Origin of the sequence: Vibrio sp. 1562 (assembly GCF_033340155.1) — a bacterium.
GTDB lineage: Bacteria > Pseudomonadota > Gammaproteobacteria > Enterobacterales > Vibrionaceae > Vibrio > Vibrio alginolyticus.
Map to the genome: position 1 here is coordinate 1 of NZ_JAWOVY010000010.1, position 57671 is coordinate 57671.

The 57671-nt window shown below is 45.3% G+C and carries 53 protein-coding genes and 1 other RNA gene (1 of these 54 running past the window's edge); 40 read left to right on the plus strand and 14 right to left on the minus strand.

All coding sequences use genetic code 11. From position 1 onward, the window contains the following. Positions 1 to 77 precede the first annotated feature (77 nt). Complete coding sequence (locus R7Z49_RS12280; RefSeq protein ID WP_017633561.1) at positions 78 to 971, minus strand: LysR family transcriptional regulator; 894 nt, start codon at positions 969 to 971, stop codon at positions 78 to 80. 140 nt (positions 972 to 1111) lie between these two features. Here R7Z49_RS12280 and R7Z49_RS12285 point away from each other — a divergent pair, with 140 nt between their 5' ends. The 5 genes from R7Z49_RS12285 to mscS all read left to right on the plus strand — a co-directional run bounded on the left by R7Z49_RS12285 (position 1112) and on the right by mscS (position 8091). Further along, entirely contained in the window at positions 1112 to 3070 is a 1959-nt protein-coding gene (locus tag R7Z49_RS12285; RefSeq protein ID WP_005380999.1) for a ligand-gated channel protein, read from the plus strand. Positions 3071 to 3205: 135 nt separating this feature from the next. Further along, positions 3206 to 4243 (plus strand): erythrose-4-phosphate dehydrogenase, encoded by a 1038-nt coding sequence (epd, locus tag R7Z49_RS12290; RefSeq protein ID WP_053306782.1) that lies wholly within the window; start codon positions 3206 to 3208, stop codon positions 4241 to 4243. Between the two features lie 151 nt (positions 4244 to 4394). Beyond that, complete coding sequence (locus R7Z49_RS12295) at positions 4395 to 5555, plus strand: phosphoglycerate kinase (protein ID WP_318111698.1); 1161 nt, start codon at positions 4395 to 4397, stop codon at positions 5553 to 5555. A gap of 154 nt (positions 5556 to 5709) precedes the next feature. After that, the gene (fbaA, locus tag R7Z49_RS12300) at positions 5710 to 6786 is read left to right on the plus strand and encodes a class II fructose-bisphosphate aldolase (RefSeq protein ID WP_005380996.1); all 1077 of its coding nucleotides are present in this window, start codon (positions 5710 to 5712) and stop codon (positions 6784 to 6786) included. 438 nt (positions 6787 to 7224) lie between these two features. Continuing rightward, entirely contained in the window at positions 7225 to 8091 is an 867-nt protein-coding gene (gene mscS, locus R7Z49_RS12305) for a small-conductance mechanosensitive channel MscS (RefSeq protein WP_005384548.1), read from the plus strand. 47 nt (positions 8092 to 8138) lie between these two features. On the opposite strand, the gene R7Z49_RS12310 is transcribed toward mscS, so the two are convergent. Together R7Z49_RS12310 and R7Z49_RS12315 are read right to left on the minus strand one after the other, a co-directional pair. After that, the gene (locus R7Z49_RS12310; protein ID WP_042521288.1) at positions 8139 to 8621 is read right to left on the minus strand and encodes a YbaK/EbsC family protein; all 483 of its coding nucleotides are present in this window, start codon (positions 8619 to 8621) and stop codon (positions 8139 to 8141) included. Between the two features lie 26 nt (positions 8622 to 8647). Then, positions 8648 to 9277, minus strand: a complete 630-nt coding sequence (locus R7Z49_RS12315) for a LysE/ArgO family amino acid transporter (RefSeq protein WP_031780897.1) — start codon at positions 9275 to 9277, stop codon at positions 8648 to 8650. Between the two features lie 147 nt (positions 9278 to 9424). Here R7Z49_RS12315 and R7Z49_RS12320 point away from each other — a divergent pair, with 147 nt between their 5' ends. Then, the gene (locus R7Z49_RS12320; RefSeq protein ID WP_025768836.1) at positions 9425 to 10321 is read left to right on the plus strand and encodes a LysR family transcriptional regulator ArgP; all 897 of its coding nucleotides are present in this window, start codon (positions 9425 to 9427) and stop codon (positions 10319 to 10321) included. Positions 10322 to 10529: 208 nt separating this feature from the next. Further along, positions 10530 to 11222, plus strand: a complete 693-nt coding sequence (locus tag R7Z49_RS12325) for an oxidative stress defense protein (RefSeq protein ID WP_005384550.1) — start codon at positions 10530 to 10532, stop codon at positions 11220 to 11222. A gap of 71 nt (positions 11223 to 11293) precedes the next feature. Here R7Z49_RS12325 and serA read toward each other — a convergent pair whose 3' ends face one another. The 5 genes from serA to R7Z49_RS12350 form a co-directional block, all read right to left on the minus strand. Continuing rightward, a complete protein-coding gene (serA, locus tag R7Z49_RS12330) occupies positions 11294 to 12526 on the minus strand; it encodes a phosphoglycerate dehydrogenase (protein WP_017821632.1) in 1233 nt (410 codons plus the stop codon). Between the two features lie 274 nt (positions 12527 to 12800). Further along, a complete protein-coding gene (gene rpiA / locus R7Z49_RS12335) occupies positions 12801 to 13457 on the minus strand; it encodes a ribose-5-phosphate isomerase RpiA (RefSeq protein WP_005380982.1) in 657 nt (218 codons plus the stop codon). A gap of 53 nt (positions 13458 to 13510) precedes the next feature. After that, positions 13511 to 14110 (minus strand): 5-formyltetrahydrofolate cyclo-ligase, encoded by a 600-nt coding sequence (locus R7Z49_RS12340; RefSeq protein ID WP_054701889.1) that lies wholly within the window; start codon positions 14108 to 14110, stop codon positions 13511 to 13513. Between the two features lie 5 nt (positions 14111 to 14115). After that, positions 14116 to 14300: non-coding RNA, 6S RNA (ssrS, locus tag R7Z49_RS12345), on the minus strand. Positions 14301 to 14308: 8 nt separating this feature from the next. Next, a complete protein-coding gene (locus R7Z49_RS12350; RefSeq protein ID WP_005384553.1) occupies positions 14309 to 14617 on the minus strand; it encodes a cell division protein ZapA in 309 nt (102 codons plus the stop codon). A gap of 249 nt (positions 14618 to 14866) precedes the next feature. Between R7Z49_RS12350 and R7Z49_RS12355 the strand changes: the two genes are divergently transcribed. Genes R7Z49_RS12355 through R7Z49_RS12365 form a run of 3 tightly spaced genes read left to right on the plus strand, consistent with a single transcriptional unit; the run spans position 14867 to position 17887 of the window. Then, on the plus strand, positions 14867 to 15445 hold the full coding sequence (locus R7Z49_RS12355) for a YecA family protein (protein WP_005380976.1): 579 nt from the start codon (positions 14867 to 14869) through the stop codon (positions 15443 to 15445). Positions 15446 to 15468: 23 nt separating this feature from the next. Then, a complete protein-coding gene (gene ubiH, locus R7Z49_RS12360) occupies positions 15469 to 16647 on the plus strand; it encodes a 2-octaprenyl-6-methoxyphenyl hydroxylase (protein ID WP_186584656.1) in 1179 nt (392 codons plus the stop codon). A 31-nt stretch (positions 16648 to 16678) separates the two neighbouring features. Beyond that, positions 16679 to 17887 carry an FAD-dependent 2-octaprenylphenol hydroxylase gene (locus R7Z49_RS12365; RefSeq protein WP_033907445.1) on the plus strand — a complete coding sequence of 403 codons (1209 nt, stop codon included), beginning with the start codon at positions 16679 to 16681 and terminating at the stop codon, positions 17885 to 17887. Positions 17888 to 17952: 65 nt separating this feature from the next. Here R7Z49_RS12365 and R7Z49_RS12370 read toward each other — a convergent pair whose 3' ends face one another. From R7Z49_RS12370 to ygfZ, 3 genes are all read right to left on the minus strand, one after another. Continuing rightward, positions 17953 to 18159 carry a DUF1107 domain-containing protein gene (locus R7Z49_RS12370; RefSeq protein WP_005380970.1) on the minus strand — a complete coding sequence of 69 codons (207 nt, stop codon included), beginning with the start codon at positions 18157 to 18159 and terminating at the stop codon, positions 17953 to 17955. Positions 18160 to 18798: 639 nt separating this feature from the next. After that, positions 18799 to 19272, minus strand: a complete 474-nt coding sequence (locus R7Z49_RS12375) for an aminoacyl-tRNA deacylase (protein ID WP_021707783.1) — start codon at positions 19270 to 19272, stop codon at positions 18799 to 18801. Continuing rightward, positions 19265 to 20233: a tRNA-modifying protein YgfZ gene (gene ygfZ / locus R7Z49_RS12380; RefSeq protein WP_005380959.1), complete on the minus strand. Its 969-nt coding sequence runs from the start codon at positions 20231 to 20233 to the stop codon at positions 19265 to 19267. The genes R7Z49_RS12375 and ygfZ overlap by 8 nt, the downstream gene beginning before the upstream one ends. Before the next feature lie 189 nt (positions 20234 to 20422). On the opposite strand from ygfZ, the gene R7Z49_RS12385 reads away from it, so the two are divergent. After that, complete coding sequence (locus tag R7Z49_RS12385; protein ID WP_005380951.1) at positions 20423 to 20683, plus strand: succinate dehydrogenase assembly factor 2; 261 nt, start codon at positions 20423 to 20425, stop codon at positions 20681 to 20683. Next, a complete protein-coding gene (locus R7Z49_RS12390) occupies positions 20631 to 21113 on the plus strand; it encodes a protein YgfX (RefSeq protein ID WP_318111699.1) in 483 nt (160 codons plus the stop codon). The genes R7Z49_RS12385 and R7Z49_RS12390 overlap by 53 nt, the downstream gene beginning before the upstream one ends. Before the next feature lie 22 nt (positions 21114 to 21135). Here R7Z49_RS12390 and nadB read toward each other — a convergent pair whose 3' ends face one another. Continuing rightward, positions 21136 to 22749, minus strand: a complete 1614-nt coding sequence (nadB, locus tag R7Z49_RS12395) for an L-aspartate oxidase (protein WP_005380947.1) — start codon at positions 22747 to 22749, stop codon at positions 21136 to 21138. 554 nt (positions 22750 to 23303) lie between these two features. Between nadB and rpoE the strand changes: the two genes are divergently transcribed. The 11 genes from rpoE to acpS all read left to right on the plus strand — a co-directional run bounded on the left by rpoE (position 23304) and on the right by acpS (position 32543). Next, entirely contained in the window at positions 23304 to 23882 is a 579-nt protein-coding gene (gene rpoE, locus R7Z49_RS12400) for an RNA polymerase sigma factor RpoE (protein WP_005380946.1), read from the plus strand. 26 nt (positions 23883 to 23908) lie between these two features. Next, complete coding sequence (locus R7Z49_RS12405; protein WP_005380944.1) at positions 23909 to 24535, plus strand: sigma-E factor negative regulatory protein; 627 nt, start codon at positions 23909 to 23911, stop codon at positions 24533 to 24535. Further along, complete coding sequence (gene rseB / locus R7Z49_RS12410) at positions 24532 to 25491, plus strand: sigma-E factor regulatory protein RseB (protein WP_005380941.1); 960 nt, start codon at positions 24532 to 24534, stop codon at positions 25489 to 25491. Before R7Z49_RS12405 ends, rseB begins: the two co-directional genes overlap by 4 nt. A 2-nt stretch (positions 25492 to 25493) precedes the next feature. After that, positions 25494 to 25964 carry a SoxR reducing system RseC family protein gene (locus tag R7Z49_RS12415; RefSeq protein WP_005384575.1) on the plus strand — a complete coding sequence of 157 codons (471 nt, stop codon included), beginning with the start codon at positions 25494 to 25496 and terminating at the stop codon, positions 25962 to 25964. A gap of 158 nt (positions 25965 to 26122) precedes the next feature. Continuing rightward, positions 26123 to 27916 (plus strand): translation elongation factor 4, encoded by a 1794-nt coding sequence (gene lepA, locus R7Z49_RS12420; protein WP_005380934.1) that lies wholly within the window; start codon positions 26123 to 26125, stop codon positions 27914 to 27916. Between the two features lie 104 nt (positions 27917 to 28020). After that, positions 28021 to 28920 carry a signal peptidase I gene (gene lepB, locus R7Z49_RS12425; RefSeq protein WP_005380933.1) on the plus strand — a complete coding sequence of 300 codons (900 nt, stop codon included), beginning with the start codon at positions 28021 to 28023 and terminating at the stop codon, positions 28918 to 28920. A gap of 21 nt (positions 28921 to 28941) precedes the next feature. Further along, positions 28942 to 29619, plus strand: a complete 678-nt coding sequence (gene rnc, locus R7Z49_RS12430) for a ribonuclease III (protein WP_005380932.1) — start codon at positions 28942 to 28944, stop codon at positions 29617 to 29619. Then, positions 29612 to 30574: a GTPase Era gene (era, locus tag R7Z49_RS12435; RefSeq protein ID WP_005380931.1), complete on the plus strand. Its 963-nt coding sequence runs from the start codon at positions 29612 to 29614 to the stop codon at positions 30572 to 30574. Before rnc ends, era begins: the two co-directional genes overlap by 8 nt. Positions 30575 to 30689: 115 nt before the next feature. Beyond that, positions 30690 to 31421, plus strand: a complete 732-nt coding sequence (recO, locus tag R7Z49_RS12440; protein WP_005384578.1) for a DNA repair protein RecO — start codon at positions 30690 to 30692, stop codon at positions 31419 to 31421. Further along, the gene (gene pdxJ, locus R7Z49_RS12445) at positions 31418 to 32152 is read left to right on the plus strand and encodes a pyridoxine 5'-phosphate synthase (protein ID WP_005384579.1); all 735 of its coding nucleotides are present in this window, start codon (positions 31418 to 31420) and stop codon (positions 32150 to 32152) included. Before recO ends, pdxJ begins: the two co-directional genes overlap by 4 nt. Positions 32153 to 32162: 10 nt before the next feature. Then, the gene (gene acpS, locus R7Z49_RS12450) at positions 32163 to 32543 is read left to right on the plus strand and encodes a holo-ACP synthase (protein WP_012841407.1); all 381 of its coding nucleotides are present in this window, start codon (positions 32163 to 32165) and stop codon (positions 32541 to 32543) included. Positions 32544 to 32612: 69 nt separating this feature from the next. Here the strand turns inward: acpS and barA are convergent, their stop codons facing one another. After that, on the minus strand, positions 32613 to 35411 hold the full coding sequence (gene barA, locus R7Z49_RS12455; RefSeq protein WP_005383774.1) for a two-component sensor histidine kinase BarA: 2799 nt from the start codon (positions 35409 to 35411) through the stop codon (positions 32613 to 32615). Between the two features lie 192 nt (positions 35412 to 35603). On the opposite strand from barA, the gene rlmD reads away from it, so the two are divergent. The 13 genes from rlmD (at position 35604) to rpoS (ending at position 50023) form a co-directional block, all read left to right on the plus strand. Next, the gene (gene rlmD, locus R7Z49_RS12460) at positions 35604 to 36923 is read left to right on the plus strand and encodes a 23S rRNA (uracil(1939)-C(5))-methyltransferase RlmD (protein ID WP_318111700.1); all 1320 of its coding nucleotides are present in this window, start codon (positions 35604 to 35606) and stop codon (positions 36921 to 36923) included. 123 nt (positions 36924 to 37046) lie between these two features. After that, positions 37047 to 39266 carry a GTP diphosphokinase gene (gene relA / locus R7Z49_RS12465; RefSeq protein WP_005380915.1) on the plus strand — a complete coding sequence of 740 codons (2220 nt, stop codon included), beginning with the start codon at positions 37047 to 37049 and terminating at the stop codon, positions 39264 to 39266. Between the two features lie 349 nt (positions 39267 to 39615). After that, the gene (mazG, locus tag R7Z49_RS12470) at positions 39616 to 40419 is read left to right on the plus strand and encodes a nucleoside triphosphate pyrophosphohydrolase (RefSeq protein ID WP_005383780.1); all 804 of its coding nucleotides are present in this window, start codon (positions 39616 to 39618) and stop codon (positions 40417 to 40419) included. Positions 40420 to 40623: 204 nt separating this feature from the next. Beyond that, entirely contained in the window at positions 40624 to 42264 is a 1641-nt protein-coding gene (locus R7Z49_RS12475) for a CTP synthase (protein WP_005380911.1), read from the plus strand. A gap of 78 nt (positions 42265 to 42342) precedes the next feature. Continuing rightward, a complete protein-coding gene (gene eno / locus R7Z49_RS12480) occupies positions 42343 to 43644 on the plus strand; it encodes a phosphopyruvate hydratase (protein WP_005383785.1) in 1302 nt (433 codons plus the stop codon). A 402-nt stretch (positions 43645 to 44046) separates the two neighbouring features. Continuing rightward, the gene (gene ftsB / locus R7Z49_RS12485; RefSeq protein WP_005380907.1) at positions 44047 to 44328 is read left to right on the plus strand and encodes a cell division protein FtsB; all 282 of its coding nucleotides are present in this window, start codon (positions 44047 to 44049) and stop codon (positions 44326 to 44328) included. A gap of 1 nt (position 44329) precedes the next feature. Next, positions 44330 to 45037 carry a 2-C-methyl-D-erythritol 4-phosphate cytidylyltransferase gene (gene ispD, locus R7Z49_RS12490; protein WP_054701898.1) on the plus strand — a complete coding sequence of 236 codons (708 nt, stop codon included), beginning with the start codon at positions 44330 to 44332 and terminating at the stop codon, positions 45035 to 45037. A gap of 14 nt (positions 45038 to 45051) precedes the next feature. Next, positions 45052 to 45528, plus strand: coding sequence for a 2-C-methyl-D-erythritol 2,4-cyclodiphosphate synthase (ispF, locus tag R7Z49_RS12495; protein WP_005380896.1), 477 nt, complete (start codon positions 45052 to 45054; stop codon positions 45526 to 45528). A 45-nt stretch (positions 45529 to 45573) separates the two neighbouring features. Further along, positions 45574 to 46617: a tRNA pseudouridine(13) synthase TruD gene (gene truD, locus R7Z49_RS12500; RefSeq protein WP_033907437.1), complete on the plus strand. Its 1044-nt coding sequence runs from the start codon at positions 45574 to 45576 to the stop codon at positions 46615 to 46617. After that, on the plus strand, positions 46617 to 47393 hold the full coding sequence (gene surE, locus R7Z49_RS12505) for a 5'/3'-nucleotidase SurE (RefSeq protein WP_005380894.1): 777 nt from the start codon (positions 46617 to 46619) through the stop codon (positions 47391 to 47393). The genes truD and surE overlap by 1 nt, the downstream gene beginning before the upstream one ends. Further along, positions 47393 to 48019 carry a protein-L-isoaspartate(D-aspartate) O-methyltransferase gene (locus tag R7Z49_RS12510; protein ID WP_005380892.1) on the plus strand — a complete coding sequence of 209 codons (627 nt, stop codon included), beginning with the start codon at positions 47393 to 47395 and terminating at the stop codon, positions 48017 to 48019. The genes surE and R7Z49_RS12510 overlap by 1 nt, the downstream gene beginning before the upstream one ends. A 13-nt stretch (positions 48020 to 48032) precedes the next feature. Beyond that, positions 48033 to 48956, plus strand: coding sequence for a peptidoglycan DD-metalloendopeptidase family protein (locus tag R7Z49_RS12515; RefSeq protein ID WP_017633546.1), 924 nt, complete (start codon positions 48033 to 48035; stop codon positions 48954 to 48956). 80 nt (positions 48957 to 49036) lie between these two features. Then, the gene (gene rpoS / locus R7Z49_RS12520; RefSeq protein ID WP_005380887.1) at positions 49037 to 50023 is read left to right on the plus strand and encodes an RNA polymerase sigma factor RpoS; all 987 of its coding nucleotides are present in this window, start codon (positions 49037 to 49039) and stop codon (positions 50021 to 50023) included. An 82-nt stretch (positions 50024 to 50105) separates the two neighbouring features. Here rpoS and mutS read toward each other — a convergent pair whose 3' ends face one another. Then, on the minus strand, positions 50106 to 52667 hold the full coding sequence (mutS, locus tag R7Z49_RS12525) for a DNA mismatch repair protein MutS (RefSeq protein WP_064354301.1): 2562 nt from the start codon (positions 52665 to 52667) through the stop codon (positions 50106 to 50108). Positions 52668 to 52751: 84 nt separating this feature from the next. Between mutS and pncC the strand changes: the two genes are divergently transcribed. The 4 genes from pncC to alaS form a co-directional block, all read left to right on the plus strand. After that, a complete protein-coding gene (gene pncC, locus R7Z49_RS12530) occupies positions 52752 to 53234 on the plus strand; it encodes a nicotinamide-nucleotide amidase (protein WP_017633544.1) in 483 nt (160 codons plus the stop codon). A 200-nt stretch (positions 53235 to 53434) separates the two neighbouring features. After that, entirely contained in the window at positions 53435 to 54478 is a 1044-nt protein-coding gene (gene recA / locus R7Z49_RS12535; protein ID WP_005380874.1) for a recombinase RecA, read from the plus strand. A 127-nt stretch (positions 54479 to 54605) separates the two neighbouring features. Beyond that, entirely contained in the window at positions 54606 to 55073 is a 468-nt protein-coding gene (recX, locus tag R7Z49_RS12540; RefSeq protein ID WP_017633543.1) for a recombination regulator RecX, read from the plus strand. A 142-nt stretch (positions 55074 to 55215) separates the two neighbouring features. After that, a protein-coding gene (alaS, locus tag R7Z49_RS12545; RefSeq protein ID WP_005380872.1) for an alanine--tRNA ligase crosses the window boundary here: on the plus strand, positions 55216 to 57671 show its 5' portion. 127 nt of this gene lie beyond the right edge of the window; only the first 2456 of its 2583 coding nucleotides appear in the window; the start codon lies at positions 55216 to 55218; the stop codon falls past the right edge of the window.

Here is a 57671-nt window from a genome sequence, read left to right on the forward strand (position 1 = left end):
CGCTGGACTAAACAAAGGCCCCCTTTTAGGGGGCTCACACAAAGCCACCTTCTTTAGAAGGTGGTAATTTACTTTTGTCAGGTTTTCCAACCTTGTGGAATGCTTTGGTGAATGCAGTCTAAAAGTACGGATAAGCGCAGTGGTGGTCGTCCTGCTGGTGTATAGCAGTTAATGGAAATAGGCTCAGAAAGCCAACCTTCTAAGCATGGTGTGATTCGCCCTGGGTGATGTTTCTCATAGCCGCATGCTGTCCAAGTCGGCAGCAGTCCAATACCATGACCATTCGCGATACTGTCTATTTGCATTGCTATGTTGTCGCTGTATAAGCGACTAACAAAGGGTTCTAAAAAGAACTCACCGTGTTGAGGGTGTGCTAGCATCAATCCATTTTCTTGCACTGAACCAAAATCGATCCATGGATGTGCTTCAAGTTCTTTGGGGTGCGGTATAGGCCCATGTTGTTTTAGATAATTTGGAGAGGCAAAAGGCGTATAGCGAAATACCCCCAGCACTTCTTTTCGCCAGTCTAGCTCTTTACGTTCACCGAGCCAGATGAACAAATCTGGGTCATGATGCGCCTCAGAAAAGTCACTGGTAAGTTGAACTCTAACATCGGGATTATCAGCAAGAAAACGATTGAGTACGCCGCCGAGCCAGCTTCTAACTAAGGCAGTGTGACAAACAATATGCAGTGGCCCTGAAACTTGGTTCGTTAAACCTTGAAGTGCATCATAACTCTCTTCACTTAACTCAAGAATCTGGCGGCTGTAGTGGGCAAAGATCTCTCCAGCTCTTGTCAGAACTAATCGATTACCTTGTCTGGCGGTTAGAGCCTGACCGAAGTCTTCTTCTAATTGTGCCAAGCGACGACTTAGCGTTGATTTTGGCTGATTAAGGGCTTTAGCAGCTGCTGTCAAACTTTTATGCTGATTGAGCGCATCAAAGGCTCTAATTGATGCTAAGTCGTGCATATTTCTTTTACTCCTTACTGCGTTATGTACGAGTTCCATAAATGGAAAGAACCGTTCCATAACTCTCACTATGCATCTCATTCTATTTGTGAATAATTCACTTTCGAAAATAATAATCATTATCAATTATGGAGATGTAGATGTCTACTCTTAGACTGCCAGTTATTACCGCAACTGGTATTTTAGCCTTCGTCAGTGTCCCTCATGTTTTTGCCAATGATGCAGTTTCTAAAATGGAAACAGTGGTTGTAACTGCATCAAGCTACGAGCAATCTCAAGCGGACGCGCCTGCAAGTATTAGTGTTATTTCACGTGAGGAGTTGGACTCCCGTTATTACCGCGATGTGACTGATGCACTAAAAAGTGTGCCAGGTGTTGTCGTGACAGGTGGTGGTGATACCACCGACATTAGTATCCGTGGTATGGGTTCTAAATACACTTTGATACTGGTCGACGGTAAACGTCAAAGCACGCGTGAAACTCGTCCAAATAGTGACGGTCCTGGTATCGAACAAGGTTGGTTACCTCCTCTTCAAGCGATTGAGCGAATCGAAGTTATTCGTGGCCCAATGTCGACGCTTTACGGTTCTGATGCGATTGGTGGTGTGATTAACGTCATCACACGAAAAGATGCGCTAGAGTGGACAGGTAATGTTCAACTGGGCACGGTACTACAAGAGAATAGCCGCTCAGGGGGAGAGCAGAGCGCGAACTTTTTCGTTAATGGTCCGTTGGCTGAAAATTTATCTCTCCAAGTATATGGTCAGTACACAACCAGAGAAGAAGATGACATCGAATACGGTTATGAAGATAAAGATATGCAGAGTATCTCTTCAAAACTGACTTACCAGATTAATGAGCGCCATTCGGTGCAATTAGAAGGTGGCACGTCGGCACAAAGTCGTCGTGGTAATGTGGGCCTTTCAGTGCCGACCACTGGGTGTCGTGGTGGGTGTGAAGACTCACTGAATGAATATCGTCGTAATTACGTAACGGTAAGCCACAACGGTGATTGGGATTCGATTGGCATTTCAGATACTTACTTACAGCGAGAAGAGAGCGAGAACAAATCTCGTGAGATGACGATCACCAACACCACGTTCAAATCGAGCTTGGTGACTGGTATCGGAAACCATACGTTGACGACGGGTGTGGACGCCACTCATGCAGAGCTTGAGGATTTCACCTCCAACAAAGCGTCATCGAAGACTGAAACATCGAATACGCAGTGGGCTGTTTTCATTGAAGATGAATGGAGAATCGCCGATCCGTTTAGCGTTACGCTTGGTGGTCGTCTAGATCATGACGAAAACTATGGCGCGCACTTTAGTCCGCGTGTTTACGGTGTATGGCGAGTTGATCCGTCTTGGACGGTGAAAGGCGGTGTGGCAACAGGTTTCCGTTCTCCACAATTACGTGAAATTACTCCTGGCTGGGCGCAAGTCAGTGGTGGCGGTAATATCTACGGTAACCCAGATCTTGACCCTGAAACGTCGCTAAACAAAGAAATCAGCGTCTTGTATCAAGGTGATTCTGGCTTAGATGTCTCTTTGACAGCGTTCCATAACGAATTCAAAGACAAGATCACACGTGTTGTTTGTCCAGACACTATCTGTACTGATGGTCCAAACCAATGGGGCGCAGATCCAACGTACCGTATTAACGTGGATGAAGCCGTCACACAAGGTATTGAAGCGACCTTAGCATCGCCGTTAACGGAAACCATTTACCTTAGCTCGAGCTACACATTTACCGACTCAGAGCAAAAAACAGGTGAATACAAAGGCATGCCGCTGCAGCAGTTACCAAAGCATCTGTTTAATGTGGATGTGACTTGGCAAACGACAACAGATCTAGAGAGCTGGGCGAAAGTCACGTACCGAGGTAAAGAAATGGATCCGGTTACTGGCCCATCAAGAAACAGTATTGTAGAACCAGCTTATACCTTTGTGGACGCCGGTGTGACATACCAGTTAACCGACAATACTCGTATTAAAGGCGCTATCTATAACTTGCTGGACGAGGAAATCAGTTACGAAGAATACGGATATATTGAAGATGGTCGTCGCTACTGGTTAGGTTTAGACGTCGCATTTTAATTATCTATCGTTGTAATAAGGTCGAGCATAGTCTCGACCTTTTTTAATCCTGCTTTACTTTGATTCAACAGGTGCGTTTGTCAGCCTGATCAGGTAGTATCTGTGACACGAAATTTTTGGTAGGGCGAAGGATAAATGCTAAAGGTTGCGATCAATGGATTTGGACGTATAGGTCGTAATGTTCTGCGAGCGGTGTATGAAAGTGGAAAACACCAGCAGATCAAGGTTGTGGTGGTTAACGAACTAGCTCAGCCAGAGGCGATGGCACACCTACTGCAATATGACACCAGTCATGGTCGCTTTGGTAAAAAAATTTCCCATGACCAAGAACATTTGCATGTTCATCATGACAGCGGTGAATATGATTCCATTCGCATTCTCCACCTCTCCGAAATCGAATTACTTCCTTGGCGTGATTTAGAAGTTGATATCGTCTTGGATTGCACTGGCGTATTTGGTTCGCAAGCCGATGGGCAAGCGCATATAGAAGCTGGCGCTAAGAAAGTACTGTTTTCGCACCCGGGCGCAAACGACCTAGATAATACGATTATCTATGGCGTGAACCACGAAACTCTGAAAGACGAGCACCGTGTTGTCTCCAATGGCTCTTGCACCACCAACTGTATCGTTCCCATCATTAAAGTATTAGACGAAGCCTTCGGCATAGAGTCTGGCACCATTACCACAATTCATTCGTCCATGAACGATCAACAAGTAATTGATGCGTATCATAACGACTTACGCCGTACCCGCGCTGCAAGCCAATCTATTATTCCGGTGGACACTAAGTTGCATAAGGGGATTGAAAGAATCTTCCCGAAATTTTCCAACAAATTCGAAGCAATTTCTGTTCGTGTTCCAACGGTTAACGTCACTGCAATGGATTTAAGTGTCACAATTAGTACAAATGTGAAAGTTAATGACGTAAATCAAACCATTGTTAACGCATCTCAGTGTACATTACGTAACATTGTTGACTATACTGAATCGCCACTCGTTTCCATCGACTTTAACCACGACCCCCATAGTGCGATTGTGGATGGAAGCCAGACTAGAGTGAGTAACGGGCAACTCGTAAAAATGCTCGTTTGGTGCGACAACGAATGGGGCTTTGCTAACCGGATGCTGGATACTGCCTTAGCAATGCAAGCTTCTTCGCAAGTGGAACAGTAATGACGAAGAAGTGATGGAGAATTTTTATTTCAAGCCTTGAAATAAATCCATAATATCTCCATATCTATAACCAGTTTGAAGAATTAACAGGCTTGGCAGGGTTGCCGAGTTTTCAAAAACTTTAATTATTAAATATTTGAGAGGACACATCATGTCTGTAATCAAGATGACTGACCTGGATCTTGCAGGTAAACGTGTATTTATCCGTGCTGACCTAAACGTGCCAGTAAAAGACGGTAAAGTAACTTCGGATGCACGTATCATCGCATCTCTTCCAACTATTAAGCACTGCCTAGAAGCAGGCGCTAAAGTAATGGTTACGTCTCACCTAGGTCGCCCAACTGAAGGTGAATACGCTGAAGAGTTCTCTCTACAACCAGTTGTTAACTACCTAAACGACGCACTAGATTGCGAAGTGAAGCTAGCAAAAGACTACCTAGATGGCCTAGAGCTAAATGCGGGTGAACTTGTTGTTCTTGAAAACGTTCGCTTCAACAAAGGCGAAAAGAAAAACGACGAAGAGCTATCTAAGAAATATGCAGCACTATGTGACGTATTCGTAATGGACGCATTCGGTACGGCTCACCGTGCTCAAGCATCTACTCACGGCGTTGGCATGCACGCAGACGTAGCATGTGCTGGTCCTCTACTAGCAAACGAACTAGAAGCGCTAGGCAAAGCAATGGACAAGCCAGCTCGTCCAATGGTTGCTATCGTAGGTGGTTCAAAAGTTTCTACTAAGCTAACTGTTCTTGAGTCTCTATCTAAAATCGCTGACCAACTCGTTGTTGGTGGTGGTATTGCTAACACATTCATCGCAGCTGCTGGCTACAACGTTGGTAAGTCTCTATACGAAGCAGACCTAGTTGAAACAGCTAAGAAGCTAATGGACGAGTGTGCAATTCCAGTAGCAACTGACGTTGCATGTGCGAAAGCATTTGACGAGAACGCAGAAGCTGAAATCAAGCACGTTTCTGAAGTACAAGACGACGACATGATCTTCGACCTTGGTCCAGATTCAACTGCTGAACTAGCTGAAATCCTTAAAAACGCTAAGACTATCCTATGGAACGGTCCAGTAGGCGTATTCGAATTCAAGAACTTCGAAGCAGGTACTAAAGGTATCTCTGAAGCTATCGCAGCTTCTGAAGGCTTCTCTGTTGCAGGCGGTGGTGACACGCTAGCGGCTATCGACAAGTTCGGTATCAAAGCGGATGTATCTTACATCTCTACTGGCGGCGGCGCTTTCCTTGAGTTCGTAGAAGGTAAAGTTCTTCCAGCAGTAGAAATGCTAGAAGCACGCGCTAAGTAATTAAAGCAAAGCGGGGGAGTGATTCTCCCGCTTTCTTGTTTGCTGCAACGTGTGAGGAACTCTGCTAGAATAGCCTCAGTTGTGAGCAAACGTTTGCAAGATTTTCAACTTAACAAGTTTTGTTTAAAAACGACAGATAAATAGGATTACATCCATGTCTAAGATCTTCGACTTCGTAAAACCAGGTGTTATCTCTGGCGATGACGTTCAGAAAGTATTTGAAGTTGCAAAAGAAAACAGCTTTGCACTTCCAGCAGTAAACTGTGTGGGTACTGACTCTGTAAACGCAGTACTTGAAGCAGCTGCAAAAGTTAAAGCTCCAGTTATCGTTCAGTTCTCTAACGGTGGCGCTGCTTTCTTTGCTGGTAAAGGTCTAAAACTTGAAGGTCAAGAAGCTCAAATCCTAGGTGCTGTTGCTGGTGCGAAATACGTTCACGCTGTAGCTGAAGCTTACGGTGTTCCAGTAATCCTACACACTGACCACGCAGCTAAGAAACTACTTCCTTGGATCGACGGTCTACTAGACGCTGGTGAAGAGTACTTCGCGCAAACTGGTAAGCCACTATTCTCTTCTCACATGATCGACCTTTCTGAAGAGTCTCTAGAAGAGAACATCGAAATTTCTGCTAAGTACCTAGAGCGCATGGCTAAAATGAACATGACTCTAGAAATCGAACTAGGTTGTACTGGTGGTGAAGAAGACGGCGTTGACAACTCTGATATGGATGCGTCTGAGCTATACACTTCTCCAGAAGACGTTGCATACGCATACGAGAAACTAAGCGCAATCAGCCACCGTTTCACTATCGCAGCATCTTTCGGTAACGTACACGGCGTATACAAGCCAGGTAACGTTGTACTAACTCCAACTATCCTACGTGATTCTCAAGCGCACGTTTCTGAGAAATTCGGTCTTCCAGCGAACTCTCTAAACTTCGTATTCCACGGTGGTTCAGGTTCTTCTCTAGAAGAAATCCGTGAATCTATCGGCTACGGTGTAATCAAAATGAACATCGATACTGATACACAGTGGGCTACTTGGGATGGTATCCGTAAGTTCGAAGCTGAAAACCACGATTACCTACAAGGTCAGATCGGTAACCCAACTGGTGAAGATGCACCAAACAAGAAGTACTACGATCCACGCGTATGGCTACGTGCAGGCCAAGCTTCAATGGTTACTCGTCTAGAGCAAGCATTTGCTGACCTTAACGCAGTTGACGTACTATAATCGTTACTGATTAAGTTACTGATTAAGTTACTTAAAAACCCGCTCTTTGAGCGGGTTTTTTTTATATCTATCATTTTCTTCCCCTCTGCTTTCTCCCGATATTTTTATGCGTTAGGTTGTATTTGCTAGTGAGATATCTCACCTTTAACGTTTTTTTTAAAGAAAACATGGGAATATCAGTCTTAAGAGTGGCGAAATCAGAGTGCATTGCGTAACCTGTAACAAGTCAGTGTCAGAAAGCTCTGATAAAGTCTTGTTTTGCATATCTTTGCGAAACTCTGACTTTGAAAAAAGTCAGAGTTGGGATATTGTGCCAAAAATCTGACACTGTTCAGTGGAGCAATAGGGATGTTGTTTTAGAAAAGAGCCTTTAAAAAACAAGGTTCATAAATTAACGGCAATTGGATTTATATCTCTTTATTTTTGAGGATAAGAATTATGGCAGGTGAATCGGTGGGTATCGATACCACTTTAACGGATGGTCTAACTCAGGCTGAAACTTGGCTGACAAACAATTCAGATCTACTGGTTCAGTACGGTGTGAACATTATCTCTGCGGTGCTTATTCTGTTTATCGGTAATCTTATCGTTAAGGCAGTCGCTGGTAGTGTTTCTAAAGTACTAGAAAAGAAAAACATGGATAAGGCCGTCGTTGAATTTATTCACGGTCTTGTTCGTTACTTGCTATTTGTAATCGTGCTAATCGCGGCTCTTGGTCGATTAGGAGTTCAAACCGCTTCTGTTGTTGCTGTGATTGGTGCGGCAGGTCTTGCTGTTGGTCTTGCACTACAAGGTTCACTATCAAACTTTGCAGCAGGCGTACTTATTGTTGCGTTCCGTCCATTCAAATCAGGCGACTACGTAGAAATCGGTGGTGTAGCGGGTAGTGTTGAAGCAATTCAAATCTTCCAAACCGTTCTAAAAACACCAGACAACAAAATGGTTGTTGTGCCTAACTCTTCAGTTATCGGCGGTGCCATTACTAACTACTCTCGCCATGCGACACGACGTGTCGACCTAGTGATTGGTGTTTCATACAAAGCAGACCTTAAACTAACGAAGAAAGTGATTCGTGAGACGCTAGAGAAAGATCCACGTATCTTGAAAGACCCAGATATCACAATTGGTGTACTTACGTTAGCAGACTCTTCAGTTAACTTTGTGGTTCGTCCATGGGTGAAAACTGCAGATTACTGGGGCGTATACTTTGATGCAATGCAAGGTATTAAAGAAGCATTGGATGAAAATGGTATCGAGATTCCATTCCCACAAATGGATGTTCACCTGAACAAAGTCGACGCTTAATCAAAAGCAGTCGATATTCAAAAGCGAGGCCAATAGGCCTCGCTTTTTTATATTTCGTAAAGGGTGTGATGACCAGCAAGCAAGAGGCGTTTTAGATGTTTACCTGCAAATCCAAATGTGAACTCAGGTAAGCCAGGCGTATAGAGCAACTCTTGATGTTGATAGAGATTGGTATCAACAATGATAGTGATGTATTCCGGTAAGCCTATTGGGCAAACCGCGCCGGGTACGCAACCTAACACTTCGACCATTTCATCATCATTACAAATAGAGGGACGTTTACCTGTAATCGCTTTAATCTGCTTGGCATCGAGGCGCGAGTCCTTATCTGTCAGATAAACCGCGTAACCTTGTCCTTTGAGTGTTAAAAAGAGGCTTTTGGTATGCGTACCCGTCCAACCAAGCTCTCTCGCAATGCGTATATCTGTCTCAAAGTCTAAGATGGCTTCGTGCTGCCATTCCCGAAAAGGAATAGAGAGCGCGTTGAATCGCTCTCTATTGTTGTTATAAATATGTTTTAGTGACTCCATGTCTTTGCTGCCTTACTACCTGGTGATTACCAATACTTATCAATAAGCTCACTCGCTAAGATATACGCTATTGTGAACATCATCATTGCGATTGCAATGTCGATGGTTTTTTTCACTTTTGGTTGAGAGAGTGTTGGACCTAGTTTGGCTGCTCCTATCGATAAAGTGTAGAACCAAACAAAGGAAGCCATAATCGTACCTAGTGCAAAAGCAATGCGATCATGGCCTTCAAATTGTCCACCGATCGAACCTAGAATAACGACTGTATCTAAATATAAGTGCGGATTAAGCACAGTGACAGCTAACGCACCTAGAATAACCGTTCGACGACCTCGAGCTACGATCTCCCCTTTTGATTCCGATTCACTCTCTGGCTTAAAAGCACTTTTTAGCGAGAGCAGTCCATAGAAGCTCAAGAAAGCAATACCACCAAGTGTCACCGACGTCAGTAAGATTTCATTTTGAGACAGAATTGCACCACCACCAAAGATACCTAGAGAGATGAAAATCATATCTAGCACGCTACAAATAGTGGCGGTTGTTAGGTGGTGGTTACGCTTTATGCCTTGATTCAAAACATACGCATTTTGCGCGCCGATCGGAATGATCATTGATGCTCCTAAACCAAAACCTTGCAATAGAACCCACAAGCTCACACTTCACCTCACTTCAAAATAACAAATACATTTACAGAAAGGGGAAAGATAAAGCGTTTATCTAAATAAGTATAATTAATGATTTTAATCTTACATTAGATAGACTAATTTAACGGGAGGCGTTTGATCAGGAGTGAGAGGAAAGGTATGCGAGGGTTAGATTACAAATGGATTGAGGCATTAGATGCTATAGTTTATCAGGGTAGCTTTGAGCGTGCTGCCGAGCATTTATTTGTTTCTCAATCCGCCATTTCTCAACGTATCAAGCAGTTAGAGAAGTTTCTCGCGCAGCCTGTTTTAATTCGAAGCCAGCCACCTAAGCCAACGCTAATTGGTAAAAAATTGTTGGGTCTTTATCGGCGAGTACGCTTGCTAGAGCATGAAATTCTCCCCGAACTAAAAAATGATACCAGTACGCGACCTGTGCAACTCTCTTTAGCGACTAATGCAGATAGCCTTGCAACATGGCTACTGCCAGCGCTGCAAAATGTTATGAAGCAGCGTCAAGTTGAACTAAAACTGACTATCTATGGTGAATACCGCTCTATTGAAAAACTCAAAAGTGGCGAAGTGACAGGAGCGATCAGCTTGGAGTCCCAGCCAATCCCCGGATGCAGAGCAGACTATTTAGGTCGCATCGATTATGTTTGTGTCGCGAGCCCAGAGTTCTATCAGCGTTATTTTTCTAAAGGCGTAAATAATCAGACATTGGCAAAAGCACCGGCCGTTTCATATGACCAATATGATGATCTACATAAAACATTTCTTACCGAGCATTTTAACGTCAATCCTGACAGCGTTATTCATCACAACATCAGTAGTTCTGAAGCGTTTCTAAAAGTGGCGTTAGCTGGTGTAGCTTATTGCTTGATCCCCCGCTTGCAAATTACCGACGAATTAGACAGAGGTGTGTTGGTTGATGTGACTCCAGGTTTTTTAATGTCCCATCGGATTTATTGGCACCACTGGCAGTTAGAAACTGGGGTACTACAAGAAATCTCACATGCGATAGTGGGGTATGCGCAGCAGCATCTACCTCAATAAGTTCGTCAGAGCTGCATATCGTTCACTTAAGTGTGTTTTGTTTAAAAATTACGCCAATGTTACATAGTCAAAGTTGTGTTAGAAGTCACTATGGGTGCTTGGATAATCGGCGGAAGTTTCTATTATGAAACCACACGCTTTCTCAGCCATGATAGTGATGTTGGAATCTGAGATTAAGTACTTAATTTTGTATGGATGGATTTATTGAATGAAATTGTATTCATTTTTGCTGGCTTCAGCACTCAGCCTTACCAGTGCTTCAGTTTTGGCGAATACGCCAGAGTTTGCTCATGTTACGACAACGGGGTATGGCGAAGTGACGGCCACACCTGATATGGCTACGTTTTCTGTAAAAGTAGTCGATACGACAATGACGGCCGAACAAGCGAAATTGTCCGTAGATAAAACCGTTGAAGAGTTTCTAAAAAGCTTATCGGATGCCGGCTTGTCAAAAGACAATATTACTAGCTCGAATTTATACCTTGCTCCTCAGTACCATTACCCTAAATCAGGGAAAGCAGAACTTGTTGGGTATCGAGCATCTCGCAGTATTGATGTCACGGTGACGGATCTGAAAAACCTTAACCAATACCTAGATATGGCGTTAGAAGCGGGAATTAATCAGGTTGATAATATTCAACTTAAAGTAAGCAACCAAGCCGAATATCAGCAAAAGGCACGAATGGCTGCGATTAAGGACGCAAGAGAAAAAGCAGGGTCATTAGCGACTGGTTTTGAGAAAAAGTTGGGCGATGTATGGCAGATCAATTACAGACAGATGCACGTTCAGCCTGTGTTAATGCGTTCAATGGCGATGGATAGTAAAGAAGGAGCGAATAGCTACCAAGATTCAACCATGATCATTCGCGATCAAGTCGATGTCATTTATAAGCTAAAGTAAGGCTTAGCAAACAGTAAAAAGCAAAAGGCAGGGAGTTACAACCCCTGCCTTTGTCATTTCTATTTCACAGTTTAATGCAGGATACGAGCACGGATTGTGCCTTCAATGTTTTTGAGCTTTGTTAGAGCTTCTTCTGCTCGTTCAGTTTCAACGTCGATCACTACGTAGCCTATTTCAGCGGCTGTTTGTAGGTACTGCGCGGCAATGTTAATGCCTTCTTCAGCAAAGATGGTGTTGATCTGAGTTAGAATACCAGGACGGTTCTTATGGATATGAAGCAGACGAGAGCACTCACCACTGTGTTCTGGCAATGACACTTCAGGGAAGTTTACGCTTGAAAGTGTCGAGCCGTTATCAGAGTACTTAGCCAGTTTGCCCGCCACTTCTAAGCCGATATTCTCTTGTGCTTCTTGCGTTGAACCACCAACGTGTGGAGTGAGAATGACGTTATCGAATTTTTGTAAAGGAGACTCGAACGGGTCAGCATTTGTTTTTGGTTCAGTTGGGAATACATCAATTGCAGCGCCGGCAAGGTGACCAGCTTCTAAGCTATGGCAAAGTGCAGGAATATCCACAACGGTGCCACGTGCCGCGTTGATAAAGATGGAACCTGGTTTCATTCGAGCAAATTCAGCTTCACCCATCATGTTTTTCGTTTCCGGTGTTTCGGGAACGTGCAAAGAAATCACATCACATTTGTTCAATAGTTCACTCATGGTATGTACTTGCGTCGCATTACCAAGGGACAGTTTGTTCTCAATATCGTAGTAGTAAACGCGCATACCTAAGTTTTCGGCAATAATACCAAGCTGCGTACCAATGTGACCGTATCCGATAATGCCAAGGCACTTACCACGAGCTTCGTAAGAGTTGTCTGCACTTTTCTTCCAAATACCGCGATGTGCAAGAGCATTCTTTTCAGGAATACCACGCACTAGTAAAAGGATTTGCCCAAGTACAAGCTCTGCCACGCTTCGAGTGTTAGAGAATGGTGCATTAAAGACAGGAATACCGCGTTTTGCTGCTGCGTCTAGGTTTACTTGGTTAGTGCCAATACAAAAACAGCCAATTGCAACCAGCTTGTTCGCCGCATTGATTACCTCTTCGGATAGGTTCGTACGGGAGCGGATACCAATGAAGTGCACGTCTTTTACCGCTTCAATTAGTTCTTCTTCCGGAAGGGAACCTTTATGGTATTCAATGTTGGTATAACCAGCTGCTTGAAGAACTTCAACTGAAGAAGGGTGGAGTCCCTCTAACAAGAGGATCTTAATCTTTTCTTTTTCCAGTGAAACTTTGGCCATTTTTTCTCGTCCTTAAAATGGAAAGGTGGGCTAATGTGGCGCACATTGGGCAAAACTATTAAAAAGGGGATAATTAACAGTTTTGTAGGAAGACAAACGTTTCCCTGTGCGTCTTCTGTTCAATAAAGTAACAAAAAAAAATTGCTTTGGGTAAGAAAATTACGGAATAAGAGATAATTTTCTTATAGAAAGGAATAAAAAACGGTGCCTTGCAGCACCGTATGTAATGAAATAACAGAAAAGTGAACCAGATAGGTTCATTTTAGGCTGTTATTTACTCTTCAATTTTTGCACCTTCTGGTGTGCCAGTGATCACTACGTCTGCACCACGATGAGCGAAAAGACCCACAGTCACCACACCAGCGATGCCGTTTATTTTGTCTTCCATTTCTTTCGGGTTGGTAATTTGCATATTGTGCACATCCAGAATCACGTTGCCGTTGTCAGTCACAACGCCTTCACGGTAAGCTGGATCACCACCTAGTTTTACCAATTCACGAGCCACGTAAGAGCGTGCCATTGGGATTACTTCAACAGGCAATGGGAACTGGCCAAGTACGTCAACTGCTTTAGTGCCGTCAACGATACATACGAACTTATCAGAGATTGCTGCGACAATTTTCTCACGAGTCAGAGCCGCGCCGCCGCCTTTGATCATTTCACGTGCTGGGTTGATCTCATCTGCGCCATCAACATACACATCCAGCTTCATTACATCGTTACACTCGTATACTTCAATACCAAGCTCTTTAAGGCGCTCAGTTGAAGCGACAGAGCTAGACACTGCACCTTTAATATCATCTTTGATAGTGCCTAGTGCATCGATGAAGTGATTCACGGTAGAGCCAGTACCAACACCGACAATGCTGCCTTTCTCAACATATTTTAGTGCTGCCCAACCAGCCGCTTTTTTCATTTCATCTTGAGTCATGCCAATCTCCTGAATAGATGTTCGTTAACGTTTGCGGGCGTGATTATAGCGGCTTACTTGTCACTTTCCCATTGCCATATTTGGCTTGGGGTCACGATCTTAGGCAATGGAATGTCCCAGCTTTCAATTGGTAAGCGTTCTACATGTTGGCAGTCATGAGCGATACCGACAGGTTTAGCACCCTCTCCAGTTATAAACCAACGTGACAGAGTACGATCGTAGTACCCCCCGCCCATGCCTAAGCGGTGTCCGATGCTGTCGAACCCAACTAAAGGCGTGCAGATTAAATCAAGCTGGCGAACGGGTTTGAGGTGTCTGATATCGAGCTTGGGCTCTAAGATGCCGTACTTGTTGTAGACGAGCTGTTCATCATTTACATACTGAAGAAACAGTAACTGACCTTTAGAAAAGGGATGGATGACGGGCAGATAAACCGATTTTCCCTGTTGCCATAACCATTCAATGAGCGGTTTAGTATCAAGCTCACCGTCTGCAGAAAGGTAGATGGCAATATGTTGCGCCTGATCGATTTCAGGAAGTTGGGAAAATTGAGTAATAAGGTCGATTCCCGCTTGGTATTGCGTATCACTGCACAGAGCGTTGCGCTTTTCACGAATCAGTTTGCGGAAGTCTTGTCGAGAGAGGTCTGACATAGAGAGAATACCCCAGGGTGCCGTTGAGGATTGTGGCCCTTGAACCAGCTGGTTCAAGGCGGATCAGCAATGACAACCGTAGGCTTCTCGGTGCATGCCGAGCTTGCTCAATAGTTACCAAATACTAACCCTTAGGTATTGCTTATCGGCTCAGGGACTTAAATCCTGCTGACGCACACCCCAGGGTAAATTTTGTATTTACTGCTGTCCTTGCGTAACTTTGCTTAGTGCGTTCTCTAAAGACGCGGTGAGCTTTTCCATTCGCTCAGTAATTTCTTGCTGTTGACCATTGGATTCGTATGACTTGGTGTGCAACTCATAGCAAATATTCAATGCAGCAAAGGTCAGCAGTTGGATTTCATTGGTTACCTTAGTACGTTCGCTCATTTCTTTCAATCGGCGATCAAGATCTTTTGCCGCTGCAACAAGAGACTCTTCTTGTCCTGTCGGACAATTCACACGTGTAAGTTTGCCTAATATTTCAACGTCGATCGCTTGATTGCTCATGATGAATAAACTCTATATTCGCGCTATCTAAGGTGTTGCTTCATACAACTACCGAGGAGCAAACTATAGGAAAACCGCTATTAAGATTCAAGCATTTCCCATCACAGAAAGAGAAATGATGACGAGATCACACAGGAATTGGGCAAATTGAACAAATGCTGTCCAAAATTGAATTTGATAGCCGTTTCAGACCACTAACCTTGATGGTAGGATATACCAATACATTATTACGCAAGAATGAGCCAAGTTATGAGTGAAATCACCCTTCCTGAATACCAATCTATTGCTGCTGAACTGCAATCGGCAAGCCTGGCTGTGACACCGGCGGAGTTACATGGCTTATTTGTTGGCATGTTAAGTGGTGGATTGGCGATCAATGATCAAACTTGGCAGCCGATTCTTTTTGACTACACCAATGATGGGATGGGGTGGCCCTCGACAGCACTCACTTTTGCTCAGAGCATATTCAACGTTACTGTTAATGAGCTTACTGGCACATCAATGGAGCTGTCTTTACTATTGCCAGATGAGCCGGGCGAAGAAGGCTTATTCGCATTAGCCGACAGTGTGTCCGACTTTGTAAACCACTTTATTTCTGGGCTAGGTCTAGCAGGCGTTGCGCTTAACAAAGCATCTGATGACGCTAAAGAAGCACTGGCTGATCTAGAAGAGATTGCCAAATTAGGCATTGATGAAGATGACGATCTTGGTGAACAAGCGCAATTGCTAGAGCAAGTGATTGAGCACATCAAAGCTTGCGTACTAACGATTCATGCTGAATTTGGTGTTCGTCCTGAAAGCAGCGACAAAAAACCTACTATTCACTAATCGTAGACCGTCCAGAGGTTAGTATGAAGCAATATGATGTAGTCATTGCTGGTGGTGCCATGGCTGGTACAACGTTAGCATTGGCGATTGACCATTTGTCTCAGGGAAAGCTCCGCATTGCCGTCGTTGAGCCTTTTAAAGCACAATCAGATATGCACCCTGGTTTTGACTCTCGCTCAATCGCATTGTCTTACGGTACTGTCAATCTGTTGCGTCAACTACAGCTCTGGACGTCAGTAGAACCGTTTGTCACACCCATTGAACATATCCACGTTTCTGACCGTTCTCATGCTGGGATGACGGAGATTACCAAGCAAGAGGTTGGGGTTGAAGCTCTAGGGTATGTTGTAGAATTAGCCGATGTTGGGCGTGTATATCAAGAATTATTAGACAGTAGCGAGTCAATTACGCTGTTTTGTCCTGACTCCGTTACCGATATCGAGCGCGAGCAAAACTGTACCCATGTGACGTTGAAAAGTGGTGAGCAACTTGAAGCAAAACTGCTGGTGGCTGCAGATGGTGCTGTTTCGACCTGTTGTCAGAAAATTGGTCTAGAACTTTCTGAGCAAGATTTTGAACAAGTGGCTGTCATTGCCAATATTGTGACTCAAGAACCTCATCAAGGTAGAGCCTTTGAACGTTTTACTGAGAATGGCCCAGTTGCTTTATTGCCAATGAGTGACAATCGAATGTCCTTAGTTTGGTGTTTGCACCCTGAAGAAGCCCAAGCCGTTCTTGAGTTATCTGATCAAGCATTTCTCCAGCGTTTACAGAACGATTTTGGTTGGCGTTTAGGCGCGATGAAAAAAGTGGGGCGCCGTGCAAGTTACCCATTGCTTCTTCGCCATCGAAAGCAAAATATTTCACATCGCTTTGCGATTGTTGGAAATGCGGCGCAAACGCTGCACCCGATAGCTGGACAAGGCTTTAATCTCGGTATTCGCGATGTAGTCTCACTAGCAGAAGAAATTGTGCAGCAAAGTGAGGATGTGGGTCTTTATCAAGGCCTGATGCGCTTTAGTCAACGTAGAGAAGCAGATCGAAGCGAAACTATTTGGCTAACCAGTGCCTTAGTGCATGTTTTTTCAAATGATTTACCCGCGATGCGAATTGGCCGAAATACTGCCTTAGCAGCGATGGATAACCTTTCTATTTTTAAGCAGCCGCTACTATGCCATACACTTGGCTTGGTAAAACGATGAACGGCCGCACTGAATTAGGTAATAAAAAGCAATGATGCAAAGTGTAGATATCGCCATCATCGGCGGAGGGATGGTTGGGTTGGCACTTGCTGCCGCGTTCAAAGACAGTGATCTGCGTGTCGCCGTTATTGAAGGTAAAGTGCCAGATGATTCGTTGAAAGAATTACCCGATGTTCGTGTGTCTGCGCTGAGCCGCTCTAGTGAGACGATTTTGCGTAAACTTGGTGCTTGGCAGGGCATAGAACAGCGCCGAGCTTCACCTTACCATGGTATGGAAGTATGGGAACAAGATAGCTTTGCCAGCATTGAATTTAATGCACAAAGTATGGCACAACCTGATTTAGGGCATATTGTTGAGAATCGTGTGATTCAACTTGCGCTGCTTGAACAAGTCCAAAAGCTCGATAACGTCACTATGTTTATGCCTGCACGTTGCGCGACTCTCGCGGTCGGTGAGCAAGAAAGCTGGCTGACGCTCGATAATGGCCAAGCCATGACCGCTAAATTAGTGGTCGGAGCCGATGGGGCGAATTCGTGGCTTCGCCATCAAATGGATATTCCATTAACGCATTGGGACTATGGTCATCATGCTTTGGTCGCGAATGTCAAAACTGCTATGCCACACAACAGCATTGCGCGCCAGATATTTACTCCTCACGGACCGTTGGCATTTTTGCCAATGTCGCAACCAGATATGTGCTCTATTGTTTGGTCCACGGAGCCAAATCGAGCAGAGCAGTTAGTGGCGATGAGTGAACATGATTTCAATAAAGCGTTGACGAGTGAGTTTGATGCTCGACTTGGTCTATGTGAAGTAGTGGGAGAGCGTGCTGCGTTTCCTTTGAAAATGCGCTATGCGCGAGATTTTGTTGTCGAGCGAGTCGCGCTGGTTGGTGATGCGGCCCATACCATTCACCCATTAGCGGGGCAGGGTGTGAATTTAGGTTTATTAGATGCCGCCAGTCTTGCTCAAGAAGTATTAGCACTTTGGAAGCAGGGACAAGATATCGGCAGTAAACGCAACCTAAGAAGCTACGAGCGTTGGCGAAAAGCGGAAGCGGCAAAGATGATCGCTACTATGCAAGGGTTTCGAGATTTGTTCTCTGGCGAGAACCCTGCTAAGAAGCTTGTTCGTGGCATTGGCTTGAGTTTAGCGGGGCAACTGCCGGGAGCGAAAGATGAGATCATGAAGCGCGCGCTTGGTTTAAAGGGACACTTGCCGGATCTCGCGCGTCAGTAAGTGCAAAGCGAACTTCAAATACACAAAAGGCTGGTTAATCCAGCCTTTGTTTTATCAACATTTTGCTAAGCATATGCGCATCGGAGTTTCATTATTTCTTGATTGATCTCTTTGACCGCTCGGAAATGGCGTTGCTCTGCTTTCTCCGGCAGTATTAACTTACCGTTATCAAACTCGAATCTACCGACCCCGTAAATATAAATTCTTCCTTTAAAAAGACGACTTATATGTTTAGCAATCATACTTGGTGTATAGCGCTTAAACAGTCTCATATTTACTTTCCTTTTATCTAACCTAGCCTAGGTATTCTACGTTCTGGACGCGAAAATTATTGTGACAGCAATAGTATTAAATACAGATGTAGGGTGTTGCGTCAGAGAATTGTGTTGTCTTAGACAATTTGACAGTGTCATCTCTTAAATAGCGTGAGGATTACCCCAAAAATAACCTCTCTAAAGGAACCCTTACGCCAATACACTCCTTTTTACGTGACGCATTAAGCAATAGTTTTGTTACAGAATTAAGAATAGAACGAAAACGGTTGTTTGCTAGTTGTTTCTATTAAGGTCGTGCTTCGCGTAACACACTTTACGTTCTAACGATTAGAGGAAATGAAAGAGAAAAAGTTCCACGTAAAAAAAAGCCCGCTTCAGCGGGCGAATAGTCACAGATGCATTACACAAAAGTGGATAACTAACTGCATGAATGCTGTCACTCAGCTAGCTGACTCACTTTATATTGGTTAAGTGCTTGTTTGAAACTTAACCAACAAATTCAGCATATACGAGTTTTATCTTTGTGACTATTTATGTTTTATATGTGATTAAAAATTCTCATGTCTATTTTTGTAGATATGAGCGAGATCACGCAGTGATAGAAACACTACGTGTCATTACATTGTTTTTAGACGATTAACGACAGATCTCAGCTACGGTCGGCTGGCACAATTGGATAAGATCTTGAATAGAAAGCGCCAGCCCAGCCATTCGATCGCCACTGCTGATCGTGACTTCCTGTTCTTCTAGTAAGCTGGGGTCGAACACGATTGGCATATGACGTTTGAGTAACAGAGGAGTGACAGTACCAACTTTGTAACCAGTGATGGACTCAACATCGGCTTGATCAACACAAGTCATCCGGCGACATTTCAGTAACGAGCGCACTTTTTTGGGATCAACGCTACGATCACCTGGTGCACAGGCGAGTGCATATTGATTACCCATGTCTCGTAGCAAGATTGCTTTCACCATTTGAGAAGGGCGAATGCCGCGTTGGTGCGCGGCATCCTCAATGGTGGTTGATGGTCTTTGATGCGGTAACAGACGAAACGGAATGTGTTGGTCTGTGAGAAATTGCATCAAAGGAGTATTGATTGTATTACTCATCATCAAGACTGTAAGGCAGTGATTCGATTGTCCATTCACATTCTGGTTGCGCAACTAAACGAAGACGAGTGTCTTCATCGAGATTATTAGGCAGTACGATCAGGCCAATCGCGTGATTGTCACTGAACTGGTAGTGATTTAATAAAGCACCTACTGAACGCCAGTTTTCACCTACGCTGCGTTCGAGCTCAATTGGTTCGTCACTGAATGGAGCAGAAGTTGCACCTTTTACGATATACATCGCACGTTTATTGGTACCGCGATACTTCGCTCGTGCTACCGTTTCTTGTCCCGTGTAGCAGCCCTTTGTGAAGCTTATGCCTCCTAAAGCTTGCACGTTGAGTGCTTGTGGAATGTGAGCATTCTGCGCGGATGCAGAGACAAATGGTAAACCTGCCTCAATATCGAAACGATTCCAAAGCTCATTTGTCGTAAAGACAGCGTCGGTAGTTTCAACGATTTGCTGTGCTTCTGGCGCACTTAATATCAGTAACCAGCGATCTTGTGCAACTTGCACTGCTGTGCCACCGTCAACTGCGCGAACGCTGCCAGTTGTCTTGCTCATTGTTGAAATGAATTCGTCGGCTTTGACGCCAGCAACACCTAAGATAACGTCATCAGAAGCTTCAATCGTTACTTTAGAGAAAATGGCGTATTTCTTTATTTCATTAAGTTCTACGTCAATCGCCGATTTTGGTTGGATCATGCCGTAGCCATCATGATGATGGAAAAGGCGGAACACGCTCCACACTTTGCCTTTTGCATCACAATGTGCGCCCAGTGTTGATTGGTCTTGTTCTAAAGAAACAACATCGCAGGTAACCTGACCTTGTAAGTATGATTTTTTATCATCACCGATCATGGTGATCATGCCGAAGTTATCCAGCAGTGAGATAGATAACTCTGGAAGCGCGTCTTGAGTTGAGAGAGGTAATGCTGAAAAACGAGTTTGCCATTCCATAATTACAATGCCTTTTGAAGATATTTTTCCGCTATGTTATACCCAAATAACCTTGAGATACTAGGGGAGCGATTTACGAATCAACATTTGTCTGCTTTCACTATCGTATTGTGACCCGCACACTAGTGACGTAGCACATCCCTTGTTACACTCCGCACTAACAACAAGACATCTATGAAGGAATAGTGAATGTACACTCCGGAAGAAAAAGCGCGTATTAAATGGGCTTGTCGTCGAGGCATGCTTGAGCTTGACGTAGTAATTATGCCGTTTTTTGAAGAGTGCTTTGATACTCTGAGTGAACAAGAGCAGCGTGACTTTGTTTCTTTACTTGAATGCGATGATCCTGATCTGTTTACTTGGGTAATGGGGCATGGCCGTAGCGAAAATTTAGGTCATGCAGCAATGGTTGATAAAATTGTCGCCCATAACCTCAGCAAAGTTCGTTAATTTTACTGCTTCTCCCTCTCTGACTGCCCGAGTCCTCAATGTTGTACTTTTCTTATTGATGACTTGGGCTGTTATCTTCTCTAGCATTCCGCTCGTATTATCGACTTATTTGTTATTACTGATTGTTAAGGCTCTCTCAAGCCAAGGCCTTGTTCAACCTACAAGTCATGGGCATTGGTATGTGCACTGCGATGGCTCGGTTAGGTTTGATGCCCTTGAGTGTGGCGAATGCTCGGAAGATATTGAGTCCGAAAAGGGTCATTTACAGCGAGTCGATACATCGGCATCACCATTCAAGATAACATTCCAATTGCAATCTGGCCGTGTTGTTACGATTTGGCGTGATAGCTGTGACGATGAGCAGTATCGTCAACTATCTTTGGTATTACGCCAATGGGAAATGAAACAGGGAGCTAATGCTCCCTGCTGATGTAATAGTTTACTTGGTAAAGTTAAAGCTGTTTAGCTGGAACCAAAATCGTTGGGCCGCTGTTTTCCAGTTGGTTCGGATAGTCAAGCGTGTAGTGCAAACCTCGACTCTCTTTACGCTGCATCGCACAACGAACCATCAACTCTGCTACTTGTAAAAGGTTACGCAGTTCTAATAAGTTGTTCGACACTCGGAAATTGCTGTAGTACTCGTGTGTTTCTTGTTGCAACAGTTGGATACGGCGTAAGGCGCGCTCTAAACGCTTGTCAGTTCGCACAATGCCCATGTAGTCCCACATAAACAGACGAAGCTCGTGCCAGTTGTGCTGAATGATCACTTCTTCATCACTATTGGTTACTTTGCTTTCATCCCAACATGGCACCTGTGAAGGTAGCTCAACGTTAGTGTGATGTTTTAGAATATCTTTTGCCGCAGACCAAGCATAAACCACGCATTCGAGAAGTGAGTTTGATGCCATGCGGTTAGCACCATGCAGCCCGGTGTAGCTAACTTCACCAATCGCATACAAATTTTTCAGATCGGTGCAGCCATTTCTATCCACCATGACACCGCCACAAGTGTAGTGTGCAGCAGGTACGATTGGGATTGGCTCTTTAGTCATGTCAATGCCCAAGTCCATCAAACGTGAATAAATGGTTGGGAAGTGTTTCGTAATAAAGTCAGCAGGCTTATGGCTGATGTCGAGATACATACAGTCGGCACCTAAACGCTTCATTTCGAAGTCGATAGCACGAGCCACGACGTCACGCGGAGCAAGCTCTTTACGTTCATCGAAATCCGGCATAAAGCGAGAGCCATCTGGACGACGCAGGTAAGCACCTTCGCCACGCAACGCTTCAGTCAGCAAGAAGTTACGTGCTTCTGGGTGATATAAACACGTAGGGTGGAACTGGTTAAATTCCATATTCGCCACACGACACCCTGCACGCCAAGCAATCGCAATACCATCACCAGACGACACATCTGGGTTAGAGGTGTATTGATAAACCTTTGAAGCACCACCTGTAGCGAGAACCACAAATTTGGCTCGCACGGTTTCGACATGCTCTTCGTTGCGGTTCCAAATATAAGCACCGATAACTTTGTTTTTATCACCGCCAATTTTGTCTTCGGTGATTAAGTCCAGAGCATTGTGACGTTCGAGAACATGAATGTTTGGATGGTTATGAGCGTTATCTTGCAGGGAGGTTTGCATCGCCATACCTGTCGCATCTGCCGCGTGAAGAATACGACGACGGCTATGACCACCTTCACGAGTTAAGTGGTAGCGAGGTTCATCGTCAGAGTCATCTTCTTCACGATCAAATGGGACACCACCGTCAATCAACCACTGTACACACTCTTTTGAATGCTCAGCAATGAACCTTACGGTCTCCTCATCGCAAATACCATCCCCGGCGATTTGCGTGTCTTCAACGTGTGAATCAATGGTGTCTGACTCATCAAATACGGCAGCGATACCGCCTTGAGCATAGTAGGTTGCCCCTTCGCTGCGTGGTCCTTTACTCAGCACCATCACCTTACAGTGGTTAGCAACGCGCAAAGCCAACGACAAACCTGCCGCGCCACTCCCTACCACTAATACATCACACTCATGTTCACGATTTGTGTTCATATAACTTTTATAATCCCAAGCTAAGGTAACAAAGTTACCTTGTGTATTATTTGCACACCATGTGCATTCCATTATCGCGACATCTGTCGCTAAGGGCTAAGTTGGGAGACCTATCGACGTCCGTGTTACGGCGGTGACTGAGCCACTCTTCTTTTTCATGCAGAGCATGAGCATGCTTCCTAAGTTATAATTTGTAACGCGGTGTTCAGATAGCCATTAGCCATGCAAATGAAAAGTAATAGTTTGTCAATGCCATTGCTTTTCCATGCCCGACCCAGCACAATCTGGGACAGAGATCATTCATTATACCCATTTCCCTCCAAGATGCTCGCTTGTCAAACTTAGACTAAAGTCAGGCAGCGGTGGTCATTTGGGTACAGACATCACATTGTGAAAAAACAATGACAAAAAACTTGAGAAACCATGGAACTTTCTCATTCACGTTAGGGTCACAATAGTGCTCAAGTAAGCAGTGGTGTCAATACTACGTTTTGCATAATTAGTACCCATATCTGAGAAGAGTAGGGGCATAACAAATAGGAGTATCCGCTCGAATGAACGAGCAGCTGACCGATCAAGTATTGATTGAGCGAGTTCAGAATGGCGATAAGCAAGCATTCAACCTGTTGGTAACAAAGTACCAGAATAAGGTATGTAATCTTATTTCCAGATACGTTAGTAATCCTGGCGATGTACCAGATGTAGCACAAGAAGCGTTTATTAAAGCTTACCGAGCTATCCCTAGCTTTCGTGGGGAAAGTGCGTTTTATACGTGGCTGTATCGCATTGCAGTGAATACTGCGAAAAATCACATTGTTGCTCAAGGGCGTAGACCTCCAGCGACAGATGTCGATGCTGAAGATGCTGAATTTTACGAAACAGGTAGTGCACTTAAAGAAATATCGAACCCTGAGAACTTAACGTTGTCCAAAGAATTGCAACGGGTGGTGTTCAGTGCAATCGAAGCTTTACCTGAAGATTTAAAAACCGCAATGACATTACGAGAGCTCGATGGCTTGAGTTATGAAGAAATTGCAGAAGTGATGGATTGCCCGGTAGGAACGGTACGATCGCGTATCTTCCGTGCTCGTGAGGCGGTGGAAAAGAAAATCAGACCTCTTTTGCAACGCTAGTACAAGTAATAACTATGGTGAAAATAATGGCTGACAAAGAAAAACTTTCAGCTCTCATGGATGGAGAATTGGTCGATAAGGCTTTAATTCAAGAGTTAGAGCAAGACCAAGAGAGCCGTGATGCTTGGCAGAACTATCACCTGATTGGTGATGTGATGCGAGGTGAAGCGCCAGCAAAACCTGAGTGGAATATTGCTGAAAGCGTGGCGTTAGCGTTAGAAGATGAACCTGCACACCGTGCGTTTGATTCGCACAGTGCAAATGTTATCTCAATTGCGGATACGCCAAAAGAGTCGCAACCAGAACCGCAAAAAGCAAAACGTCAGTTGCCAGGTTGGTTGACGCAGTTTGGTCAAGTTGCTGTTGCTGCATGTGTATCGCTTGTTGTTATTTTAGGTGTACAGCAGTACGGTGGTAGCGATTCAATGTCGCCGCAAACAGATCAATTACCTGTATTGCAGACGGTTCCGTTTGCTGGCAGCGCAGAACCAGTGAGTTTGACTCGTGAGTCTGTAGAACGTTCTGTAGGCGAGGCAAATATGCAAGAGCAGCGCAAGCGTGTTCATGCTATGCTGCGAGACTACGAATTGCAGTTACGAATTAACAGTGATGCATCTCAACAAGATGCAAATCTGAATCCGGATATTGAATGAAAAAATTTCTGATCAGCGCTTGCGCTCTGTTCAGTATGATGTCTTCTCAAGCCTTTGCTGGTGATAAGCCAGCGGAGGCTTTATTGCATCAAATGAGCGAGGCGAGTAAGAATTTAAGTTACGAACTCTCTTATATCCTTATCAAAAAGAACAGCATTGAGCCGTTGCTGTATCGTCATGCCACGCATGGTGACGATCAATATGCTCACCTTGTCTACTTAAGTGGCCCCGTGCGTGAAGTGATTCGTCGCGGAACTGAAGTAAGTTACATCGAAACGGGTTTAGAACCGTTCACCATCGAGTCAGGTAAAATGGTCGCTCCGACTATGCCTATGCTCAACACCAATATCGATGAGCTAAACTTGTATTACGACTATGTAAAAGTGGGTAGAGCTCGTGAAGCTGGTGTGGCAACACAAGTGCTGCGTATTGTTCCTAAAGACGGTCTGCGCTATTCATACGTACTATGGATCGATGAGAAGAGTAAATTGCCGTTACGTGCCGACCTTGTGGACCGCGATGGTGAGATGCTTGAACAATATCGCACTATTTCTTACACGGTAAATCCAAAAATCGCAGAGTTAATGAGTGGCCTGCAAGATGTTCAATTACCTGCTGTTCTCACCATGCCAAAAGGCGATATTGGGACCAGTAATTGGCAGGTTGGTTGGATCCCTGAGGGTTTCGAGCCGAACGAGCTCAACCGCTATCGAATGGCCGTTACTAATCAAATGGTGGAGAGCCAGCTGTATTCTGATGGTCTGTTTAGCTTCTCTGTTTACGTGGCAAACAAAGATGAGCATTCGTTAAAAGGGCAGTTGGTTCGCCAAGGCAGAAGAACGCTACACAGTTTTGTGAGCGGTCAACATGAAATCTCTGTTGTAGGAGACATTCCACCGACCACAGCACAGCGTATAGCCCAATCTGTCACATTTAATGTAACAAAGAGTAAATAACAATGATGACCGCGTTGGCTACCGTGACAGACGTGCATCGTCGCGGCAAGCAATACGAAATTGATTTAAGTTGCGAACAGCAGACCAGTTGCAGTAGTTGCTCTTCACAGAAAAGCTGTGGAACGGGCGTTGTTACTAAAGCCATTGGTAACAAGAGTTTATCTTGGCACCTGCGCACGGATAAATCGGTGAAAATAGGTCAAGTCGTCGAGATTGGTTTTCCTGAGTCGAGCCTAATAAAATCAGCAATGGCGGTTTATTTACTGCCATTGTTTGGTTTGATTATCGGTGCGATGTTTGGTCACTTCCTATTAGCGCCGCTGACAGCCGGCGGGGAAGGCATCATCATATTGGCATCGGTATTGTTTGCCGCTGGTGGAATGTGGATCGCAAAACGTGTTTCTCGTCCTTTAGAAGATGAATCCAAGCGCCAAGTTACCCTCGTTCGGGTACTTGGAGAGCCAATCCAGTAAGTGCTGTCCCCCTCCACTAAAGGTTATTTGGGTATGTACTTTAAATTACGTGCGCCCGTTAACGAAATTCGGTAGAATCTGCCAACTTGATTGAAATGCCGTCAGTAGATGGCGTTTCTTACTGTCCCTATTTGTAAAGAGTTAGTCACCCTAAATCTATGAAGCACATTCGTAACTTTTCGATTATCGCCCACATCGACCATGGTAAGTCGACCCTATCAGACCGTCTAATCCAAGTTTGTGGCGGGTTAACCGATCGTGAAATGGCCGCACAGGTTCTGGATTCTATGGATCTTGAACGTGAGCGTGGCATCACCATCAAATCTCAGAGTGTGACGCTAAACTACACCGCTAAAGACGGTGAGACGTATCAGCTGAACTTCATCGATACTCCGGGGCACGTTGACTTTGCATATGAAGTATCACGTTCTCTAGCGGCTTGTGAAGGTGCGCTATTGGTTGTGGATGCGGGTCAAGGTGTTGAAGCTCAAACACTGGCTAACTGTTACACCGCGATCGAAATGGATCTAGAGGTTGTGCCAATCTTGAACAAGATTGACCTACCAGCAGCCGATCCTGAGCGTGTAGCGGAAGAAATTGAAGAAATCGTTGGTATCGATGCAATGGAAGCAACCCGCTGTTCTGCGAAGACAGGCATCGGTGTTGATGACGTTCTAGAGAACATTGTGTCAGCGATCCCTGCTCCGGAAGGTGATCCAGATGCGCCACTACAAGCGCTGATCATTGACTCATGGTTTGATAACTACCTTGGCGTTGTTTCTCTAGTGCGTATTAAAAACGGCGAACTGAAGAAGAACGATAAGATCAAAGTGATGAGTACGGGCCAAGTTTGGGGTGTAGACCGCCTTGGTATCTTTACGCCAAAACAAGTAGATACCGATACCCTTCGTACTGGTGAAGTAGGTTGGGTTGTTTGTGGTATCAAAGACATTCTTGGTGCCCCTGTTGGTGATACGCTGACTCTAGCGAAGAATGGTTGTGATAAACCGCTACCTGGCTTTAAGAAAGTTAAACCTCAGGTTTACGCAGGTCTGTTCCCTGTATCTTCCGACGATTACGAAAACTTCCGTGACGCACTAGGCAAACTAAGCCTCAACGACGCATCGCTATTCTACGAGCCAGAAAACTCTGCGGCACTTGGCTTTGGTTTCCGTTGTGGTTTCCTTGGCATGTTGCACATGGAAATCATCCAAGAGCGTCTAGAGCGTGAATACGACTTGGATCTTATTACCACAGCACCAACGGTAGTTTACGAAGTTGAGAAGACGGATGGCGATCTGCTGTATGTTGATAGCCCAGCAAAACTACCAGCGATCAATGACATTGAAGAAATTCGTGAACCGATTGCGCGTTGTAACATCCTTGTGCCTTCAGAGTACCTAGGTAACGTAATCACACTGTGTGTTGAAAAGCGAGGCAGTCAAGTTGATATGGTTTACCACGGTAACCAAGTCGCTGTGACTTACGATATTCCAATGGCTGAAGTGGTACTGGATTTCTTCGATCGTCTGAAATCAACATCACGCGGTTACGCATCTTTGGATTACAACTTCCAGCGTTTTGAAGCTTCGAACATGGTACGTGTAGACGTTCTTCTTAACGGTGACACTGTTGATGCATTAGCGATGATCACACACAAAGATCAGTCTCAGACTCGCGGTCGTCAGTTGGTAGAGAAGATGAAAGAATTCATCCCTCGCCAAATGTTTGATATCGCAATCCAAGCGGCAATTGGTAACCACATTATCGCTCGTTCAACGGTAAAACAGTTGCGTAAGAACGTTATTGCGAAATGTTACGGCGGTGACGTAAGTCGTAAGAAGAAACTTCTGAAGAAACAGAAAGAAGGTAAGAAACGCATGAAGCAGATCGGTAACGTTGAGCTGCCTCAAGAAGCGTTCCTAGCCATCCTTCACGTAGGTAAAGACTAAAGTTGAACTTTGTCTCACACTTGTCGGTCTTAAGACGTTAGATATTAAAATAAGTGAAAGGGTTTCGGCTCTTTCACTTTCGTATTTTTAGATAAGGGAATTTAATGGCGAATACATTCTCACTGATGTTGGTTATTGCGACTTTGGTAACTGGCGTGGTTTGGCTATTGGAAAAGCTGGTTTTCGCGAAAAAGCGTCAGGAAAAACTGGCTGAGATTCAAGCTCAGACGTCTAATGGTTTGGATGCAGTGACCTTGCAAAAAGTTGAGCGTCAGCCTTGGTGGGTTGAAAATAGCGTCTCTATTTTCCCTGTGATCGCGTTCGTTTTAGTATTACGTTCTTTTATCTACGAACCATTTCAAATCCCATCAGGCTCAATGATGCCTACCTTGCTGGTTGGCGATTTCATTTTAGTTGAGAAGTACGCGTACGGTCTAAAAGACCCAGTATGGCGTACTCAGCTAGTGGAAACTGGTAAGCCTGAGCGTGGTGATATCGTGGTCTTCAAATACCCACCACAACCAAGTGTGGACTACATTAAGCGTGTAGTTGGTTTACCTGGTGATATCGTGCGTTATTCAAGTGATAAGCAGCTTTGCGTGCAAAGCCAAGGCGAATCGGCATGTAAGCCAGTTAAACTGAGCAATGTTGAAGAAAGTCAGTTTAGCTCGAACGGTATTCCAATGATCCAACTGGATGAAAAATTGGGTAACGTTGAGCACAATATTTTGGTTAACCCTCTTGTGCGTAACCGCGTGGAGCAATATTTCCCACGCAGCGGCACGACAGAGTGGGTTGTACCACAAGGTCAGTATTTTGTGATGGGTGATAACCGTGACAACAGTGCTGACAGCCGTTACTGGGGCTTTGTTCCAGAAGCAAACTTAGTCGGTAAAGCTGTCGCGATCTGGATCAGCTTCGAGTTTGATCGTGGCGCAGATAGTGTTCTACCTTCATGGATTCCAACTGGTGTGCGTTTTAACCGCATCGGTGGCATTCACTAACCATTCAAATATCGAGAGAGTATGAATTCTCCAATTGATAAACTAGAGAGAAAGCTCGGCTACCAGTTTCAAGATGCCGGGCTTATCAATTTGGCGCTGACGCACCGCAGCGCCAACAGTAAGCACAATGAACGTCTTGAGTTTCTGGGCGATTCAATTTTAAGTTTTGTCATCGCTGATGATCTGTACCATCGTTTCCCAAAAGTGAACGAAGGTGACATGAGCCGCATGCGTGCTACTTTGGTTCGCGGACATACATTGGCGGAACTGGGTCGTGAATTCGATCTAGGAGATTATTTAAAATTAGGTCCAGGTGAATTGAAGAGTGGCGGTTTTCGCCGAGACTCTATTTTAGCCGATGCGGTTGAAGCCATTATTGGCGCAATTTACCTAGACAGTGATCTTGAAGTTGTGCGAGGCATTGTACTGAGTTGGTATCAGTCACGCCTTGAAGCCATTAAACCAGGCGTTTCACAGAAAGATCCGAAAACTCGCCTACAAGAGTTCCTACAAGGCAGAAGAAAACCGCTGCCTGTCTACACAGTGACTAATATTAAAGGTGAAGCGCACAACCAAGAGTTCACGGTTGAGTGCGAAGTAGCAGGTGTGGATAAGCCTGTAATCGGTAAAGGCACCAGCCGCCGCAAGGCAGAACAAGCGGCTGCTGAAACAGCACTTGAGCAATTAACAAATGGCTGATAACGAATTCGATATCGATGCGTTTTTCGCATCACAAGGTGAGCCAAGCTCGCCAGAAAACCAACACTGTGGCTTTATTGCTATTGTTGGTCGTCCAAACGTAGGTAAGTCGACACTTTTGAACAAGATTTTGGGTCAGAAGATTTCGATCACCTCTCGTAAGCCGCAAACGACACGCCACCGTATTATGGGTGTGGATACGGACGGCGATTACCAAGCGATTTACGTCGACACGCCTGGACTTCACATTGAAGAAAAGCGTGCGATCAACCGTTTGATGAACCGTGCAGCTAACTCGTCATTGAGTGATGTAAACCTTGTGTTCTTCTTAGTCGATGGTACGCATTGGACTAAAGACGATGAGATGGTGCTGACCAAACTTCAAAAATCGAACTTCCCAGTTGTGCTTTGTGTAAACAAAGTCGACAACGTACAAGATCGTAACGACGTGATGCTACACATGGCGGAGATGTCGAAGAAGATGGACTTCGTGGATGTTGTGCCAATCTCTGCCAAGCAAGGTAAGAACATTGACGTACTGCGTAAGCACGTGCGTAATCACTTACCTAAAGCAACGCATCACTTCCCAGAAGAATACGTGACTGACCGTTCTCAGCGTTTTATGGCGTCTGAGATTGTGCGTGAAAAGCTGATGCGCTTTACTGGTGAAGAGCTGCCATACTCAGTAACGGTTGAAATTGAACGTTTTGATTACAACCCCGAAACCGACGGTTTCCACATCAATGCCTTGATTCTTGTTGAGCGTAATGGTCAGAAGAAAATGGTGATTGGCAAAGGCGGCGAGAAGATTAAAACCATTGGTCGCGAAGCGCGTTTGGATATGGAAGAATTGTTCGGTCGTAAAGTTTACCTAGAAACCTGGGTAAAAGTGAAATCTGGCTGGGCAGACGACGAACGAGCGTTGCGTTCGTTGGGTTATATAGACGATTTATAATCTTGGCTGCGAAGGTGCTTCGCTCCAACATCGATGAAAAATCAGTATCGATTAAAATAAGGAGCCGCTCGGCTCCTTATTTTTTATTTCACACTTTTTAGGCACAATGACTTAGATGAGTAATCTGTCTTCCGAAGGTTTACAGCGCTGTTTTGTATTGCACCGACGCCCTTACAGTGAATCGAGCTTAATCCTTGATGTATTTAGTGAGGAATATGGCCGAATGACTTTAATGGCCAAAGGCGCGCGCAGTAAGCGTTCGAACTTAAAAGGCGCATTGCAACCTTTTACCCCGCTATTACTTAAATGGTCGGGGAAAGGCTCGATGAAAACTTTGCGTCAAGCCGAGCCGATAAGTCTAGGTTTGCCGTTAACGGGCATTAATCTCTACTCAGCCATGTACGTCAATGAACTGATTGGCCGTATTTTGATGGCTGAAGTGCCGATGCCAGCACTATTTCATGATTATTTGCATGCGTTAACCGAGTTGGCGCACAACGAGAACCCTGAGCCTGCACTGCGTCGTTTTGAGTTAGCCTTGCTGTCTGCTATGGGGTATGGCGTGGATTTTTTGCATTGTGCAGGTACCGGCGAGCCCGTCGACCCAGAAATGACCTATCGTTACCGGGAACAGAAAGGGTTTATTGCTTCGGTTAGGCGCGATAACCTCACGTTTTTAGGGAATGAACTGATTGCTATCAGTGAGCGGCGGTTCGTCACTAAAGAGCAGCTAAAAGCGGCAAAACGCTTTACACGTATAGCCTTAAAGCCGTATCTTGGCGGCAAACCTTTAAAAAGTCGTGAATTTTTCATTCAGACCCCCAGAGCACGGAGTAACGGAAAATGAGCTCAATTTATTTAGGCGTCAATATCGACCATATTGCCACTCTACGTAATGCACGTGGTACAAAATACCCAGATCCTGTTCACGCTGCTGAAATTGCAGAGCGTGCAGGCGCGGACGGTATCACTATCCACTTACGTGAAGACCGTCGCCATATTTTGGATCGTGATGTACGTATTCTGCGTGAAACCATTCAAACGCGTATGAATCTAGAGATGGCAGTGACGGACGAAATGGTTGAGATTGCGCTGCAAACTAAACCAGAGTTTGTGTGTCTAGTGCCTGAAAAGCGTGAAGAACTGACGACGGAAGGTGGCTTAGATGTTGTAGGGCAGCTTGAAAAAATTAAAGCTGCGACGAAAAAGCTGACAGATGCAGGCATTAAAGTTTCGCTCTTTATTGATGCTGACCGTCAACAGATTGAAGCTGCGAAAAAGTGTGGCGCTCCGTTTATTGAGCTACATACTGGCCATTATGCAGATGCGACGACAGAAGACGAACAACAAGCTGAACTGAAGAAGATTGCCGCTGGTGCGAGTTATGCACATGATCTAGGTATTATTGTTAATGCCGGGCATGGCCTGACTTATCACAATGTCGCACCAATTGCTGCATTACCAGAAATTTACGAACTTAACATTGGTCACTCAATCATTGGTCGCGCAGTATTTGATGGTTTAAATAAAGCGGTTGCTGACATGAAAGCACTGATGATTGAGGCTCGCCAGTCATAGGGCTATCTAGATGGCGATTATAGGGTTAGGGACCGACATTGCAGAAATTGAGCGTATTGAAAAAGCGTTAGCTCGTAGTGGTGAACCTTTTGCTCAGCGGATTCTTTCAGAAGAAGAAATGGCCAAATTCTCACAGCTTAAGCTGCAAGGTCGTTATCTTGCTAAGCGCTTTGCAGTCAAAGAAGCGGCCTCAAAAGCATTGGGAACGGGGATAGCAAAAGGGGTCACGTTTCACGATTTTTCCATCTCGAACGATGCGCTTGGAAAACCAGTGCTCGCATTGACGGGCACAGCCAAGCAAATAGCGGATGCGATGGGCGTTAACCACATTCACCTGTCCATTTCCGATGAGCGTCATTACGCTGTGGCGACGGTTATTTTTGAATCCTAGCTTGTAAGTCTTAAACAAAATACTAAAAAGCCAGAGCATTTGCTCTGGCTTTTGTTTCTCTTCAATAGATCACTGTTCAAGGTATAACTTTGCGGTTGTTGTTACTTTAATCATTTCATCTTGCAGCTCGAACATTTCAGGCTCAACTTCCTCAAGACTGACCCCTGAGCGCAGTGCTTGCTCAAGCGTCGCACAGAGTGACTTCAGTCTTGGAACGCCACAATATGAACTACTGCCGTGCAGCTTATGGATGACATGAATTAGGTCATCACGGGAGATATCTTCTTGCTCCAGAGCTTGGTCAACGACTGCTTCTACTTCAGGGATGAACTCAATCAACATGCGCAGCATGTCTTTAGCGAGATCCTCTTTATTCGCGCTCTGTTTTAAGGCTGCTTGCCAATCAATAATCACATCCTGCTGAGGCGAAGAAACGGGTTGTGGTGCGCTTCCTTCAGGTTCATCAACGTATGAAGGGGCGACTTTGCCAATGCTCTCTGTACAAGCATTTGGGTTCCAGTGAACCAAAACCTGTTGCAGCACATGCTCTTCAATAGGTTTGGTCAAGTAGTCATCCATTCCTGCTGAGAGCAAGCGGTCTCGTTCCCCTGCCATGGCATGCGCCGTTACAGCAATCACTGGCGTGTCTTTATTTAACTCCAACTCTTTAATGTGCTTACAAGCGGTCACCCCATCCATTTGTGGCATTTGGATATCCATAAAGATTAAATCGTACTTTTTCTCTGTCGCCAGGTTCACCGCTTGCTGGCCATTGCTACAGGCGGTGACGGTTTCTACTCGTTCGCGGAGCAGTGCAGAGATCAGCTTCAAGTTTGCAGGGTTGTCATCCACTGCTAGTACAGTCAGAGGTAAACGGTCCCCTTCGCTTGGCGTAATTGGAGCGCTTAATACAGGTGGCGATTCTACATGTTCGCTAATCAGGCTTTGTAGCAACTTACGGCGAGACAATGGCTTCGTCAGGCACTGGACGTGATGCTCTGTCATTATTTGGTCCGCAAGCGCCAATTCGGTACTCGGTGTCCCTAGAAGAACACTCGGAGCCATACGTTTCGCTTGTTCTATCCAAGGTGTAATAACTTCCGCATCGTGAGTCTGGTTGGCCGCTAAATTCAACAATACATAATCATATTGTTCTTCGTTGTTTGGTAGCGAAGAGCGGTATGTTACTAAAATACCCTCCTGACTCAGAATCTGTTGGGTTACGGATGCGGCTTGCATGTTTGGTTCAATCAGCAGTAACTGCTTCCCAGTCAGAAGTTCCACTTCAATCAGTTCGCTCATTGGCATCTCGGTTGAGTGCAAGCGCACCGTAAACCAGAAGGTTGAACCTTGGTGTAGACGGCTGGTTAAACTGATTTCGCCGCCCATCTGGCTCACCAGTTTCTGAGTGATGACCAGACCAAGGCCAGTACCGCCGTAACGACGTGAAATACTTGCATCTGCTTGGCTAAAGGCTTGGAACAACTGCGCTTGCTGACGCTCAGAGATACCAATACCGGTATCACGCACCATGAATTGCAGTTCGACGGAGTCTCCTGATTGAGAGCGCATTTCTACGCTAACATCAATGTTGCCTCGCTCGGTAAACTTGATTGAGTTACCGACTAAGTTCGTCAAAATTTGCTGAATACGTAGTGGATCCCCAACTAAACCCGGTGGAATTTTAGGGTCCACTTTTAGGGTGATTTCTAACCCTTTCTCATGTGCACTTGTGGCTTGTAGGTTAATTACCTCTTCTAAACTTTCTCGGAAATCAAAAGGAATGTTTTCCAGCGCCAGCTTACCCGCTTCAAGTTTCGAGAAGTCGAGAATGTCATTGATGATATTCAGCAGGTTGTTCGCCGATTTCTCAATCGTCTGTAGGTAATCCGTTTGGCTGTTAGAAAGCTGCGTTTTAAGCATTTGACGAGTAAAGCCAATCACCCCATTGAGCGGAGTACGCAGCTCGTGCGACATGTTTGCCAAGAACTCTGACTTAACCCTGGCCGCTTCTTGCGCGCGTTTCTTCGCGATATCCAGCTCAACGTTCTGAATTTCTAGCTGCTCAAGCGTTTCACGTAAGTCGGACGTGGCTTGGTCTATACTGTGCTGCATCTCCACGTGATATTCTGATAACGATACCGCCATGGCGTTGATGCCATTTTTTAGCTGGTCTAACTCCCCGTGCATTTTGCCTTCGATACGCACATCCAGATGACCGCGGCGAATGCGGTCAACGACATTCTTCATGTGGGTGATAGGTTGGGTCACATCGTGCATTAGACGTGAAGCAAACACACTTGCTAAGCCAAGACCGAGAACCAGAACTAAAAACGCAGAGAAGACTTCTTGATACTGTTGCAGCCTCAAGGAGGAGAGATCTAACTCGACGGCGATGTAACCAATCGCTTTTGTGCCTTGGCTTTCGTTCGACAACTCCGCTAAGTAGTGACCTTCTGACAAAATGGGGACACGCAATATCAGTGAGTTTTCGTAGATTTCCGAATTACCCAGTTGCGGGATCGGTTTATCTTTGGGAAACATCAAGGCTTCAAAATTAGGATGAAAGTTAGAGGTTACAAAGAGCTCATGATGTTCATCAAATACCGCGATACTACGAACCAGTTTGGAGTTTTTACGGTGCGCGTAGCTTATCAAGCGACGTACCGCCTCTCGGCTTTCTGATAGTAGATGAGTTTCACTGGCAATCGCCAGCGGCTCAATAATGCTGTTACCAGTGGTGATAACTTGTTTCTCAAGGTCTTGGTAGCGGTTAAATGAGAAAAAGCCGCTCAGTAATAAACCAATAATGAGAGTGGGAGCGAGAGTTAGTGTAATTACACGTGCTCGTAAGCCATATCTGGTCATGTTATCTAATTACATCGGAGTCTGGATATGGGAAAATAACGCATTATTTCTCAAGCGCACGATAAAGCCTTGAGCAAAGAAGTGACGTCACCGAATAAACGGTAAGCATAATCAAGTCACTCGAATCACACAACGGCTGCAATCAAGAATAGTGAAGCCGAAGAGCAATTACACATAAATCAGGCATAGAGCATGGCACGCATCTTTCAACCGAAAAAGAAAACCCAACTCAATACTCGGCACCAAGCAGTGCAAGTAGAGCGTTTAGATCACCACGGCGCAGGCATTGCTTACCTCAAAAAGAAGCCATTGTTTATTGATGGAGCACTGCCGGGTGAGGAGGTGGTCACTCAATTGGTGGAAGAAAAGAGCAAATACGCTCGCGGTAAGTTGATTAAAATCCTTAAGCCGAGTGAAGCTCGTGTGGAGCCATTTTGCCCACATTATAATGAGTGCGGTGGCTGTGATTTGCAGCATCTAGATTATGACCAACAATTGACGTACAAACAGCAAACGTTGCGTCAGCTAATGCGAAAATTTTCAGGCAGTGACATTGAACTAGATGCCCCGTTATTGGGATATTCGCAGGCCTACCGTCGCCGTGCGAGAGTGAGCTTGTTTGTTGATAAAAAAACACGTCAGCTACATTTTGGTTTCCGTAAAAAGCAGAGTAAGCAAATTGCGCAAGTGACCGATTGCCCAGTGCTGGCACCGGAACTGAATGTTTTGCTGCCAGAGATTTACTCAGCCCTAAAAGCGTTCAAAAAGCCGGAACAATTGGGTCATGTAGAGCTGGTACTTGGTGATAATGGTCCGTGTATTACGCTGCGCCACTTGAGCGCTCTGACAACGAGTGAAACTCAAGCTCTAACGGAGTTGGCAAAACGTCATGGCGCATCGTTGTACTTAATGCCATCGACAGAACAATTAGACCTTATCGAAGGCGATATGCCTTTTTATCAAGAAGTTGGAGTGAAAATCCCTTTTGCACCAAATAACTTTATTCAAGTAAACCAAGGTGTAAACCAACAAATGGTCAAACAAGCGGTTGAGTGGTTAGACCCACAAAAGAGTGACCGAGTGTTAGATTTGTTCTGTGGCTTAGGCAACTTTAGTTTACCAGTTGCGAAATTAGCTAAGTACGTGGTTGGAGTAGAGGGTGTTGCAGAGATGGTAGAAAAAGCCACAAACAATGCATCTTTGAACCAAATTAATAACGCGCAATTTTATCACGCTAACCTTGAGCAAGATTTTGAAGGCCAAGCCTGGGCCGCAGAGCGGTTTGATAAAGTATTATTAGACCCAGCACGCGCGGGAGCGAGTGGGATCATCGATCAAGTTTCTGAGCTTGGCGCACAGCGTGTAGTTTATGTTTCTTGTAATCCTGCTACCCTTGCTAGGGATAGTCAAAGCTTGATAGAGCAAGGCTATAAATTAACGAAATTAGGTATGCTGGACATGTTCCCTCATACCAGTCATCTAGAATCGATGGCATTGTTTGAAAAGTCCTAACTTTAGGACTTTGACCCCTTATTTGTGGTGGGTGGTCATAAAGCCAGCGTGTACGCGCGGTAAAAAGAACTAACCTGGACGGTGTTAGTCAAACCACACGAATATAATAATTAGGATGATGAGATGGTTGCGGTAAGAAGCGCGCATTTAAACCAAGATGAACAGTTTGAACTCGAAAACTGGGTGGCTAGCCTAGGACAAGAGAAAAACACAGCCTCACGCTTAATCGAAGTATATCGAGATTGCCAGACGGTATTAGCTGATAACGAGCAAGCGGAGCTGTTGTTGTGGCGTGGACGAGAAATGATCGAAATTTTGATCACCTTGTCTATGGATCAAGCCACTTTAGTGGCTGCTCAACTGTTTCCTTTGGTTTCAAGTGGTGCTTTTAACAGAGAAATTCTGGAAGAGAAATACAGCAAAGAAATCATAAAATTAATCGACGGCGTTGAAGAAATGGCTGCTATTGGCCAACTCAACGTCAACATGGAAGGCAGTGCAGCGTCATCTCAGGTAGATAACGTACGCCGCATGCTGCTTGCCATGGTGGATGACTTCCGCTGCGTGGTTATCAAGCTTGCGGAGCGAATTTGTAACCTTATTGAAGTTAAAAAAGCGCCTGATGAAGTTCGACGTGCGGCGGCAAAAGAGTGTGCCAACATCTATGCGCCGCTAGCAAACCGATTAGGCATCGGTCAGCTGAAATGGGAAATTGAAGATTACGCTTTCCGCTACCAACAGCCGGAAACTTACAAACAAATTGCCAAGCAGCTTTCTGAGCGACGCATCGTTCGTGAACAGTACATCAAAGACTTTGTTGAAGACCTCACGCACGAAATGGAAGTGTCGGGCATCAATGCCGAAGTGAGTGGTCGACCTAAGCACATCTACAGCATTTGGCGAAAAATGCAGAAGAAGAGTTTGGCATTCGATGAGCTGTTTGATGTTCGAGCAGTACGTATCATCGCAGACAAACTGCAAGACTGTTACGCGGCTTTAGGCGTAGTTCACACCAAATACAAGCATCTACCGAGCGAGTTTGATGACTACGTTGCTAACCCTAAACCAAACGGTTATCAATCGATCCATACAGTAATTCTAGGGCCAGAAGGCAAAACCATCGAGATCCAGATTCGTACCAAGCAAATGCATGAAGAGTCGGAACTGGGGGTTGCAGCGCACTGGAAATATAAAGAAGGGGCAAGCAGCCGAAGCGGTTATGATGAGAAGATTACGTGGCTGCGTAAGCTATTGGATTGGCAAGAAGAAATGTCTGACTCTGGCGAAATGCTCGATGAGCTGCGTAGCCAAGTCTTTGATGACCGTGTTTATGCCTTTACACCACGTGGTGATGTTGTCGATTTGCCAATGGGGGCAACGCCGCTAGATTTTGCCTATCACATTCACTCCGAAGTGGGACACCGTTGTATCGGTGCCAAAGTCGGAGGTCGTATTGTGCCGTTCACGCATAAATTACATATGGGTGACCAAGTCGAGATTATCACTCAGAAAGAACCTAACCCATCACGTGACTGGTTAAACCCATCATTAGGCTTCGTTCATTCTGGTCGTGCGCGTGCCAAAATTAACGCCTGGTTCCGAAAACAAAGCCGTGAGAAGAACCTTGAAGCAGGTCGTGAAATCCTTGAGCATGAGTTAGCCAAAATTGGCGCAACGTTAAAAGATGCAGAGCATTACGCCCTCAAGCGGTTTAACGTCAAAACACCAGATGAATTGTATGTTGGTGTAGGTAGCGGTGATTTGCGTATCAACCAAATAATTAACCATATCAACGCGTTAGTTAACAAGCCAACGGCAGAGGAAGAAGATCAGCAAGCACTGGAAAAACTGCAAGAAGCTGAGCATAAATCACCCGCGCAAAGCCGACCGAAAAAAGACGCAGTTGTAGTAGAAGGCGTCGATAACCTAATGACACATCTAGCACGTTGCTGTCAGCCAATTCCAGGTGACGATATCTCTGGTTACATAACGCAAGGTCGTGGGATTTCAGTACACCGTAGTGACTGTGAACAGCTAGAAGAACTGCGCCATCATGCGCCAGAGCGCATCATCGATACAGTCTGGGGCAGCGGCTTTGTGGGGTCATACATCCTCACCGTGCGTGTTGAAGCGATGGAGCGAGGTGGTCTACTCAAAGACATTACGACACTGTTCGCCAACGAAAAGATCAAAGTGACCAGTATGAAGAACCGAGTCGACTACAGACGTCAACTTGCCATCATGGACTTTGACCTAGAAGTCACCAATATTGAGGTGCTTTCGCGGGTTTCGAAACGTGTGGAACAGATCAAGGATGTCATGACGGTGAAACGCCTCGGCTAAAACTCTCGTCATAGTTATCGTTGTAGCGTTGTTGACTGCACGCACTCGCTCCATCACATGGTGAACCATGCTCAGGAGTCTCGTTTGTTTGTCGCCTAGCTACAACTTCAACTATTTACAGAGTTACACTTGCGTCATATTTGGCTTTTTATCTGCGTTAGCTGCACTTATTCCGACGTGCCGGCTCAGGGGCATCACATAGTAGGCTATGCTCAGGAGTCGCGAAAACTTGTTGCCTTGTCAAAGTAACAATTACTTAGTGAAAGCTGCTGAGAAAATATAATGTAGAAGGTGAGTGGTTTTGGCTGCTCACCTTTTTCTTTAATAGAAAGGTTTAAAGGAACAAAAAATGAGTCATCCAATTGAACAGTTAGAACAAATCATGGCGAAGCTGCGTGACCCCGAAAACGGTTGCCCTTGGGACTTAAAACAAACCTTTGACACCATCGTTCCGCATACAATAGAAGAAACCTACGAGGTGGTGGACGCGATTCAAAATCGAGATTGGCCCAATCTAAAAGAAGAGCTAGGGGATTTGTTGTTTCAGGTGATTTTTTACAGTCAGCTAGCGAAAGAGCAAGAGCTGTTCGACTTTTCGGATGTCGTCGAAACCGTGAACGAAAAACTGACTCGTCGCCACCCGCATGTTTTTTCAGATGTTGAGTTTGAATCTGACGAGGAAATTAACGCGAACTGGGAAGCGGAAAAAGCAAAAGAAAAAGCCCTAGTAGGCAAAGCGGAAGAAAGTATCCTAGACTCAATACCAAACTCTTTACCGGCACTTTCTCGTGCTACAAAAATTCAGAAAAAATGTGCAAAATTTGGGTTTGATTGGGATTCACTTGGCCCGGTTGTCGATAAAGTACGAGAAGAAATTGACGAAGTCATGGAAGAGGCACTGCAAGTTCAGCCCGATGAAGAGAAAGTTGAGTTGGAGCTCGGTGATTTGCTATTTGCGACTGTCAATTTGGCTCGCCACCTTGATAAAAACCCAGAAGTCGCGCTAGGAAAAGCAAACGTAAAGTTTGCGCGACGTTTTAAACAAGTTGAAGGCAAGGTCCAGCAGTCAGGCAAAGTACTTACAGATTGTTCTTTATCAGAACTTGACCATTTTTGGGATGAAGTAAAACAAGAAGAATCGAGGCAGAGGTAAACTGGCAGAATACATAATATAAGGTCAGCTTGTTTGGTTACACGAAACGGACTTTGGGTTGTCTTTGCTCACTTTGATTTGAAGCAAAAAATAAAAAATTACGGTGTGATAGATTTCACGTTGTGGCGGTAAGGAGCTTCTGGTATATTTATCTCCCGTCCAGAAGCACTCCATTTCCCTCATTCAACCAATTTCAGGTTAAACATGACGACAAATTACATTTTTGTTACTGGCGGGGTTGTATCCTCTCTAGGTAAAGGTATTGCAGCAGCATCTCTTGCGGCTATTCTAGAAGCTCGTGGTCTTAAAGTGACTATGATGAAGCTTGACCCTTACATCAACGTTGACCCGGGCACAATGAGCCCTACTCAGCACGGTGAAGTGTTCGTTACAGAAGATGGCGCAGAGACTGACCTTGACCTTGGTCACTACGAGCGTTTCATCCGTACCAAGATGACCAAGCGTAACAACTTCACTGCAGGTCGTGTTTATGCCGACGTACTTCGTAAAGAACGTCGTGGTGACTACCTAGGCGCAACTATTCAAGTTATCCCTCATATCACTAACGCAATCAAAGATCGCGTTATTGCAGGTTCTGAAGGCCATGATGTGGCTATCGTTGAAGTTGGCGGTACTGTTGGTGATATCGAATCACTACCATTTATGGAAGCGATTCGTCAGCTAGCTGTTGAGCTAGGCCGTGAGCGCGCAATGTTCATGCACCTAACACTTGTTCCTTACCTAGCGGCAGCGGGCGAAGTGAAAACTAAGCCGACGCAACACTCAGTAAAAGAACTTCTATCTATCGGTATTCAGCCAGACATCCTAGTTTGCCGTAGCGATCGCGTTATTCCTGCGAATGAGCGTAAAAAAATCGCACTGTTCTGTAATGTTCCAGAAAAAGCAGTAATTTCAATGAAGGATGTAGACTCTATCTACAAGATCCCTCAGTTGATTAAATCTCAAGGGCTAGATGACCTTGTGTGTGCTCGCTTTGGTATTACTGCTCCTGAAGCAGACCTTTCTGAATGGGAACAGGTTATCTACGAAGAAGCAAATCCTACTGGTGAAGTAACCATCGGTATGGTTGGTAAATACATTGAATTACCAGATGCATACAAATCTGTGAACGAAGCGCTTAAACACGCTGGCTTGAAAAACCGCCTAAGCGTCACAATTAAGTATGTAGACTCACAAGATATCGAAACAAAAGGCGTTGAACTTCTAGAAGGTTTGGACGCAATCCTAGTACCAGGTGGCTTCGGCGATCGTGGTATTGAAGGCAAGATACGTGCGGCTCAATATGCACGTGAAAATAACGTGCCTTACCTAGGTATTTGTTTGGGTATGCAAGTTGCACTAATCGAATACGCGCGTAACGTTGCGGGTATGGAAAGTGCACATTCAACAGAATTTAACAAAGAGACTAAGTACCCTGTGGTAGGTTTGATCACAGAGTGGGTAGACGAATCAGGTAGCGTAGAAGAGCGTACTGAAAAGTCTGACCTAGGCGGTACGATGCGTCTTGGTTCACAGCTGTGTCACCTAGAGAAAGGGACTAAAGCTCGTGAACTGTACGGTAGCGCGACGATCCATGAACGTCACCGTCACCGTTACGAAGTGAATAACGTGCTTCGTCCGCAAATCGAAAAAGCAGGCCTAAAAGTATCAGGTCTATCTGCGGACAAGAAGTTAGTGGAAATGATTGAGAACCCAGCTCACCCATGGTTTGTAGCGGCTCAGTTCCACCCAGAATTCACCTCGACTCCTCGCGATGGACATCCATTGTTTGCAGGTTTTGTTAAGGCTGCGGGCCAAAACGCACGCGGCGAATTCGAGAAGTAAAAGGATACGGGCGGCGGCGAAGGTTGTGCTGCTGCCCTTTAAGATTGACATTTATATTTGAAACGAGAGGAAACATTAATGTCTAAGATCGTTAAAGTTCTAGGTCGTGAAATCATCGACTCACGTGGTAACCCAACTGTAGAAGCTGAAGTACACCTAGAAGGCGGTTTCGTAGGTATGGCGGCAGCTCCATCTGGCGCATCTACTGGTTCTCGCGAAGCTCTTGAGCTACGTGACGGTGACAAAGCACGTTTCCTAGGTAAAGGTGTTCTTAAAGCAGTTGAAGCTGTAAACGGCCCAATCGCTGAAGCTCTAGTTGGCAAAGACGCTAAAGACCAAGCTGCAATCGACGCAGTAATGATCGAACTAGACGGCACTGAAAACAAATCTAAATTCGGTGCTAACGCTATCCTAGCTGTTTCTCTAGCAAACGCTAAAGCTGCTGCTGCTGCGAAAGGCATGCCTCTATACGAGCACATCGCTGAGCTAAACGGCACTGCAGGTCAGTTCTCTATGCCTCTACCAATGATGAACATCATCAACGGTGGTGAGCACGCAGACAACAACGTTGACATCCAAGAGTTCATGATCCAACCAGTTGGCGCTAAGACTCTTAAAGAAGGTCTACGTATCGGTGCAGAAGTATTCCACAACCTAGCTAAAGTTCTTAAGTCTAAAGGCTACAGCACTGCAGTTGGTGATGAAGGTGGTTTCGCTCCTAACCTTAAATCTAACGCTGAAGCTCTAGAAGTTATCGCAGAAGCTGTTGCAGCTGCTGGTTACGAACTAGGTAAAGACGTAACTCTAGCTATGGACTGTGCTGCATCTGAGTTCTTCGACAAAGAAGCTGGCATCTACAACATGAAAGGCGAAGGTAAAACTTTCACTTCTGAAGAGTTCAACCACTACCTAGCTGAGCTAGCTAACCAATTCCCAATCGTTTCTATCGAAGACGGTCTAGACGAGTCTGACTGGGATGGCTTCAAGCACCAAACTGAACTACTAGGTGACAAGCTTCAACTAGTAGGTGACGATCTATTCGTTACTAACACTAAGATCCTTGCTGAAGGTATCGAGAAAGGCGTAGCTAACTCTATCCTTATCAAGTTCAACCAAATCGGTTCTCTAACTGAGACTCTAGCTGCAATCAAGATGGCTAAAGACGCAGGTTACACAGCAGTAATCTCTCACCGTTCTGGCGAAACTGAAGATGCAACTATCGCTGACCTAGCGGTAGGTACAGCTGCAGGTCAAATCAAAACTGGTTCTATGAGCCGTTCTGACCGTGTTGCTAAGTACAACCAGCTAATCCGTATCGAGGAAGCTCTAGGTGAGCGCGCTCCTTTCAACGGTCTTAAAGAAGTTAAAGGTCAAGCTTAATTCTTAATTGAATTAACCGCTTAACTTAAAGCTTTTGAAAACGCCTCGCACTTGCGGGGCGTTTTTTATATGACGGAAGCGCTAAGTGAGCGCGCTCCTCCATGTTTCAAGGAAGCGGTCTTAAAGAAGTTAAAGGTCAAGCTTAATTCTTATTGAGTAAAGTTTCGCTAAATAGCTTTTTGAAACCATCGCTACGGCGGTTTTTTTGTATTTATAAGTTTGTATTTTTGGCTCTTACTTTGGTCATGGGTAAGGAGCGCTTCCTATGAGCTTGTTTCATTTTGCTGCTTATTTCTTGTAAGGAGCGTGTGAGTCTCCCTTTCTCCCCTAGAGGCAACCTCGCATTTATGCTATATATGTCACCTTATCTAATTCCTTCCGGTACAGAATGTTAGCAGCGATATGCGAATCTTTGTTATAGCCCTTACGCTACTGTTTGGCTTGCTTCAATACACTCTATGGTTTGGTAAAAACGGAGTGTCTGACTACTACACAGTAAAAGATGAAATTGAAGTTCAGCAACAAGTGAACAGCAAGCTACAAGCTCGCAACAATGAAATGTTCGCTGAGATTGATGACTTAAGGCAAGGTCTTGATGCGATTGAAGAACGTGCGCGTCATGAGCTCGGTTTAGTTAAAGATGGCGAGACTTTTTACCGCATTATAGGTGAGGAAAACCATTAAAATGTTGGATATGAACTCATCGCATATCGCAATTGTGCCTGCTGCTGGTGTGGGTAGCAGAATGAAGGCAGATCGCCCTAAGCAATATTTATTGATCGAAGGTAAAGCGGTACTGGAACATACCGTAGAGAAACTGCTTTCTCACCCAAATATTTCTAAGGTTGTCGTTGCCGTTACTGACGGCGACCCATATTACCCAGAATTGTCCGTTGCTAAGCACCCAGATGTGATTCGTGTAGCTGGTGGTAAAGAAAGAGCAGACTCTGTGTTATCAGGGCTAAACTATGTCAATGAGCATCTGGAAAGCGAGTGGGTATTAGTTCACGACGCTGCAAGGCCATGTGTATTAACATCCGACATTGACCGTTTGATTGATGTTTGCTGCGCCCACTCAACGGGTGGCATTCTCGCATCTCCTGTGAGAGATACAATGAAGCGAGCAAACGCAGTGCAAGATATCGATCATACGGTAGATAGAGAAGCATTGTGGCATGCACTGACTCCACAAATGTTTAAAACTCAGCAGCTTACTCAAGCACTGGCTGACGCATTAGAACAGGGTGTAACCATTACTGATGAAGCCTCGGCTTTGGAATGGTTAGGCGAGAAGCCAGCCTTAGTTCAAGGGAATGCGAACAATATAAAAATCACTCAGCCAGAAGATCTTGCGTTAGCCGAGTTTTATCTAAGCCGTGAGCGCGGCGAATAAAGAAAGGATAGAAAATGATTCGAATTGGTCATGGTTTCGATGTACATAAATTCGGTGGTGAAGGCCCAGTCATTATTGGTGGTGTAGCAATCCCTTATGAGCAAGGTTTGATTGCTCACTCAGATGGCGATGTAGCGTTGCATGCGTTAACGGATGCTCTGCTGGGCGCGATTGCTGCCGGCGATATTGGTCGTCATTTCCCAGATACGGATGATAAATGGAAAGGCGCAAACAGTCGTGAATTACTGAAAGACGTTTACCGTCGAGTTAAAGAGCAAGGCTACCGTCTTGGCAATGCTGATGTAACCATCATGGCACAAGCGCCTAAAATGGCACCACACATTGACGCAATGTGTGCGGCGATAGCCGAAGACCTAGAAACCGACATTAGTAACATTAACGTAAAAGCGACGACGACAGAACGTCTCGGTTTTACTGGACGCAAAGAAGGCATAGCAACGGAAGCCGTTGTACTTCTGTTTAAGCAATAACTAGCAATTTGCTCCTCTAAGCTGTGATATCAGCGGAAACACATCATGTCAGACATTTTATCTTCATTGGCTTACCTAACGGGTAAGCCAGTTGCATCGGCAAAAATTAAAGCGCAGCCAGAGCATTTTCAGGTTCGCGAAGATTTAGGTTTTGCCTTTACGGGCGAAGGCGAGCACTTAATGGTTCGTATCCGTAAAACGGGCGAGAACACCAGCTTCGTTGCTAACGAGTTAGCAAAAGCCTGTGGTGTTAAGTCGAAAGACGTTAGCTGGGCGGGTCTTAAAGACCGTCATGCGGTGACGGAACAGTGGTTAAGTGTCCATTTACCAAAAGGTGAAACGCCAGATTTTTCAGCGTTTTTGGCTCAATACCCAAGTATCGAAATCCTTGCAACAGATCGTCACAATAAAAAACTGCGTCCTGGTGACCTAGTAGGGAACGAGTTCGTGGTTACTTTGTCTGAAGTGACAGATATAGCGGATGTAGAGCAACGTCTTGAAAAAGTGAAACAAGTTGGCGTGCCAAACTACTTTGGTAGTCAGCGTTTTGGTAACGATGGCAACAACCTTGAAGAAGCACGTCGATGGGGACGCGAAAACGTTCGTACCCGCAATCAAAACAAGCGAAGCATGTATTTATCAGCGGCTCGTTCGTGGATTTTCAACCGCATCGTTTCAGCTCGTCTAGAGAATGGTGTGTTTGATAAGTTCATTGATGGTGACATTGCACAGACGAATTCTGGCACTCAGTTGATTGATGCAAACAACATCACTGATTTGCAAGTACAATTTGCACAAGGTGAAGCGGCAATTACCGCTGCGCTTGCTGGCGATAATGCACTGCCTACTCAAGCCGAGGCTCTGGCATTAGAGCAACCGTTTTTAGACGAAGAGCCTGACCTCATGGCGCTGATTCGTGGTAATCGCATGCGCCACGATCGTCGCGATATTGCGCTGAAGCCAAAAGATTTAGCTTGGACGGTTGAAGGTAACAACATTACGCTGACTTTCTCACTGGATGCGGGATCTTTTGCGACCTCTATTGTTCGTGAGTTAGTTAATGAGGTTGAAGTAGAAAGAGAATACTAATGGAACAGGATTCACGAAACCCGAAGCCCTTAAGAGTCTTAATCAGCAATGATGATGGTGTTCATGCACAAGGGATTCATGCCCTCGCTGATGAGTTGAGAGATATCGCCGAAGTGACCATTGTCGCACCTGATCGAAATCGTTCAGGTGCTTCGAATTCACTCACATTAGAACAACCATTACGCGTGACTGAAATTGCCCCAAATATCTACTCAGTGCAAGGCACGCCCACGGATTGTGTGCATTTCGCGCTGAATGAGCTAATGAAAGATGATTTGCCTGATCTTGTTCTGTCAGGAATCAACCATGGCGCTAATTTGGGTGATGATGTTCTTTATTCTGGAACAGTAGCAGCCGCCATGGAAGGTCATTTCCTTGGCGTTCAGTCGGTGGCTTTTTCACTAGTGGGTAAGCGACATTTCGAATCCGCCGCTAAAATTGCACGTCAAATTGTACAACAGCATTTAGCGTCGCCGATTCCAACGAATCGTCTACTGAACGTAAACGTGCCTGACTTACCATCAGAGAATTTAGGTGAAATTGAAGTTACGCGTTTAGGTGCACGTCATCACGCAGAGAATATGATCAAGCAGAAAGATCCGAGAGGCCATGACATTTATTGGTTAGGGCCACCAGGAAAGGAGCAAGATGCAGGAGAGGGCACGGACTTTTATGCAATTGAGCATGGCCGAGTTTCAATGACGCCTCTGCAAGTTGATCTCACCGCTCACGAGTCGCTGCGTGCTATGGATAGTTGGTTAAAGGAAGAGAAGTAATGAGTAACCCACATGCTGACAGGTTGATAGCGTTTCTTATCTCCAGTGGCATCAAAGACCAAAGAGTTCTGGATGCTATCCAACGCTTGCCACGAGAAAGCTTTGTTTCTCAAGCGATGATGCACCAAGCCTATGATAACAATGCGTTACCAATTGGTCAGGGACAAACTATTTCTCAGCCTTATATCGTTGCTCGTATGACCGAGTTGCTTGAGCTAGAGCCGGCGAGTCGTGTTCTGGAAATCGGAACGGGATCGGGTTATCAAACCGCGGTACTGGCGCAAATTGTTGATCATGTATACTCCGTTGAGCGAATTAAATCGTTGCAATGGGAAGCAAAGCGTCGCCTGAAGCAATTGGATATCTACAATGTTTCAACTAAGCATGCTGATGGGTGGCAGGGCTGGGAAGCGCGAGGTCCTTTCGATGCTATCATTGTTACCGCTGCCGCTGAAGTGATTCCCCAAGCTCTTCTCTCACAATTAAGAGATGGCGGCAAAATGGTCATTCCTGTTGGAGATACGGAGCAACAGTTATTAAAAATAGAGCGTAAGGGAGACGAATATCTCTCTACCGTTGTAGAAATGGTTCGGTTCGTACCTCTGGTTGCGGGTGATTTAGCTTAAGGGTTAGGGATAGGTGAATAAGTTACTACGTCATATTGGTATTAGCTTTGTGTTTGCTGCAGGACTAGTTGGTTGTGCAGCGCATTCCCCTGCACCTGTCTCTAGCCTAAAAAAAGACTATTCAAGCCTTGAAAGAGGGAGTTACAGAGGGAGTTATTATGAGGTAAAAAAAGGCGATACGCTTTACTTCATAGCTTATGTCACAGATAAAGATGTAAATGATCTTGTTCGTTACAATGAGTTAACTCAGCCTTACACTATCTACCCAGGACAGAGGCTAAAACTTTGGGCTCCGAAATATGTCGCCCCTAAATATGGTCAAAAAGTTGAACCCGTTGTGGCTCCTGTTGTTACGACCCCCCCAGCTCCAGTGACGAAAACATCAACAGCCTCTAAACCTAAACCTTCGAGTAAAAACTCTAGTCAAAAACCTACAGAGACTAAGCCTAAAGTCGTACAAAAACAGCCTCCAAAGAAGGTTGAACAATCGAAAACAAAGGAGTATGTTGGTTCAAAAGATAACCAAAAAGTGAAGCAAAAAGCGCCAACTACCACAGCAAAGAGTGATAAAGTCTCAAAGTGGTTGTGGCCAACAAAAGGGAGAGTAATCAAGAACTTTTCGGCGGGAGAACAGGGAAATAAAGGTATCGACATCGCAGGACAGCGTGGTCAACCTATCGTTTCAACCGCAGCCGGCACAGTCGTTTATTCAGGCAATGCGCTACGAGGTTATGGCAACTTAATTATAGTAAAGCATAACGACAATTATTTAAGCGCATACGCACATAATGACAAACTGCTGGTCACAGAAGGACAAAGCGTAAAAAGCGGACAAAAAATCGCCACCATGGGTAGTTCAGGTGCAAAGTCGGTCAAACTACACTTTGAAATTCGCTATCAAGGTAAATCAGTGAATCCAAAACGCTATTTGCCTTAAAACTTTGAAAAACAACTTGCGACATCATTTAGCGACATATTGAGTTGTCATGTCTTGCTAACTCGCCAGGGGGAGGCGTTATGAGTATCAGCAACACAGTAACCAAAGTTGAAGAGTTTGCATTTGACAATGCGTCAGTGAAGACCATTGATAACGAACTCGAAAGATCATCATCCACAGAAAGCAAAGCGACTGCGCGTGAAGAATTTGACGCGAGCAGTAAAAGCTTAGATGCAACTCAGTTGTATTTGGGCGAAATTGGCTTCTCACCTTTACTTACTGCCGAAGAAGAAGTGCTTTACGCAAGACGCGCCCTACGTGGCGACGAAGCGGCACGCAAACGTATGATCGAAAGTAACCTACGTTTGGTTGTTAAGATTTCTCGTCGATACAGTAACCGTGGTCTAGCACTACTCGATCTGATTGAAGAAGGTAACCTCGGCTTGATCCGAGCGGTCGAAAAATTCGACCCAGAACGTGGTTTCCGTTTCTCTACTTACGCAACGTGGTGGATCCGACAAACGATAGAGCGAGCGTTGATGAACCAAACTCGCACGATCCGTCTACCTATCCACGTAGTGAAAGAGCTGAACATTTATCTGCGTACTGCGCGTGAACTTTCTCAAAAGCTCGATCACGAACCGACCGCAGAAGAAATTGCTGCTCAATTAGATATTCCAGTCGAAGACGTAAGCAAAATGTTACGCCTTAATGAGCGTATTAGCTCTGTCGACACGCCAATCGGTGGTGACGGTGAGAAAGCGCTGCTGGATATTATTCCTGATGCAAACAACTCTGATCCAGAAGTTTCGACTCAAGATGACGACATCAAATCATCGTTGATTCATTGGTTAGAAGAGTTGAATCCGAAACAGAAAGAAGTGCTTGCACGTCGCTTCGGCCTACTAGGCTACGAGCCTTCGACGCTGGAAGAAGTTGGTCGAGAGATTGGCCTGACACGTGAGCGAGTACGTCAAATACAAGTGGAAGGTTTGCGTCGTCTTCGTGAAGTCCTAATCAAACAAGGTTTGAATATGGAAAACTTGTTTAACGTAGAAGACGATTAAATAATCCGTATTCCACTAGATACGCAAAAGGCTATGGTTCCCCATAGCCTTTTTTCTTTTTTGCTCCTTGGTGTGAGTCTATTTACAGCATCCTTTTCAAGCGATACAGCTCTTCAAGAGCTTGGCGTGGCGTTAAGTCGTCAGGATCAATACCTGACAGAGCTTGTTCGACCTCGCTAGGCTCTGGAATCAGGCTCAACTGGTTAGCCACATCTACTGCACTTGGACGCGGTGTGTCACTGTTTTGCCCCAGTTGCTCTAGCTGAGATAGCTTGTTACGCGCATTTTTGATGACCGTTTTTGGTACGCCAGCTAAGCCCGCAACAGCCAAGCCGTAAGACTTACTTGCCGCACCTTCTTGAACTGCGTGCATAAAGGCAATGCTGTCTCCATGTTCTACGGCATCCAAGTGAACGTTCGCTAAGCTTGGCAGTTGGTTCGGTAACTCTGTTAATTCGAAGTAGTGAGTTGCAAATAGGGTCATCGCACCAATTTGTGTTGCGAGCCATTCCGCACTTGCCCAAGCTAAAGAGAGACCGTCGTAAGTACTAGTACCGCGTCCGATTTCATCCATTAGCACCAAACTGTTCTTAGTTGCGTTGTGAAGAATATTGGCTGTTTCGGTCATTTCTACCATGAAGGTCGAGCGGCCAGATGCAAGATCATCTGACGCACCAATACGAGTAAATATACGATCTAAAGAACCAATCTGTGCGGATTCTGCCGGTACATAAGAGCCGATATGTGCCATCAATGCAATCAGCGCAGTTTGACGCATGTAGGTTGATTTACCACCCATGTTTGGACCGGTGATGATCAACATCTTACGGGCTGGGTTAAGCTCAATTGGGTTCGCGATGAACGGCTCTGTTGTTACTTGTTCTACGACTGGATGACGACCAGCTTGAATGTGAATTCCTGCGTCTTTCACAAGCGTTGGGCGGCAGTAATCTAACGAATCTGCACGCTCTGCTAGGTTTTGTAATACATCCAGTTGAGACAGGGCAGAAGCTAGGTTTTGCAGCTTCTCAAGGTTTGGCATCAATAGATCAAACAGTTCTTCCCACAACTGTTTCTCAAGTGCTAACGCTTTAGATTTCGAGTTAAGTACTTTGTCTTCGTGTTCCTTAAGCTCTGGGATGATGTAGCGTTCAGCGTTTTTGAGTGTTTGGCGACGTACATAATGCGGTGGAACCAAATGGCTCTGGCCACGGCTTACTTGGATAAAGAAGCCATGAACGTTGTTGTAGCCTACTTTAAGCGTATCGATACCGTGTCGTTCACGCTCATCTCGCTCAAGCTGCTCAAGATATTCTGTTGCACCGTCTGCCAATTTTCGCCATTCATCGAGCTCCGCATTGTAGCCTTCAGCGATGACGCCACCATCACGAATAACAACCGGCGGATTTTCTTTAATCGCGCGCTCTAACAGGTCACATACTTCGTCAATCGGAGCTGCATACTTCGCCAATTTCGTTAGGTACGGATGGGTCAAAGAAGCGGTGACAGATTCTAGCTCTGGTAGCTGTTGCATGGCATTGCGAAGTCTAGCCATATCGCGAGGGCGAGCAGAGCGTAATGCAAGGCGCGCTAAGATACGTTCAATATCACCAATTTGCTTTAACGTTGGTTGAAGATCAGCAAACAGAGCTTGTTCTTTAATCTCACCAATCGCATCAAGGCGATTGTTTAACGTTTCAATGCAACGCATAGGCTGATGCAACCAACGCTTCAGCATTCGGCTGCCCATCGGAGTTGCACAATGGTCGAGTACTGCAGCGAGCGTGTTATCGGTTCCGCCTGCTAGATTTTGAGTAATTTCCAGATTACGTCGGGTAGCAGCATCAAGGATGACGGATTGATCCTGATGATCAAACGTTAAAGAGCGAATATGAGGTAAAGCCGTACGTTGAGTATCTTTTACGTACTGGATCAAACAACCAGCAGCACATAACCCTAAGGACGCATGTTCTACACCAAAACCAACCAGATCTTTTGTGCCAAATTGTTGATTGAGTTGTTGCTTAGCCGTATCAAGCTCAAACTCCCAGACTGGGCGACGACGGTTACCATTGCGGCTCGCCATTAAATGTACAGGTTCAAAATCTTCTGGGAACAGTAGCTCACGTGGTGCGGTACGTTGAAGCTCGGCTGTCATCGCTTCTTCAGTTTCTGGTTCTGTCAGTTGGAAGCGACCAGAGGTGACATCCAGCGTCGCATAACCGAACTTACCGTTGTGATGGTAAATTGCTGCGATTAAGTTATCGACACGCTCAGAAAGCAGCGCCTCATCCGTCACTGTACCTGGTGTCACGATACGCACAACTTTACGTTCTACTGGGCCCTTGCTGGTGGCCGGATCGCCAATCTGTTCACAGATCGCCACAGACTCACCAAGCTGAACAAGTTTTGCCAGGTAGCCCTCTACGGCGTGAAATGGCACACCCGCCATTGGGATAGGTTCACCTGCAGACGCACCACGTTTGGTCAATGAAATATCAAGAAGCTGAGAAGCTCGCTTGGCATCATCGTAAAAGAGTTCGTAGAAATCGCCCATGCGGTAGAACAGCAAAATCTCTGGGTTCTCAGCTTTTAGCTTGAGGTATTGCTGCATCATCGGAGTGTGTTTTTGTTCAGCTTTCACAGGTAAGTTCTTTTGTTTATTTCCGTAGCGGCTTAGGATACGTGAATCCCTATCAAGTAAAAAGAGACAAAGGGCATTTTGGCTATGGAAAAAACAACAAAATTGAGTGCCGATTTAGGCGCATTATTGGCTAAACACGGGCATCTTTTAACGACCGCAGAATCATGCACTGGTGGTGGTGTTGCAACCGCCATTACTGACATTGCTGGTAGTTCAGCGTGGCTTGACCGTGCGTTTGTCACCTACAGTAATGAAGCGAAAATGGAGATGCTTGGTGTGCAAGCTTCAACGTTAGAAGCGCATGGTGCAGTGAGTGAGCCAGTTGTGATTGAAATGGTGCAGGGTGCAATTAAAAACTCCAATGCGACCATCGGTGTGTCCATCAGTGGTATTGCAGGGCCGGGTGGTGGCAGTGAAGAGAAACCAGTCGGCATGGTCTGCTTTGCTTTTGCTGATAACCAAAGTTGGCAGCAAGTCGAAACCATGCATTTTACTGGTGACCGTGCAGAAGTTCGCAAAAAAGCGGTCGAGCATGCGCTGACTCAATTGTATCAACATCTACTCTAGAATTTCTTAAATTGTTTTAGCCCAGCATTGATAAGGGCTAGAGCAAATCACGACTTTAGGTCAGCCAAATTTTTTTCATACAGGTATGGACACTGTATGAATCAACAGTATAATAACTTTCATTGCTGAGCAGTTCTTCTGCTTAAGAAAAATGAATTACTATTCGTCGCCCAAAGAAGATGAATAAATCGGAGAAAGTAATGGACGAGAACAAACAGAAAGCGCTCGCCGCTGCGCTAGGTCAAATTGAAAAGCAATTCGGTAAAGGCTCTATCATGCGCCTTGGTGATAACCGCGCAATGGACGTAGAAACCATCTCAACGGGTTCTCTTTCTCTTGATATCGCTTTGGGTGCTGGTGGTCTACCAATGGGTCGTATCGTAGAAATCTACGGCCCAGAATCTTCAGGTAAAACAACATTAACCCTTGAGCTTATTGCTGCTGCGCAACGTGAAGGCAAAACGTGTGCGTTTATCGATGCAGAGCACGCTCTAGATCCTGTATACGCGAAGAAACTTGGCGTAGATATCGATGCATTGCTGGTTTCTCAGCCAGACACAGGTGAGCAAGCGCTAGAGATCTGTGACGCACTTGCACGTTCTGGTGCTATCGATGTTATGGTTGTCGACTCTGTTGCAGCGCTAACACCGAAAGCAGAAATCGAAGGCGAAATGGGCGATAGCCACATGGGTCTGCAAGCACGTATGCTTTCTCAAGCAATGCGTAAGCTAACGGGTAACCTAAAGCAGTCTAACTGTATGTGTATCTTCATCAACCAAATCCGTATGAAGATTGGTGTGATGTTTGGTAACCCAGAAACAACAACAGGTGGTAACGCACTTAAGTTCTACGCTTCTGTTCGTCTAGATATCCGTCGTACTGGCGCAATCAAAGAAGGTGACGAAGTCGTAGGTAACGAAACGCGCATCAAAGTTGTTAAGAATAAGATTGCAGCACCATTTAAAGAAGCAAACACACAAATCATGTACGGCCAAGGCTTTAACCGCGAAGGTGAACTTGTCGATCTAGGTGTGAAGCACAAGTTAGTTGAAAAAGCCGGTGCTTGGTATAGCTACAATGGCGATAAGATTGGTCAAGGTAAAGCGAATGCGTGTAACTACCTGCGTGAGCATCCTGAAGTGGCTAAAACTATCGATACAAAACTGCGTGAAATGTTGCTAGCGCCAGCACTTGCGGAAGCGCCTGAAGCTGGTGAAGCGCCAGAGCAAGCTGAAGAGTTTTAATCTCTCATAGATTAATAAATGACAAAGCCCTGCAATGCGGGGCTTTGTTGTATCTATTGAAATCAAAAATCGAATTATCACAAAGGCCATTGAGAGCCTGTACAGCAAAAATACTTTTAGGATCATCATGTACCAAAAACGCCAGGCGCCAACATTATCGAGCAAAGAGGCAGCTATCCAATTGCTTAGCCGTCGCGATCATGGTCAGTATGAGCTTTACCAAAAATTATCGATGAAGGGCTATGAAGAATCAGACATCGACATCGCAATTAATTTTTGCCTAGACCATAACTATTTAGATGATTTACGTTACGCGAAGAGTCAAATTAGACAGCATGTATACAAAGGACATGGAGAGCGTCGAATTCGTCAAGAGTTAAACCAGAAGCGTGTTGCGGAATCGGTGATTGAGCAAGCTATGGCTGAAGAGCCGCAAGATTGGTTTGAACTGGCTAAACAGGCGGCAGAAAAGAAATTCAAAGGTATTAAAGCCAAAGACCAAAAAGAGTACGCAAAACAAGTTCGTTTTCTGCAATATCGTGGCTACAGTTTTGACCAAATCAGCTACGCGCTGAGCTTTGAGGACGAAGATTAACGGTCAGTCGTTCGCACTGATTTTTGTTTTGCTTCAAATTTTTTCTCCTACTCCCTCTTTTCCTCAAGAAAACTAGTCTCAGCTGTTTGCATGATCTACAATACGGCAAAATTCTAACTCGACTATTTTCAGGAAGAGCTGCATGTACATGAGCACTGATGAGGTTCGTAACGCGTTCCTCAAGTTCTTTGAGAGCAAAGGACACCAAATCGTAGAAAGTTCATCGTTAGTTCCACATAACGACCCAACCCTGCTGTTCACAAACGCAGGTATGAACCAATTTAAAGATTGTTTCTTAGGCTTAGAAAAACGAGCCTACACTCGAGCGACTACGGCTCAGCGTTGCGTACGTGCAGGTGGTAAACATAACGACCTAGAAAATGTTGGCTTCACTGCTCGTCACCACACATTCTTTGAAATGTTAGGCAACTTCAGCTTTGGCGATTACTTCAAAGAAGATGCGATCTCCTTTGCTTGGGAATTCCTAACCGAAGTTCTTAAACTGCCAGCGGATCGTTTATTGGTAACTGTTTACGAAACCGATGACGAAGCGTTTGACATCTGGAACAAGAAAGTTGGCGTACCCGCTGATCGTATTGTTCGCATTGGTGATAAAGAAGGCGGCAAGCCGTACGAGTCTGATAACTTCTGGCAAATGGGCGACACTGGCCCTTGTGGTCCATGTACTGAAATCTTCTACGATCACGGTGAGCACATCTGGGGTGGCCGTCCTGGCACGCCTGAAGAAGATGGTGACCGTTTCATCGAGATCTGGAACAACGTATTCATGCAGTTCAACCGTCACGCAGACGGCACTATGGAACCGCTACCAAAACCATCGGTAGATACTGGTATGGGTATCGAGCGTATCTCTGCAATCATGCAGGGCGTTCACTCAAACTACGAAATCGATGTATTCCAAGCTCTTATCAAAGCAGCAGCAGAAGTGATCGGTTACGAAGACCTATCAAACCAATCACTACGCGTTATCGCTGACCACATCCGTTCATGTTCATTCCTGATCGTGGATGGTGTTATGCCTTCAAACGAAGGTCGAGGTTACGTATTACGCCGTATCATCCGTCGTGCAGTTCGTCACGGTAACAAGCTGGGCGCACAAGGTGCATTCTTCCACAAGTTGGTTGGCGTTCTAGCTGACATCATGGGTACGGCTGGTGAAGAGCTGAAGCGTCAACAAGCTGTGGTTGAAAAAGTACTGCGTATCGAAGAAGAAAACTTTGGTCGTACACTTGAGCGCGGTATGGCGATTCTAAACGAAGCACTAGATAACCTAGACGGTAAAGTACTAGACGGCGAAACCGTATTTAAACTTTACGATACTTACGGCTTCCCAGCTGACTTAACTAACGACGTAGCACGTGAGCGTGAGTTCGCAATCGACGAAGAAGGTTTCGAGAAAGCGATGGAAGAGCAGCGTCAACGTGCGCGTGAAGCGGGTAACTTCGGTACTGACTATAACGCAGCAATCAAAGTTGATACGCAAACAGAATTCTGTGGTTACACAGGTACTAAAGGCTCTAGTTCTGTAGCAGCGATGTTCGTTGAAGGCAACGAAGTAGATTCGCTATCTGCGGGCGACAAAGCAATCATCGTACTTGGTGAAACACCATTCTACGCAGAGTCAGGCGGTCAGTGTGGTGACGCTGGTGAAATCCGTACTGAGTCTGGTGTATTCCGCGTTGAGGACACTCAAAAACTAGGTAACGCAATCGCGCACCACGGTGTAATGGCAGAAGGCGTTCTAGCGAAAGGTGATGAAGTAGCAACTATCGTTGACGCAGAGCGTCGCGCAGCTATCTCTCTAAACCACTCAGCAACGCACTTGCTACACGCAGCACTACGCCAAGTTTTAGGTGAGCACGTAACGCAGAAAGGCTCATTGGTGAAGGCAGACAACCTACGTTTCGACTTCTCACACCTAGAAGCCGTAACTGCAGCAGAACTGAAAGAAGTTGAGCGTCTAGTTAACGCGCAAATTCGTCGCAACCACACGATTGAAACCAACGTGATGGACATTGAGTCTGCTAAGAAGAAAGGCGCAATGGCACTGTTTGGTGAGAAGTACGATGACGAAGTACGCGTACTGTCTATGGGTGACTTCTCGACAGAGCTTTGCGGTGGTATTCACGCATCAAGCACAGGTGATATTGGCCTATTCAAAATCACTTCAGAAAGCGGCATTGCTGCAGGTATTCGACGTATTGAGGCGGTAACAGGCGAGGCTGCATTAGACGCGATTGAAGCTCAAAACGCGAAGTACGAAGAGAAACTGGCAGAATCTGCACAGAAAGCAAAAGCGCTAGAGAAAGAAGTACAGAAGCTAAAAGATAAGATGGCGGCAGCAGAAAGCGCTAACATCATGGGCAAAGCGGTTGAAGTCAATGGTACAAAAGTTCTAGTCGCAGCTCTTGAAGGCGCTGACAGCAAGAACCTACGTACTATGGTTGATGACATCAAGAACCAAATGGGGTCTGGTGTCGTACTGCTTGCTAACGTAACAGGTGACAAGGTTGGCCTGATTGCTGGTGTGACTAAAGATCTAACTGGTAAAGTAAAAGCTGGTGATCTAGTTAAGAT

What these genes read in the sequence shown, in the direction of transcription:
- R7Z49_RS12280 (WP_017633561.1), bottom strand. Translation starts at nt 971, where the DNA reads ATGCACGACTTAGCATCAATTAGAGCCTTTGATGCGCTCAATCAGCAT.
- R7Z49_RS12285 (WP_005380999.1), top strand. Translation starts at nt 1,112, where the DNA reads ATGTCTACTCTTAGACTGCCAGTTATTACCGCAACTGGTATTTTAGCC.
- epd (WP_053306782.1), top strand. Translation starts at nt 3,206, where the DNA reads ATGCTAAAGGTTGCGATCAATGGATTTGGACGTATAGGTCGTAATGTT.
- R7Z49_RS12295 (WP_318111698.1), top strand. Translation starts at nt 4,395, where the DNA reads ATGTCTGTAATCAAGATGACTGACCTGGATCTTGCAGGTAAACGTGTA.
- fbaA (WP_005380996.1), top strand. Translation starts at nt 5,710, where the DNA reads ATGTCTAAGATCTTCGACTTCGTAAAACCAGGTGTTATCTCTGGCGAT.
- mscS (WP_005384548.1), top strand. Translation starts at nt 7,225, where the DNA reads ATGGCAGGTGAATCGGTGGGTATCGATACCACTTTAACGGATGGTCTA.
- R7Z49_RS12310 (WP_042521288.1), bottom strand. Translation starts at nt 8,621, where the DNA reads ATGGAGTCACTAAAACATATTTATAACAACAATAGAGAGCGATTCAAC.
- R7Z49_RS12320 (WP_025768836.1), top strand. Translation starts at nt 9,425, where the DNA reads ATGCGAGGGTTAGATTACAAATGGATTGAGGCATTAGATGCTATAGTT.
- R7Z49_RS12325 (WP_005384550.1), top strand. Translation starts at nt 10,530, where the DNA reads ATGAAATTGTATTCATTTTTGCTGGCTTCAGCACTCAGCCTTACCAGT.
- serA (WP_017821632.1), bottom strand. Translation starts at nt 12,526, where the DNA reads ATGGCCAAAGTTTCACTGGAAAAAGAAAAGATTAAGATCCTCTTGTTA.
- rpiA (WP_005380982.1), bottom strand. Translation starts at nt 13,457, where the DNA reads ATGACTCAAGATGAAATGAAAAAAGCGGCTGGTTGGGCAGCACTAAAA.
- R7Z49_RS12340 (WP_054701889.1), bottom strand. Translation starts at nt 14,110, where the DNA reads ATGTCAGACCTCTCTCGACAAGACTTCCGCAAACTGATTCGTGAAAAG.
- R7Z49_RS12350 (WP_005384553.1), bottom strand. Translation starts at nt 14,617, where the DNA reads ATGAGCAATCAAGCGATCGACGTTGAAATATTAGGCAAACTTACACGT.
- R7Z49_RS12355 (WP_005380976.1), top strand. Translation starts at nt 14,867, where the DNA reads ATGAGTGAAATCACCCTTCCTGAATACCAATCTATTGCTGCTGAACTG.
- ubiH (WP_186584656.1), top strand. Translation starts at nt 15,469, where the DNA reads ATGAAGCAATATGATGTAGTCATTGCTGGTGGTGCCATGGCTGGTACA.
- R7Z49_RS12365 (WP_033907445.1), top strand. Translation starts at nt 16,679, where the DNA reads ATGATGCAAAGTGTAGATATCGCCATCATCGGCGGAGGGATGGTTGGG.
- R7Z49_RS12370 (WP_005380970.1), bottom strand. Translation starts at nt 18,159, where the DNA reads ATGAGACTGTTTAAGCGCTATACACCAAGTATGATTGCTAAACATATA.
- R7Z49_RS12375 (WP_021707783.1), bottom strand. Translation starts at nt 19,272, where the DNA reads ATGAGTAATACAATCAATACTCCTTTGATGCAATTTCTCACAGACCAA.
- ygfZ (WP_005380959.1), bottom strand. Translation starts at nt 20,233, where the DNA reads ATGGAATGGCAAACTCGTTTTTCAGCATTACCTCTCTCAACTCAAGAC.
- R7Z49_RS12385 (WP_005380951.1), top strand. Translation starts at nt 20,423, where the DNA reads ATGTACACTCCGGAAGAAAAAGCGCGTATTAAATGGGCTTGTCGTCGA.
- R7Z49_RS12390 (WP_318111699.1), top strand. Translation starts at nt 20,631, where the DNA reads ATGCAGCAATGGTTGATAAAATTGTCGCCCATAACCTCAGCAAAGTTC.
- nadB (WP_005380947.1), bottom strand. Translation starts at nt 22,749, where the DNA reads ATGAACACAAATCGTGAACATGAGTGTGATGTATTAGTGGTAGGGAGT.
- rpoE (WP_005380946.1), top strand. Translation starts at nt 23,304, where the DNA reads ATGAACGAGCAGCTGACCGATCAAGTATTGATTGAGCGAGTTCAGAAT.
- R7Z49_RS12405 (WP_005380944.1), top strand. Translation starts at nt 23,909, where the DNA reads ATGGCTGACAAAGAAAAACTTTCAGCTCTCATGGATGGAGAATTGGTC.
- rseB (WP_005380941.1), top strand. Translation starts at nt 24,532, where the DNA reads ATGAAAAAATTTCTGATCAGCGCTTGCGCTCTGTTCAGTATGATGTCT.
- R7Z49_RS12415 (WP_005384575.1), top strand. Translation starts at nt 25,494, where the DNA reads ATGATGACCGCGTTGGCTACCGTGACAGACGTGCATCGTCGCGGCAAG.
- lepA (WP_005380934.1), top strand. Translation starts at nt 26,123, where the DNA reads ATGAAGCACATTCGTAACTTTTCGATTATCGCCCACATCGACCATGGT.
- lepB (WP_005380933.1), top strand. Translation starts at nt 28,021, where the DNA reads ATGGCGAATACATTCTCACTGATGTTGGTTATTGCGACTTTGGTAACT.
- rnc (WP_005380932.1), top strand. Translation starts at nt 28,942, where the DNA reads ATGAATTCTCCAATTGATAAACTAGAGAGAAAGCTCGGCTACCAGTTT.
- era (WP_005380931.1), top strand. Translation starts at nt 29,612, where the DNA reads ATGGCTGATAACGAATTCGATATCGATGCGTTTTTCGCATCACAAGGT.
- recO (WP_005384578.1), top strand. Translation starts at nt 30,690, where the DNA reads ATGAGTAATCTGTCTTCCGAAGGTTTACAGCGCTGTTTTGTATTGCAC.
- pdxJ (WP_005384579.1), top strand. Translation starts at nt 31,418, where the DNA reads ATGAGCTCAATTTATTTAGGCGTCAATATCGACCATATTGCCACTCTA.
- acpS (WP_012841407.1), top strand. Translation starts at nt 32,163, where the DNA reads ATGGCGATTATAGGGTTAGGGACCGACATTGCAGAAATTGAGCGTATT.
- barA (WP_005383774.1), bottom strand. Translation starts at nt 35,411, where the DNA reads ATGACCAGATATGGCTTACGAGCACGTGTAATTACACTAACTCTCGCT.
- rlmD (WP_318111700.1), top strand. Translation starts at nt 35,604, where the DNA reads ATGGCACGCATCTTTCAACCGAAAAAGAAAACCCAACTCAATACTCGG.
- relA (WP_005380915.1), top strand. Translation starts at nt 37,047, where the DNA reads ATGGTTGCGGTAAGAAGCGCGCATTTAAACCAAGATGAACAGTTTGAA.
- mazG (WP_005383780.1), top strand. Translation starts at nt 39,616, where the DNA reads ATGAGTCATCCAATTGAACAGTTAGAACAAATCATGGCGAAGCTGCGT.
- R7Z49_RS12475 (WP_005380911.1), top strand. Translation starts at nt 40,624, where the DNA reads ATGACGACAAATTACATTTTTGTTACTGGCGGGGTTGTATCCTCTCTA.
- eno (WP_005383785.1), top strand. Translation starts at nt 42,343, where the DNA reads ATGTCTAAGATCGTTAAAGTTCTAGGTCGTGAAATCATCGACTCACGT.
- ftsB (WP_005380907.1), top strand. Translation starts at nt 44,047, where the DNA reads ATGCGAATCTTTGTTATAGCCCTTACGCTACTGTTTGGCTTGCTTCAA.
- ispD (WP_054701898.1), top strand. Translation starts at nt 44,330, where the DNA reads ATGTTGGATATGAACTCATCGCATATCGCAATTGTGCCTGCTGCTGGT.
- ispF (WP_005380896.1), top strand. Translation starts at nt 45,052, where the DNA reads ATGATTCGAATTGGTCATGGTTTCGATGTACATAAATTCGGTGGTGAA.
- truD (WP_033907437.1), top strand. Translation starts at nt 45,574, where the DNA reads ATGTCAGACATTTTATCTTCATTGGCTTACCTAACGGGTAAGCCAGTT.
- surE (WP_005380894.1), top strand. Translation starts at nt 46,617, where the DNA reads ATGGAACAGGATTCACGAAACCCGAAGCCCTTAAGAGTCTTAATCAGC.
- R7Z49_RS12510 (WP_005380892.1), top strand. Translation starts at nt 47,393, where the DNA reads ATGAGTAACCCACATGCTGACAGGTTGATAGCGTTTCTTATCTCCAGT.
- rpoS (WP_005380887.1), top strand. Translation starts at nt 49,037, where the DNA reads ATGAGTATCAGCAACACAGTAACCAAAGTTGAAGAGTTTGCATTTGAC.
- pncC (WP_017633544.1), top strand. Translation starts at nt 52,752, where the DNA reads ATGGAAAAAACAACAAAATTGAGTGCCGATTTAGGCGCATTATTGGCT.
- recA (WP_005380874.1), top strand. Translation starts at nt 53,435, where the DNA reads ATGGACGAGAACAAACAGAAAGCGCTCGCCGCTGCGCTAGGTCAAATT.
- recX (WP_017633543.1), top strand. Translation starts at nt 54,606, where the DNA reads ATGTACCAAAAACGCCAGGCGCCAACATTATCGAGCAAAGAGGCAGCT.